We start from the raw sequence: 55,219 nt of genomic DNA on the forward strand, positions 1-55,219 counted from the left end.
TGGATTAGCCCCTACAAAACCGGACACCAACTCCCCGTTAAATTGATGCTGCCGCCAAGCGCCTGAACTCCCTCGGTGAGCGATATTTCAAGGCGCTGTGTGGATGCTGCTCGTTGTAATGCTCGAAGGCAATTGCCAGGTTACGCAGCGCCGTTTCTCTATCTGGTTTGGGCATATGCGCCACGTAGTCACGCTTGATAGTCTTTACGAAGCTCTCGGCCATGCCGTTGCTTTGCGGGCTACGCACCGGTGTCGTTACCGGTTGCAAACCGATCTGCCGGGCAAATGCGCGCGTCTGTTCAGCGGTGTATGCCGAACCGTTGTCGCTTAACCACTGCACTGGCGTAGTCGGCAGTTGGTCACCAAAACGCTTCTCTACGCTTTCCAGCATCAAGTCGCGGATATCATCGCCACTGTACCCGGTCGGGCTCGCGACCCAGCCGATGGCTTCACGGTCACAGCAGTCCAGGGCGAAGGTCACGCTCAGTTTGGCGCCATCCTCGCATCGGAACTCAAAGCCGTCCGAGCACCAACGCGTATCGCTGGTTTTCACGGCAATACGGCCTTCGTGCCGACGCGGCACGCCGGGCTGTTTGATCCGGCGCTCAAGCAGCAGGTTGTGATCACGCATGACCCGGTAAACCCGCTTTACATTGATCGCAGGGAGTCGTTGCTTTTCTCGTGCACGGCGCAGTAATCCCCAGACGCGACGGTAGCCATAGCTGGGCAGCTCGCTGACCTGTTGCTGAATTTCGACTACCAACTCAGCGTCATTCACAGGCCTGCTTCGCCGTACTCTGGGCGATAGCGATTGCTTGATCCGAACCGTTAATTGCGAGCGCGCCACACCGAGACATTTGCTGACCAGCTTCACTGGTCGTCCCCCGGCAACAAGGGTGAGTGCGCAATCCATTTTCGCGACCGGGCGATCTCTACGGCCTCTTTTAGAACTTCGGCTTCCATCGTCTTCTTGCCCAGCATCCGCTGCAATTCGCGGATCTGCTTGAGCGCATCGGTCAGTTCCGACGCCGGTACAACGGCTTCGCCAGCACTGACCGCCGACAAGCTTCCGTCCTGGTAAAGCTTGCGCCACAGGAACAGCTGGTTGGCGTTGATGCCGTTGCGTCGGGCCACTACGGACACGCTTTGTCCCGGTTCAAGGCTCTCGCGAACCATTGCCAGTTTCTGGTCGGTGCTCCAGCGACGCCGGCGCTCCTGGCCGAGCAATTCGCCACCCTTATTATTGCTGTTAGTCATAAACATACCCGTTTGCCTATCCCTTATCTTAAGGGGGGAACGGTGTCCTGTCTTTCATGGGGCTCGTTCAGTAATGATTAGGGCAGGCCTTTCCCTATCCAGTACCTCGAGCCCTTTTCGACCATTGCTGGCGGTTACCACCATGAACCCCTCATCCTCCAGCGCGAAACTGAGAATGTCAGCGATCAAATACTCGTCGTCGACGACCAGGATGGTGGTCATTTCAGTTCAACCCACTCAAAAGCTTAAGAAATCGAACCTGGAGGTGACTCAGTGGGGACTGAAGGTTCATGTCTTGAAGCCTTTGTCAGAAAAACATCTTTATCATGGATGACTATCTCAAAGCGCGAGGGGTCATAAGAGCTGTCTCGTACTTTAAGAATGGAAAGCGTCCTGCTTAGTTCAGAGTGATTCTCAGAGAAACGCATAAGCATCAGGTTGTCTACGATGCTGGACAGGTCAGAGTTTGGCGCGCTTACCTCGGAGCCAAATAGATCACGCATTTCCCAGGATGCGAATACGGTTACGCCCCTGGATCGCAGCTCATTCATGAGCGCACTGAAGAAGTCAGTAATTCGCGCCGAATTTGTGGAGACTCGTGTCATACCGCTAAGGCTATCTATGAACAGGCGCTTGATACTCTTTTCTTCAACGATACTCAGCAGTCGTGCGCCCAGCCCATCCAGCAGGCCTTCCGTGGTGGGCTGCCAGGCAATGCTCAAGGCGCCGCAGCCCTCCATACCCTTGATATCGATACCAAGTGATTGGCCTTTGAGTCGCAACCGTTGTGGGCTTTCGTAAAAGCCAAAATGCAGCCCTGGAGCATCGACCGTCGACTCTGCAAGAAATTTGAGACCCAGAGTCGTTTTACCAATGCCGGAGGGGCCCATGACCAGAGACACACTGGAACTGTACAGGCCTCCACCCAATATGCCGTCCAGCGAACCTATGCCACTAGGAATTCGCGTCATATCGGCGTTATCGGGAGAAGACGGGTGGCTGTAGAGACTTTCGAGTCGCGGATAAACCACCAAGCCATTATCGGTAATTTCACACTCGTGAAGACCGGTCATGGCTCCGCTGCCGCGAGTTTAACGTAGCTGAATGCGACGCACTGAGCGAGTGCCATATAACTCTTCGCCCATTTCTATGACGCCATCAACCATGGTGTGCTCAGGACTGCCGTCGTCGAGGCGGGAGCTGGTAAGGAATAGCACCGTGCAACCAGCAAAAGCGGCGTGCCCCTGCAGTTCAGAAATGAATTTCTTGGTATCGATATGCGAATCGGCTTTTGAACGCGCATTGAGCAGGCCGTCTACCACCATCACTGTGGCTTTCTGACGGCTTATCTCGCGTCGGAGCAGCTTTACTACCTCGTCCAGTCCTTCGTTTTCCAGAGTGTCAAACGCGCTGACAAACTGAATTTCGGCGCCTACCTTGGAAGAGTCGAAAAAGCTCAGTGTAGAAAGGAACTGAAAGAGACGGTCGTGCGATTCGGCCAGCAGCGTGGCGACTAGAACACGACCTCCATTGCTCGCATGATGAAACCCAAGCTGGTTGGCCAGAATCGTTTTTCCAGACCCTGGGCGCCCTTGGATTATGTAAGAAGAGCCTGCGACCAGCCCGCCCTTGAGCAGAGCGTCGAGTCCTTCGATTCCACTTTCGAGGCGTTTTAGCTTTTCCACAATGCGACCCTGATCTGAAAACAGGCTGTTTAAGCCGAGTGGACGGAATGCTAACGCCAATTTTGCTTCGGAGCCATTCTGGTTGAGTATAAAGGTGGAGCGATATCACACTCTGGGGTCATAAAAGTTGCCCACGAGCGGCTGCTTTTGGCCGTTTTCTGCCCGTCGTAGACCGAGGTCAGCGGGGGAGGCTGGTAGTTCCGTTATGCCTTGAAACGTTAGATTGACCGTTAGCTTTGAAGCCTGCGAACGGCTACGGTAATCGAGGTTAAGACCCTCACTTCACATGAACTTGTCGGCCGGGCGGGCCGCAGGGATGAAATGCCCTTTAATCGGACGTTAGCGTGCCCGCTTACATCGACTTGACCGAGATAACTTCCACAAATCTGAATTTTTTCTTGGCTAACTTTGTAGCTTCTTGCTCTGCAACTAGAGAACTGAGCGTATCGGCTTCATGTACGATCTCGTGCATCTTGCCTTCGAATTCATTCCCCACCCTCAGTGTGACTTTCAATCTGGGAGTAAAGGATTTTGAGAGTTTCTTTTTCTTCACTACCTTTGTCTGCTCCGCGATCACGATTTCTGGTGCAGTGTCTTGCTCATGGGTGTCGATCACTGATGCAGGGGCCTCTGGCGCACCGAATAGCGCCCGACGCATTTCTTCTTCCGTCAGCTCTGTAGTCATACCATTTCTCAAGAGGGGGTCGTGTATAGCGTTTTCGATTCTATCACTGCGGACAGCGTCGGAAATAAGAAGGCTTGACGTGGTATCTGACTTGCCATAGCCACTAAATCCGAACGTGCGTGAGTTTCTGCTCAGAGCGCTTGTTCGAATGCAGCCTTATTGACACTCATGCTTGTGTTGTCGCCGCTTCACATTTACGCTTTGCTCGGTCGCGGTCAATCCCGCGACCGGGTGTCGCAACCTGAATCGAAACCAAGGCGCGGTATGTGCCATATCGCACAGTCAGCACTTCAAGTGCTAGCTGCTGCTTTTCTATGGCGCACCGTGCAGGGCAGGCTTCGGCCTGGCCGGGTTCCTTGGTTTCCGGTTTGCGACCCCTGTACGGTGTGCCACCCATTCGTGTCGCAACGGTGGATGGCATTCCTTAATCAAACCAAGGAGATAAGGAAAATGGCATGTCCCCCTTTTAAGCTCGTGCGCCACCCCGGCCAAATGGTTCAGGCTGCAAACTATCTCGGAGGACTCCGTGATGTTTGATCTTTCGCTTCTCATCGGACTCCCCAAACCCAACAGCATCGATACTTCAGTGCTTACCCCTGAAGATGCTGCGATTAAACTGCGGCAGGCTGCCACTCTCCGGCTTAACGGAGCCCAGAGTATTCTGCTTCATTTTCCGCAAGACGTTGAGCTGGCAGTAGAGCTGTTGGATGACGCCGCGGTGTTGTACGACAGGGCGTTCCGGAATCTGACTGGCATCCCAGCTCAAAGCGTCCATCAACAGATTCATGAATATGTCTCTGTCCCGTCAGTTGAAGGGGCTCCCGCGATCCAAACTCCGTGGGGCGATGAGTTCGCTCCGGTAATCAAGGAGGGCGTTCGTTGCGCAGAGACTTGGCTTGAGGGCTCATCATTACCGTTATGGTGGGCGCTGTCTCAGAACCGAAAACGTCATCGTCCAGGTGATCCACAAGAGGCATTTGAAGCAGGTTTTTTGCTGCGGTTGCAGCAGACGCTGATCATGCGACGTGAGGCCGTCACCTCCCAATCAACCCGCTTCGATGCCTGAGTTTGTAATTGACGTTTGAGATTTGCTTTTCCCGCCAAACCCTCCGATCAAGCGATCTTTGATCGTGCCGATCGGAGGGTTCACTCGCTTTTTCTGGAAGCCGCCGCGTTCCACCCTTCATGCTCAAATTTAATTCACACCACGCCTACTTTCACCATCAGTATTTCCCCCTGATTTCCATCGAGCGCAACGTTATTCAGTGTATGTGTCCGAATCTTTTCGTTGGGCATGGATGTAGGTGTGGCGACAGCGGCGACGGCGGCGACAACCCACGTATAACGTGGTCTGGGGCATGGCGACAGAAGTGGCGACAGTCGCCACTTTCTCAGCGCGTTGGCTGTGACGCTTGACCACCTTTTCGAGTGGGTATAAAAAGTGGTGCACGGATCGCTGTCGTTGACAGCACCTGCCCAGGTAGCCAGAACCTTTAAGGCTACGCCCCTCGCGTGGTGGTTCTTCCCCAAGTGCGATTAGTGTCCGGCGGCTCGCACGGTCACTCCCCAAGAGTGATGGATGCCTACTCGACCAATCTGCCCCCTGCGGCCGACGATGGACCTACCTCGCTGCATTGCAGCAACCTCACCTCTTGGCACACTTCGCTGCGCCAGACCTTGCCCGTCTCTTTCTGCTGGAAAGAGACGGGCGCTCGTACCATTGCTGCAAGCCACGTCGTACAGGGCATTGCCGCAACTCTCCTCGTGACAATCGACCTGACAAATCCGATTCGTCGCCATCCGCAACGACACAGGCACCGGTGCCGCAGCCAATGGAAAGGCTGCATCTGACTGACAGTCAGGCATGCCCCAGGTGTCCATGTCATTGCCTTCTCCTACTCCGGATCTCCTGGTGCCGAACTCGTCAGTCGGCACAGCCTCCACCCGCCCGCATCTTCGGATGCGTCTGAGGAGGCCAGATTCATGGGGTCATGCCCTTGCTCCCGGTCGTAAGGAGCCGTTCGTTCCGCGTCAGTGAACACCTCACAGGCCGCAGGGGCCTTGATCCCTGATAACACTCAACAGCCGTGGCGGGACTACGTGAGGACAACCAGCAATGATCGAGGAGAGGGCCCATGCAGCAGTTAGATCCGAAGCTTGAACTACCACGACCACCTCGACTGCTGATTGAGTCGAATCCCGTGGCCCCGCCTTATCCGGTGCAGGCACTGGGTGGGATTCTTGGGCCTGCAGTCGAACGCATGGCCGAGGTCATCGGGGTGCCCCAGGCATTGGCTGCACAATCGGTGTTGGCTGCTTCGGCGCTGGCCACTCAAGGTCATGCGGGCTTACAGCTCGATGGGAGACATTATCCCCTGTCGTTGTACCTGATCACGGTGGCCGCGTCAGGGGATCGTAAAACGGCGGTGGATCGATGTGCATTGCTCCCAGCACGGCAATGGGAGCGTGAACAGTGGCAGCGCTATCGCGAACAACTTGTCCGGTACCGTGCCGCACAGCGACAGGCGCAGCGTATCAAGCCTGGCGATTCTGAGCCCGCAAACGGAATGTCGCTCGAAGCGGAGCCCTCAGCACCTAGGCTGATCACCACGGATCCCACTATCGAGGCCCTGATCAAGGGACTCTGCCATGACTTGCCGAGCATGGGTCTGTTCTGTGATGAAGGCGGACAATTCCTCGGCAGCAGTACCATGAGTCGGGACAACCGTTTGAAAGCGGTCACGACGTTGTCGTCACTCTGGGACGGTAGCCCGATTGATCGTGCTCGCTCTATGGCAGGCGAAAGCCTACGAGCCTATGACCGACGCTTAAGCCTGCACCTGATGCTGCAACCGTATCTAGCCATGCAGTTACTCAGTGACCCATTGCTGCAGGGGCAAGGCATTCTCGGTCGCTGCCTCATCACCTGGCCCACCAGCCTGGCCGGACAACGCAGTTACCAGTCTGTCGACTTGTCCAAAGACGCCGCCCTAAAGCGATATCACCACCGTCTTTCGGCCCTGTTTTATCAGCCTTGGTCACTTTCCGCTGACGGTGCCTTGCGGCTATCACCGCTGACACTGAGTCCGTTAGCCCGCCGTCGCTGGATTGATTTGCATGATGCCATCGAAGCTCAACTGGGTGAGTTTGGTGAGCTGGCCAGCGTGCGGCCCAGCGGTTCGAAGGCCGCCGACAACCTGTTGCGCGTCGCCGGCATTTTGGCCGTTGTGGAGGTCGATCACATCCAGCGGGCCTCAACCTTAGTTGGCTATTACCTCACCGAGATCCAGCGCTTGACCGAACAGGAGCCGGTGTGCCGAGTAAAAGAGGAGGCAGACCGGCTGCTGCGCTGGCTGCAGGTCAAGAATTGGAAACGCTTCAGTATTCGAGAGCTGAATCGCAACGGTCCTCGCTTTGCCCGCAAGAGCAGCCGTCATGCGGCCAAGCTGCTGGTCGAGTTGATTGATCATCAGTGGTTGATCACCGATGGCCACACCTTCGAGGTGCGTCATGTTCAATCTTGATGAAGCGCTGCGTAACCATCTGGCTCAGCGCCAAAATGAACCGAAAGTGCGGTTTGTCGCCGCGAGTGTCGCCACTTTGTCGCCACGCTCAAAGCCAGACAAGGCAAGGGTTGTCGCCGGTGTCGCCGGTGTCGCCATCACCCGTAAAGCTAGCACCTCGACGACAGCCATAATCCAATGGTTGAAAAAGGAGGGCGCGCAACTATACGTCGCCGGCAACACGCTGTGCTTTCGCCCGACTGATTGGGCCCAGTTCGCTATTGTGAATGCACACTGGCGAGCCCTTTTTTATGAGCTCGCGGTAGTCGATCAGGAATAGAAGAATGGCTCGGGTCGGTAAGCGATCGGGGCGCAATTTCGGCTTCGGTCGCCAGCTTAGCTATGCTGGACCCCAAGCCCTGAAAGACCTGTTTGGCGACGGCCATTTTGCTACCGTCAAAGCCCATAGTGATCGCTGGCAGGCGTTCGTGCATTGGTGTCGATCCGATGAAGGACCGAGGGTCAACGACGCGCGCCAGATAGACCGCGAGATCCTCATGCGGTACGCCGTCCACGTGCGGGAGCAGGTTGATCAGGGCAACGTGGGCATTGCCACCGCGCAGAACCGACTGTCCAGCGTGAACCGAACGATGGCCGCGCTGCGCGGTGATCAGTACGTCAAAATCCCGAGTCCGAGTAAGGCGCTTGGCTTGCAGCGCTCAAGCGTGCGCAGTGAGGCACCGCAAGGACAAGACCGTGTGCAGGTCGAGCAGATCGCACTGGCGTTGTCAGAGCGCGGTCAGCAACGAGTAAGCGCAATTGTGCACCTGGCCCGGGAGACCGGCATGCGTCTGCGTGAAGCTATCCTGGCGGACCTGCCCCGACTGCAACGAGAGGCCAGGCAACTGGGCAAGTTCAACATCCAGGACGGCACCAAAGGCGGTCGATCAGGCACGTCAGCACCGCGCTGGATCGCGGTTACTGATCAAATTCGTGGCGCCTTGGATAGGGCCTGGGAGGCTTCACCCAGTCGCAGTCGGAACCTGTTGGCCCCCAACGAGAGCTACAAAGAGTTTATGCAGTCAGTTGTGCGATCGGCACGTGACATCTTGCATGAGCATGGATTGAAAGGCTTTCATGAGCTGCGTGCGGCTTATGCCTGTGAGCGTTATGAACAACTGACGGGCTTCTCGGCACCCGTCAATGGCGGTCGTGGCCATCGAGAAGATCGAGAGCTTGATCGGCAAGCCCGCCAGCAAATCAGCCATGAGTTGGGACATAACCGCATCGATGTGGTGAGTGCCTACATCGGAGGTCGGCGATGACATCCGCGTTCGACATGGCGTTGTTTCTGAGTCCAGTGCTCAAAGGTGCGCATGCCACGCGGCAGCGGCACATCAGGCAAGCGGAAAGGATGCAAGAGGCAATTGGTCGGCGCTGGGGTTGCGCGACTCCATACTCCTGGAAAGAAAAACATGTGAGGTGGTTTCTGCAGCACCACCTGCGTTGCTCAGCTCCAGCTACCGTCTACTATTATGAGTTAACAACAGCTCTAATTCGTAGGCGGCGTGAAAGTATCAAAGCTGACATTCAGCTCAATTTGGATAAGTGCTCACCAAGCTGTGGCATCCCGCAACCTAAATGGTCGACTTCAAGCTAAGCCTATCACTACGCTCTGCGGACGCACTTCACTGGGCAAGAAGCTAAGAGGCCGTAGTTTTACACGGCTCTGGTATTTCCTGTCTCAAGCCCGTCAAGATGATCGGCGTACCAGTGCATCATTGTCGTACGTTGCTCCAGATACTGAGCCTTGTTATAGATCCCTCGGACACCTGACGGCTTGTGACTGAGCTGTGCTTCAATGTGGTCCGCTGGAAAGCCGTGCTCGTTGAGGACAGTGCTTGCAATATGACGGAAGCCATGTCCGGTCTGTCGTCCTTCGTAACCAAGGCGCCTTAGCGCCATCAGAAAAACGGTATCGCAGCGAGGCTTGGTTCGATCACTTCGACCAGGGAACAGCAATGGGTACGCTCCCGTGATTTTCCGTAGTTCAGTAAGAGCGCTTAATGCCTGCTTACAGAGTGGCACAAGGTGTTCACGCCCCTTTTTACGGCCTTTGCGTTCAACGGGGATGGTCCAAAGCCGTTTGTCAAAGTCGAACTCAGCCCAGTATGCCTCTCGAAGCTCGCTGGGACGGACAGCCATGAGAGTAAGCAGTTGGAGGCCAAGCTGAACATCTTTGGCGTGAGGGTATGATCGTATTGCTCTGAGCAGTGTGGGAAGTTCTTCCAAGGAGACATGGGCGTAGTTCTCAGCCTTTCCTGATGACAGAAATTTATGAACCCCCTCTAAAGGATTGTTCATAGCCCTGCCGGTTACGCGAGCCAGGTCGTAGATGTCTTTGCAGTAAGCCCTCACGCGACTCATCTGCTCGAGGATGCCCTGACGTTCGAGCCCTCTCAAAAGCTCCATCCATTCCATCGACATGATGGAAACATAGGGACGTTTTCCGACAAGAGGGAATACGTGACGGTCCAAGGCTCCAAGGACTCTTTTTGCTGTGCCGACATCCCAGCCACCCAAGCGAGATGTATGCCATTCACGAGCGAGGGCTTCAAAGGTTTCGTTTGTTGCTGCTACTTCCGCAGCTTTTCTAGCTTTCTTGGCGGTTATCGGATTTTTGCCTTCTGCTGCATCTGATCTCAATTCGGCAGCCTTTTGCCGGGCAAGGGCGCCGCTGACTTCTGGATAACCGCCTAGCCCGAGCCACGACCATTTGCCGTCGGGCTTCTTATAGCGCAACTCCCACGATTTCTGCCCGTTAGGCTTTACTCTAAAATACAGCCCCGAGCTGTCTAGCTCACGGTAGGCCACCACTTCAGGGGCGAGGTTGACTAGTGCAGTATCGGAGAGAGGACGGCGTTTAATATCGCTGCGTTTCATGCGTGTATGCCTCCAGTTCAATTTTTATTGAAGCATACACAGGGGCATACAGGATGTGAAGGTTGTGGATGGATCAGCTTGGACGTCCAGATACAAGAAAGCCCGCACGAGGCGGGCTTCTTGAGGTGATTCATAGACATCCTTGGATCTCTATAAATCGGTACTTGGTGGCTACACAGGGACTTGAACCCCGGACCCCAGCATTATGAATGCTATGCTCTAACCAACTGAGCTATGTAGCCAAGTGGCGCGCATTATTCGCGTAGAACGGGAATGCGTCAAGGGCTTTTGTTAAGTTTTTTTCTACGCTTTCAACCGTTTAACGAAAAACAGGCCAAATGGCGACGAGTGGTGGGATCACAGCGGGGGCTCTTCAGGCTGCTATCTTTTGCCGCCGCGTACGTAAAGCTGCGGTCGAGTTGGGCAGATATCCTTTTCGCCCAACGCTTTTTTGTAGCGGGGACTTACGGCTGCAACGGGTTGTGAGTCACGCGTTTAAGCTGTTCGCGCGCCCGCGACAAGCGTGACCGTACGGTGCCGATGGGAATGTCCAGCGCATCGGCGGTGTCCTGATAGCTGCCATCTGTTTCGAGCGAAGCGTATAGCGTTTTACGCATTTCCGCCGGCAGATGGTCGATGGCGTTCAGGGTTTTCTCCAGGCGTCGGTTGACTTCAAATTCCCAATCCAGGCTGTTGTGTTCCTCCTGGCCATGCCACAACGATTCGTCGAACTCGCAATGCACGGGTTTGGCATACATGCGCCTGAAGTGGTTGCGGATCAAATTCTGAGCTATCCCGCACATCCAGGTGCTGAGCGTGGCCTGGCCGCTGAAACGCTCTCTGTTGCGCCAGGCTTCAAGGTAGGTCAGTTGCAGCAGGTCGTCCGCATCTTCGGGGTTGAGCACGCGTTTATGAATGAAGCGTCGCAGTTTCTTTTGCTGGTCGTCCGTCAGTTGAACCATGAACTGAGGCGAACTGCCGACGAGGTGAGCGAGATCACCAATAGGTATTTTCATGTTGTTTTTCCTCCGGGAAGGCTCGATCGAAATGGTTTCGATAGGAACCCCTTTTGCACTGGCTGTGCCAAATGGGAAAAACACATAACTTATTGATTTGTATGAATATATATTCTTGGTTTAATGCTTTTTGTGCCGTAACCTGCAAAAGGTTCGATGTGGATGTGCAAGTATTTTCACGCCCATCACCTTGAAACGTTTTGATGGAACTGGACCGCAGCGGCTTGCCACATAGGGACACAAACTTCCCATTCTGGCCCGCCCATGAAAGTCGAATCCTTCAACGATGTGCAGCAGATCCAACCCTCGGAAAAGCCCAGTGTCAGCACTGTCGAAGCGCCAAGCCGTTCGCTGGCCTTGGATGACATTGCGCAGATTTTCGCCGAAGAAGTGGCACTTAATGCGCAAGCCCTGGGCCGGCGAGCCATTGGCGCGAAAGTTTCGCCTGTGGCGGAGTTCGTGCAGCTGTATGAACAACTGGGCCACCCTGGCCAAACCACGCTGGAAACCGTTGTTCGTCGGCTTCGGTTTGAGTTGCTGCGCAAGCCCACTGTCGAAAAATTGGTAAACCTCGCCGGCAGTGACCCCGCTCGCGCCTTCGTGGTGCTTCAGCTGATCGCCAGCGAAGCGAAAACTAACGGGTTGAGGGTAGAGGAGGACTCAGCACGCAGCGCGCTGAGAGAGCTCAAGCGTGATTTCGGCGGCCCGATCCAGGCAGGTCTGAATATTGCCTTGGCGTTGAAGGAAGCCAGCGCTGACCCGCAGGAGCGTCAGGACGTGCGTGCGCTTTATTACGCCTCTGTGGTCGTGCGCCAATCCTTGGCGTTGATGCTGCAAACGCTCTTGAAAATGTACGGCCCGACGGAGTTTTCCAGGGGCGTCGGCCTGATGACTCAGGCGCTGAACGGTGATATCGCAGCCCACACACAGTCTGTGCCCACGGAAAAATTGCGTCTCTTGCTCAAAGGGTTGGGGGAGTGTCGCGAGTTGCGCTCAGTGCTGGGCAACTGCGAGGCGTTGATCCAGCGCCTCAACGTTGAACACGATGCGGTGGGTCTGTTGCAGCGTTTTCTGGGTTACGCCAGTACCGGCATCGATTCGACTGAGGTGCAAAGGCTGGCCAGTGAGTTTGGCGGCACGCTGCTCGCCGCCCGGCTGCGTTCGCTCAACGAATTGTCCAGGGAGATAAAGGCCCTGCCCTTGGCCTGGTGGCTTGATGCTCAATCCCAGGCCAGCGCCGTAAAAGCGTTCAAGGACGTGATGCTTGAGTGGGCCCGCGAAGAACGCGGCCACCTGAAATTCCCCGACGAGACGAGGACGTTCGGGTGACACTGCTGTCATCGATCAATGGCGTGCTGCTCAAGGTGGCACGGCGTGCCGAAGTACTCGGCGCGGTCGTGGTCATGGCCATCGTGTTTATCTTCATTGTGCCGCTGCCCACCTGGCTGGTGGACATCCTGATCGCGTTGAATATCTGTATTTCCTGCCTGTTGATCGTACTGGCGCTCTACCTGCCAGGGCCGTTGGCGTTCTCGTCGTTTCCATCGATCCTGCTGCTGACCACCATGTTTCGCCTGGCGTTATCGATCGCCACCACGCGCTTGATCCTGCTGGAGCAGGACGCCGGTGACATTGTGGAAGCGTTCGGTAATTTCGTGGTGGGTGGCAATCTGGCGGTGGGCCTGGTGATCTTCATGATCCTGACCATCGTCAACTTTCTGGTGATCACCAAAGGTTCGGAGCGGGTCGCTGAAGTGGCCGCCCGTTTCAGCCTGGATGCGATGCCGGGCAAGCAGATGTCGATCGACAGCGACCTGCGCGCCGGACTGATCGACGGTGCACAGGCGCGGGACAAACGTGAGCAGCTATCGCGCGAAAGCCAGTTGTTCGGGGCCATGGACGGGGCCATGAAGTTCGTCAAGGGCGACGCCATTGCCGGTTTGATCATCGTGGTCATCAACCTGCTCGGAGGCTTCTCGACCGGCATGTTCCAGCACGGCATGAGCGCAGGCGAGTCGATGGCGCTGTATTCGGTACTGACCATCGGTGACGGCCTGATCGCGCAGATTCCCGCGCTGCTGATCTCCCTGACGGCCGGCATGATCATCACCCGAGTGGCGCCGGACGGGCGCAAGGGCGTCAGCAATATAGGCGCCGAAATTGCGCGGCAAATGACCAGCGAGCCCAAGAGCTGGATGATCGCGTCGGTGGGCATGCTGGCCTTTGCCACGCTTCCCGGCATGCCCACCGTGGTGTTCATTCTGATTTCGATGATGACCGGTACCCTGGGTTATTACCTCATGCGTCAACGCCAGCGCGAGGAGACGCCACAGCCTTCGGACGAGAAGGCGGTCCGTCCGGAAGATAATGGTAATGAAGACCTGCGCGGCTTCGACCCGTCACGGCCGTATCTGCTGCAGTTCAATCCAAAGCTGTACAGCACCCCCGAGGTCATCGACATCGTTCAAAAGATTCGTCAGGCCCGAAACGCACTGGTCGCCAATATCGGTTTGACGCTGCCGCCGTTCGAAGCCGAATTCAGTGAGTCGCTGGCCGTCGATGAGATGCGCTTCTGCGTGCACGAGGTGCCTGTCGTGACGGCGACCCTCAGCGACCGGGTAGCGGTCGAGTACGCTTCCCTGGCGCAACCTCCGGACAGAGGGGAAAGAGGGCTGCTTGAGCGGGACGAAGCAGACTGGCTGTGGCTCAGCCCTGATGATCCGTTGCTCGACGATCCGCAGGTTGAGCGTTTCAGTGCCCAAAGCCTGGTCATCGAACGCATGAAGCGGGCGATGCTGCTTAGCGGGCCGCGGTTTCTTGGCATCCAGGAAAGCAAATCGATCCTCAGCTGGCTTGAACACAACCAGCCGGAACTGGTGCAGGAACTGCAACGCATCATGCCGCTTTCACGTTTTTCGTCAGTCCTGCAGCGGCTGGCGGCCGAGGGCGTGCCATTGCGTGCCGTCCGGTTGATCGTCGAATCGCTGATCGAGTACGGCCAGCATGAGCGCGAACCGGATGCCCTGGCCGATTACGCCCGTATCGCGCTCAAGTCTCAGATCTTTCACCAGTACAGCGAAGCCGACGGCCTGCACGCGTGGCTGCTGTCGCCGCAAACCGAGAACATCCTGCGCGAAGCCTTGCGCCAGACCCAGAGCGGCGTGTTTTTCGCCCTCGATAACGACAGCAGTGCTGCCCTGGTTGGCCTGCTCAACCAGGCGTTCGCGCTACGACCCAAAACCAAGAGTGTGCTGCTGGTGGCTCAGGATCTGCGCAGTCCCTTGCGCGCTCTGTTGCTGGATGAGTTCAACCATGTGCCGGTGATGTCGTTCGCCGAGCTGGGGAGCAATTCCAAGGTAAAGGTCCTGGGCCGATTCGACCTGGGTCAGGACGAACTGCTTCGCGGGGCTGTGGCATGAGCCTCTTATTCATACGCCAGCCCAGGGTGGCCCCATGATGTTCGAGCTGCGAGTGCTGGACGGCTTGCATCAGGGCGCCGCGCTGCCGTTATTTGGCGAGCAGTGGAGCCTGGGTGCCAACCCGGACGCTGATTTGCTGTTGAATGATCCCGAGGTCGTCGAGCATCACGCACGTTTGCGCTTGGCCGATGATCGATGGTCAGTGCAGGCCGAGGCTGGACTGCTTAAAGACAGCGATGGGCAAGTGTTGGCGCAGATCGGCGAGCTTGCGCTGAACACGGTCTTTTTGATTGGCTCCGTTCGCCTGTGTGTCAGCCCGGCTGATCAGCCCTGGCCGCAGGCGCCCGTGGCTGTACCGCCGTCTTCTGAGCCTGGGGGGCAGGCCCCGCTTGCGTTGAAACTGTCGTCCATCTCATCGTCCCAGCAAAAGCGTTTGCTCAGCCTGGCACTTGCGTTTGCCGTGCTCATGGCGGCGGTCGGCATTATTTTCAGTGGAGAGCGCAATGCTCAGGCATCGCTGATGCCGGCGGTGATTCAAAAGCCTGAGCTGGCCTCGCCGTTCGAGGTGCGCCAGCAATTGTTGAAGATGCTCAACGAGCGGGAGCTGGGCCTGCGGGTCAGCTTGCAGGTCATCAATGGCCAGATTTCCCTCAGTGGTGATGTTTCGCAGGAGGACGTTGATGTGGTTGCACGCATGCTGGATCGGTTTGGCAAAGAGTTCGATACCGCTGTGCCGGTGATCAGTCGCGTGCGGGTACGTGACGGCGTACTGCCGTTCAAGATCGTACAGATCATCGGCGGACCGAACGGTCACGTGGTTCTGGAGGAAGGCACCCGACTGTTCGTGGGCGATGAAGTCAATGGGCTGCGCGTGGTGCTGATCGACAACAGCAAAGTGGTATTCGACGGTGCGCAACGGTATGAGGTGCGCTGGTGACCGGCACATTGCAAGAGCGCCTCGAGGCGTGGCAACGCAGTCAATCGGCGGCGTTGAATGGCTTTTCGCCCGTCACGATGCGCGGTCGCATACAGCGCGTCAACGGCATGCTGATGCAATGCCGGCTACCCCATGCACGTATCGGCGATCTGTGCCAGGTTGAAAAACAACCTGGCGATTACATGCTTGCCGAAATCATCGGTTTCGATCAGCAGGACGCGGTGCTCAGCGCCTTGGGCAATCTGGAAGGCGTGAGCGTAGGTGCCGGCGTGGAGCGCCTTGGTGTGCCGCACAGGGTACGAGTGGGTCATGACCTGCTTGGCCAGGTGCTGGACGGTTTCGGCCGGCCGATTGCCGGCGACGGACCCAGCGCGTTTGCCGAGGCGGATACGCCTGATGCAACCCCGGTGCTGTGCGAGGCGCCGTTGCCCACGGAACGGCCGCGTATCAACCGCGCGTTGGCCACGGGCGTGCGTTCGATTGATGGCCTGATGACGCTGGGGGAAGGCCAGCGCGTCGGGCTGTTTGCAGGGGCAGGTTGTGGCAAGACGACGTTGTTGGCCGAAATCGCCCGTAACGTGGATTGCGATGTGATCGTGTTCGGTTTGATCGGCGAACGGGGTCGTGAACTACGCGAGTTCCTTGACCATGAACTGGATGATCAATTGCGTGCCAAGGCAGTGCTGGTGTGCTCCACCTCCGACCGTTCCAGTATGGAGCGCGCCCGCGCAGCCTTTACCGCGACGGCATTGGCCGAGGGTTTTCGACGCAAGGGGCAGCGAGTGCTGCTGCTGATCGACTCCCTGACGCGGTTTGCGCGAGCCCAGCGCGAAATCGGCCTGGCCGCGGGCGAACCTTTGGGGCGAGGAGGTCTGCCGCCTTCGGTGTACAGCCTGTTGCCGCGCCTTGTAGAGCGGGCCGGGTTGACGCGTGAGGGGGTAATCACGGCCATCTACACAGTGCTCATCGAGCAGGACTCGATGAATGATCCGGTGGCCGATGAAGTTCGCTCGCTGCTGGATGGTCATATCGTGCTGTCACGCAAGCTGGCCGAGCGTGGCCATTATCCAGCGGTCGACGTACTCGCCAGCCTGTCGCGGATTCTCACCAACGTCGCCGAGCCTGCGCATATCAAGGCCGGCACCGCATTGCGGCGGCTGTTGTCGGCCTACCAGCAGATCGAGCTGATGCTCAAGCTGGGCGAGTACCAGGCGGGCAATGACGCCCTGACCGACATGGCGGTGGACAGCCGTCAGGCAGTAGACAGTTTCCTGCGCCAGGACCTGCGCGAACCTTCGTCCCTCACCACGACTATGGATCAACTGACGGAGCTGACCGCCTATGTCCCATTCTGAAATGCTGCCGGGTGAAATCGAAACGCTGCGCCGTTTGCGTCGGTACCGGGCAGACCGTGCCGAGCGTGAGCTGCGCGAAGCCAAACGATCACAGCAAGCGCTGGTTGCGCACATTCAGCAAGCGCAAGACACGCTTGAGAAAACCCGCGAAGAAGAGGCCCTGCAATCTGCACAACTGTTGAGTGAGCATCAGGGGCAGGTTGTGAGCTTTCAGGCGCTGAAGTCCTGGGGCCGCAAAGAGCAAACCTTGTCTGCCGGCACCCGGCGTGAAGAAGGCCAACTGCAACAGCTGCAAGGGCAGCGCGAACAGCGTGAAGTGGAAGTGGGTATCGCACAGAAGCACGTCACCCTGTGCCTGCGCCAGGTGGAAAAGCTGCAGGAACTGGCCAATTTACTCACGCAGGAACCGATATGAACCCGATCTCAGCCAACCCCCCTGAACGCCAGCGTCGACGCGACCCCCGTGAGGAACGGGTTCACGAGGTAGACGCCTTGGTGCCTTGGGAACAACGGCAGCTCTTTACCCAATTGTTCGGTGATGACGATCGGGAGTCGGGCCGTAGCGCGTCACAGGCCGAAATAAAGATATCGGGTGATCTCGCCATGGTCCAGGCGTTGACGGAGCAATTGCTGCCTCGGCTGCAAAGCGTTTCAACCTTGCCGCTGTCGGTGGCCATGTACTTGCCCCGTCTGGGGCGGATCAACGCCAGTATTCGTCGAAAAAAGGCTGGATGGGATATCGAGCTGGAGGCGGAGCAGATGACAACTGCAAGTTGGCTCCATGACGTACGGCAGCAGTGTGAACGCAGGCTCGCCGCAAGCCTGGCGTTACCGGTGCAGCTGTACGTGGCAAATTCGGCACCGGCATGATGTTGCCACCTCTGGTCTTGCGCACGGTGAGGGCTGATGCAGTGGCGGCCCGGCGCCGATTGGGACGCGGATTGCGTATGCCGTTCCAGGTTGCCGAGCAACGGGGCGAGTTACGCCTCGAGCCCGGCACTGAGCCAGCTGGCGCTCAGCCGTTGTGCGTCGAAACCACCTGTGGGGTAGTAGCGTTCAGTGAGCCGGGGCCGCAATTGAGCTTGATGGGCGAATGCCCGGTGACATTGGCCCAGGCTGGCAACGATCCGAATTCCTGGTTCTGGGAATTACTTCAGCACTATCTGAGCCCGCAGATACGTGACCTGTTCGGTTATGTGCGGTTGCTGGATGCCGGTCGCCCCGAGGGCTTCGGCTGTCGGCTCAGCGTGTCCCTGGGCGCTTCGCGGGCCACGGGCTATGTGTGGCTGAGCGCTGAAAGCTTCCTCGCGTTGTGCGAAGCCGCCCCATGGCGTTCTATCGCTGCACCGCTGCCGGCGCGGCTCCAACTGGCGATTGCCGTAACTCTGGGACGCGTGCGCCTGACAATTGCACAGGTACGCAGCCTGCGCGCCGGTGATGTGTTGGTCCCTGAACTGACCCTGTTCCAGGCGCAGGGCAGCGGGTATATCCAGGTTGGCAGGCATCGGCTGCGGGGCACTATTGACGATGAAAACGGGACCATGTGCCTGACCCTTTCTTCTATCGAGGACACGTCTGTGGACGAGAATTTTGCAGCGCACCCGTACTCCGAGGATGCGCAGGATGAACCCGTGGTGGATATCTTTGGCCACGAGCCATTCGATGAGTTGAGCATGGCGCTGAATGTTCGCTGCGGCACACTGAATCTCACGCTGGGTGAGTTGCGCAATCTGGGCCCTGGCTCCGTGCTGGGTATTACCGGTTACGCGCCTGGCCTGGCGGGCCTGTATTACGGCGATCGTCCGATTGGGCAGGGCCAGTTGGTGGAGGTCGACGGCCGTCTGGGGTTGCAGTTGTCCCGCGTGCTCTTCGGCCGATGATACTTCAGGGGCTGGACCCCCTCGTTCTCGCGCTGTTTCTCGCCACGCTGACGCTGATGCCGATGCTGTTGATTATCTGCACATCGTTTCTGAAGATCGTGATTGTGCTGATGATCACCCGCAACGCCATCGGCGTGCAGCAGGTGCCACCCAGTATGGCGATCAACGGCATCGCATTGGCCGCGTCGCTATTTATCATGGCGCCGGTGGGCTACCAGATCGCCGAAAGTCTGAAGATTTCTCCACTGGACACGAGCAATGTGCAGACGGTGCTGCAGACAGGCGCAGAGGCCATCAAGCCGTTGCGTGCATTCATGCTGCGCAATCTCGACCCCGACGTACTCACCCACCTGTTGGAAAACACGCAACGCCTTTGGCCCGCGCAAATGGCCCAGGAGGTCCGGCGTGAAGACCTGATCCTGCTGATTCCTGCCTATGTCTTGTCGCAACTGCAGGCGGGCTTCGAAATCGGTTTTCTGATCTACATCCCCTTTATCGTGATCGATCTGATTGTCTCCAACCTCTTATTGGCGCTGGGTATGCAGATGGTTTCACCCATGACCATTTCCCTGCCGCTCAAATTGCTGCTGTTTGTAATGGTGTCCGGCTGGTCGCGGCTGCTCGACAGCCTGTTCCTTTCCTATCTCTGAGCTGACTATGGAACCGATCGTATTGTTCAAGCAGGGCATGCTGCTGGTGGTGGTCTTGACGGCGCCGCCGCTGATCGTGGCTGTGGTGGTGGGGGTGCTGACCTCGTTGGTGCAGGCGCTGATGCAGGTACAGGACCAGACGTTGCCGTTTGGTATCAAGCTGGTAGCGGTGGGTGTCACGTTGATCATGACCGGGCGCTGGATTGGCGTGGAGTTGATTCAACTGATCAACCTGACGTTCGACATGATTGGCCGCTCGGCCCTCCAGTGAGGTTGCGCCTGTGCTGCTGTATCTTGAGTTTCTGCCGAGTCTGATCATCGCCATGGCGCGTATTTATCCCTGTGCTTTTCTGGTAGCGGCATTCAGTTTTCAACATATTCGAGGCATGCCCCGGCATACGATCGTGATGGTCATGGCGTTGATCCCCGCGCCAGGCATCCATGCCGCGTTGGAGGGCCTGGATTATTCGGGGCTCATGCTTGCAGGCCTGGCGCTCAAAGAGCTGGCCCTTGGGGTGTTGCTGGGCGTATTGCTGTCTATGCCGTTCTGGATGTTCGAGTCGGTGGGAGCGCTGCTGGATAACCAGCGAGGCGCATTGGCCGGAGGCCAGCTCAACCCATCCCTGGGGCCGGACGCGACGCCTGTCGGGCACCTGCTCAAGCATTTGGCGATTTTTCTGTTGATGGTTACGCTGGGGCTGGGTGCATTGACCCAGGTGATCTGGGACAGCTATCTGATCTGGCCGCCAACGGTGTGGTTCCCGCTGCCGTCGCCTAATGGGTTCAGCGTGTTTATCGCCCTGCTCGGGGATACGTTCACGCATATGCTGCTCTACGCCGCACCCTTCATCGCCGTGCTGCTGTTGCTGGAGTTCGGCATCGCGCTGCTGGGGGTCTACAGTCAGCAATTGCAGGTGAGTACGCTGGCTCCGCCGCTCAAGAGCCTGGCGGGGATTGGCATCCTTTTGCTGTATTTTGCGTTACTGCAGGATTTGATTGTCGGGCGCATGAACTTGCTGGGTGATCTCAAGCATTCCCTCGGACTGCTGTTCAAGGTAGGGATGCCATGAGTGACTCGGGGGAGAAAAAACACCCCGCCTCGGCCAAAAAACTGCGTGATCAGCGCAAGAAAGGCCAGGTTTCCCAAAGCCAGGATGTGAGCAAGTTACTGGTGCTGACCGCCATCAGCGAAATCGCACTGTATACCGCGCAAACCAGCTTGCAACGGTTTGAGCAAATGATGGTGTTGCCGATTTCACGCATCAATCAGCCTTTTGTGCGAGCGCTGGAGGAGGTGTTGTTCGACGGGCTGGTGGTTTTTTTATCCTTCGCGCTGTTGATGGTCGGGGTTGCGATTGCCACTAAACTGATCAGCAGTTGGATGCAAATCGGGTTCCTGTTCGCCCCGGACGCGCTCAAGCTCGATTTCAATCGGATCAACCCCATGAGCCAACTCAAGCAGATGTTCTCCGCGCAGTCGGTGATGAACCTGTTGATGAGCGTGGCCAAAGCGTTTCTCCTGGGACTGATTGTGTATCTGGTGGTCTGGCCTTCTCTGGATGCTCTGATTAATCTGGCGAACAGCGATCTGCAAAGTTACCTGCTGGCGCTGATTGCGCTGTTCCGCCATCTGCTGCACGCCTGTCTCGGATTACTGCTGGTGTTGGCACTGACCGACCTGACAATGCAAAAGTACTTCTTTGCCAAGCGCATGCGCATGACCCAGGTCGAGGTCACCAAGGAATACAAAGATATGGAGGGCGACCCCCATGTCAAAGGCCAACGCCGCTCGCTGGCCTATCAATTGGCCCAGGAAGAACCCAAGGTCAAATTGCCCAAGCTGGAAGAGTCGGACATGTTGGTCGTCAACCCGACCCACTTTGCCGTCGCCCTGTATTACCGTCGCGGCAAGACGCCGTTGCCGCAGTTGGTGGACAAGGGCACGGATGCGCAGGCGCGTAGACTCATCGACCGTGCCAAGGCCGCTGACGTGCCGGTCATCCAATGCGTCTGGCTGGCCCGCACACTTTACGAGAAAAGACTCGGGGCGCCGATTCCTCGCGAGACGCTGCAGGCCGTGGCGTTGATCTACCGTACCTTGCGTGAGCTGGATGATGAAGCCAAACGTGAGACCCTCACTTTGCCGGAGCTCGAGCAGCGCTGATCAGCGTGTAACCGAGAGGTCCAGAGCGTGCAGGTTGGCCAGAGACAGCATTCGGCTGAGGATTGTGTCCAGCACCTGGGGCTGGGCGGGCAGGGCGTGCCAGATAACCAGTGCGCCCTGTTTGTCCAGATAGATGTAACAGCCGTCAAACGCCAGCGCCTGTTCAAAACGACGCTCCAATACGCGTTCCAACTGGCCCGATTGCAGGGCCATGTTCTCGATGTGTAACGCCACCCCCTTGCGCGCGCCGGCATCGCACGAACGCCATGTGATTCCCGCGCACAGTTGCTGGTGAGCGGTGCGGCCGCTCACCAGGTCGTCGAGGAGTATCTGGCGCTTCAGGTGACCGTCTGCCAACCCCTTCACGCTCATCGTTCCAGAGAGATCGTTTGATAGTCCGAGCGTTCGCCGGCGGGCCCGGGTTCGACGCGCATCTGGGGTGGCCACCAGACCACCATCTTGTCCTTGGTCGATTGCGGGCGTGAGCAGGAATCGCCTTTGCAAGTCGGCGTGCAACCAGTGGCAAGCAATACGATGCCCAGCACTGTGACGTACAACAGTTTGTGGTTCATGGTGAGGTCGTCCGGGTTGGGGTGAGCAGGGAAGGGCGTGGCTCGCTCAGATGTTCATCTTTGATGACCGGGCGCATGGCGATGAACACTTCAGCTTCTTCGCCAGGCTTGAGCCAGGCGCGCGGCCAGACGGTGACCGCCAGCGTCTGCGAATTGCTGCATTCCTTTTCGTCGATGCGAACATTGCGCTTGAACTGATTGCGCAGCACCACCACCGCCACGTTGTATTGCGGCCCTGCGTACCACTGGCTGCGTTCCGTATTCAATGCCAGCAAGTCGCGGGTACTGCACAGAGTATTCAGTCCCAGGGGCATCGGCTCGGCCTTGAAGGCTTTGGGCACTTCGCCACTGACCAGGTGCGCCAGGGTGCTGGTGATGTCGCTGCGGTTAATCACCGGCTGGTGGGGAGCGTAGCGTCGGGCCAAGGGTTTTAGCGCGGCCTGCAACTCGACTTGATCGTCCTGGGGCAAATAGCGCGAAGGATCAGACTGATCGCCGATTACACGCGGGGTCAGAATGAACAGCCGCTCACGCCGGTTGTTCTGTCGTTCGGTCGAAGAGAACAGCGCCTTGCCCAGCAACGGTATGTTTCCCAGCACAGGGATTTTGTTTTGTTTGTCGGTGCTTTCAGTGACGTGGAACCCACCCACCACCAGCGAGCGCTTCTCTGCCATCACCGCCTGGGTGCTGACCTTGCCTCGGCGTACATCCGGGCCGATACGTTCGGGGTTGGACTCGTCAAAGTTACCGTCTTCGATGTCTATCGCCAGGTGGATCTGATGGCTGCCTCGACTGGTGATCACTCGGGGAACCACTTGAAAGCTGGTGCCCACGGTGATGGGCAGGATCGTCGCGTTTTCGGTGCCGGCAGTCAGGTATTGAGTGCGGTTGAAGTCGATGATTGCCGGCTGGTTTTCCAGGGTCAGCACCGAAGGGTTGGACACCATGGTGGCCAGCCCGCGGGATTCCAGCGCCCGTATATCGGCGTAGAAGCGGTCACGGCTTCCGATCGATAATTGCGATGCGGTACCGGGGGCCATGTTGACGCCGCCTCGGAAGCGGCTGTTCTGAAAGCCCCATTTGATACCGAACTCATTCAACTGTGTACGCTCGATATCGAGAATGATCGCGTCGATTTCCACCAGCTTGCGCGCGACATCGAGTTGGCTGATCAACTCGTGATACATCGCTTGTCGCTCCGGCAAGTCATAAATCAGAACGGCGTTGTTGCGTACGTCAGCCTCAACGCGGATCCGGCTGCTGCTCAATGGCGCCCGAGGTGTAATCGACATGCCGGAATCCGGTGGCGTAGGTGGGGTGAGCATTTGCCCCAGCAGCGGGTTACTCAGACGCGGGAAACTCGGTGTCACAGGTGCGGGCTGGGACTGGGACGCGGAACGTTGGGCCAGGCCGGAAAGCGTTGAGGTAGAGCGCGGATCCAACAGCCCACGCAGCATGGTCGCGACGCCTGGAATGATGATTTTTTCGCTGCGGTACTCTATCTGGCGGTCTGCGGCATTGGCGAATTTCAGCGGGAACGTCAGCACACTCTGTTTTTCATCCGCAGAGCGACGCTGGCTGCTGAACTGCTTGATCTGCTCGATGTAGCTTTTGGGACCGGAAACCAGAACGATACCGTCTTCCGGTAACTCACCCCAGCCGAAACGACTGTCGAGCAGTCCGATATCCGTCAGCGCCTGCTTGAGGTCGGAAACGGTTTCGGACGAGACCTCCAGGCGGGCGGATTCCTGTTGGTCCATCGTGCTGATGAACAGGGTGTTGTTGTACATGTACCACTGGAAGCGGTGTTCGACGCCAAGCCTGTCCAGCAGCGACTGCGGTGTATTCGCACGGATCTTGCCATTGACGTCGCCTTCCAGCAGACCCTCGATCTGAAGCCGCGTGCCAAAGGTCTGGGCGAAGTCTTCGAGCACTTCGCGCAACGGTTTATGTTCGGCTTCATAGGCGTAGGCGGTGTTTTTCCATTCGGGGGGAGTGGCGGCAAGGGGATTGTGCACCGGGGCCAGTATGCAGGCCAAAAACAGGGCCAGGTATTGCCAGTTTGCGCGTCTGGATGAAGTTTCGGGCGGGTCAATGTGCAAGCGTCTGTGCTTGTAGATCTCGTGCATAGGACTTTCCTGATTAGTGCCGCAACGAACGGAGCGAGGTCGGTTTGAGCTGATGGGCTTGCTTATTCAGGCGTGCGTAGACGGCGCGCCAGGTATCACGTTGATTGAGCAGCGATTCGACGCTACCGAGCACGCGATCCGCTTGAGGTGCACCCTGCAGACTCTGGGTAATCCAGAGATCGCCACTGCTGGATGCTCGCGCCAGTGCGCCCTGAAAGTGGGTCAGACTCGCAGCGCCGAGCCGCACCCAGCATTGCAGTTCGGTGTTGTGAGGTGAAGTTGAAGTAAGTTTGGCGCATACCAACACTCCACTACCTTGAAGGCTGACGACAATTTCATCTTGGCCTTCAATCAGGGTGATTTGTTCTTCGCCGCTCTTCAGCCAATGAATAATGAGGTCTTTCAAATCACTGAAAGCTCTCGATCGTTGTTTTGATCATTTCGTGTACAACCCGTCCTTGCTCCAGATAGGCAAAGTTGGAAAAGTCTTGTTTTATTATTAGGGCATAGAACGCATCAATATCTTCAGCTGTTGCAGGGTCCTGACCTGCCTGCTCGACTTTGTGGTTAGCGGTCCTGCTGTTTCTCGCAAGTCGAAGCGATAAGTCGCTGAAAGATCGCATGATGATTCCTCATTGTTTTTTGTATTGTGGTTTGTCGTAGCCAGTCAGTTCCATACACAAGAAACTATTTGATACGTGGTAAACCAATGAGGCGGCGCGCTTTTAGTTTTATCGGCTCTGCTTGAGAAACAGGTCGAGCATCGAGTGCCAGTTGATAAGGAAATCTCCCTCATCTGTCCTTAATGTCAGGGTCTGAGGGGGCACAGTGGCGTCTGGTTGTAGCCTCCAGAGTGTCGCCCCGTGAGAAACGAGGTTCCGCTTTACGCACTCGAATTCGTTTGGGCAGCAGAGCAGCGTCGCGTTGACCTGCGGTATTTGACTGGCCAGCAGCTGCTTTATAAGAGCGCTTAGGCGCTGTGGCTCGACAGTTTCGTCACAAATGCACCTGATGGCTTGGTTAATGACCAAGGTCGCGCGGTGTTCAAGACTTGCGAGTATTTCCTCACGCTCTTGTTCCCAGCATTTGAGTTGCTTATCGGCGCGTTGCCAGATTTCCACTGAAGCTTTTTCCTGCATGGCCTCACATTGTTCACTCGCTTTTCTTATAAGCTCGTCAGCCTTCGCTTGTGCTTGCACCAAGTGCTGATTGGCAATTTCGACATCTACGAGCGCTTCTCGGGGAACCAAGGGGGTTGGAACGCAGGCAGCGTTCTGGTGTAACTCGATTTTGCGCAGTTGGAGCATTATCGGTCGCCTGGTGCGTGCGTATCAGGACGTGTGTCATGGTCAGACGTTGATGTGACTCGCCAAACCACGGCTTGCCAGAGTGTGATCAATCGGCTGCACGCGTTTTCGAATACGGGAGATCTTTTTTCCACTGCGAGCACTCGCTCAAAAGGAAAGCGTAATCTAAGCCGCTGCCAGACGGTGGGCGCTACCCAATTGCACAGTAATTGCAAAGGGTCATCTTCGGGCAGAAGCATGTCAGGTGAGAGGGCTTTGGAGAGGCTCCTGCACCATTGGTCATGGCTTTCGCTCAAGGAAGGTGCGGATTGGGGAATGACGGTCAGGTGAACCAATTGGAGCGCCAAGTTGAGTTGTTCCGTTGAGGCAATTGCCAGTCGAAGCACGGCAAACTGAGGTTGGGGAGGCAAGCAGGGGGCGGCACCTGCAAGTTCGTTCTTCATCAAGGCCTCACAGCAATGAATCAAAGCAATCTCAGGGTAAAAAAACCGCCAGCTTTCGTGGGCGGTTCTCCAAGGAAATGCCCACCATTGAGCCCAAGCCAGATGTTCACTCCTTGATAGAGAATGGTTAATGACCACGCGCAGAACCTTCAGTTACGTCAGGCGCAGGTATTACCTGCTTCGACCGCTGCCGCCGGTTTAACAGGAACAATGTTCCGGCCACCGTCAAAATCAAACCACCCAGCAAAATGATGAGGCTGGTCGACCAAAAACTGCGGTCATCTGCCGGGATCAGGAACGGTCCGAAGTAGACCAGTCGCCTTTGTCCCTGGTAAGCCGTAGCGGGCACGAATATGACGGTAAGTTTTTGCGGGTTGTCCACTGCTGTCGTCATTCCCGGAATACTGCTTGCGACCATTTTGCGAACACGGGCTCGGATATTATCGGGATCAAGGCGAGGATCGTGTTTGATGAACACGGAGGCGGATGCAGGCTGCACCGGTTCTCCAGGCGCAATGCGCTCGGGAAGCACCACATGCACCCGGGCAACGATCACACCATCGATGTTCGAGAGGGTGGCTTCAAGTTCCTGGGATAAGGCGTAGATGTAGCGGGCGCGCTCTTCCAGCGGTGTAGAAATTACGCCCTCCTTCCGAAACGTATCGCCTAGTGTGGCGCGAGCGAGTCTGGGCAGGCCTACGGCCTCCAAAGTGCGAACAGCTCGGCCTAGGTCGCTTGTATCGACACTTACCGTTACCCCATCCTTGGCAGGAATTTTTTGAGCTCGAATATGTTTGTCTGCCAGTTCTGCAATAACTTCATTGGCCTCTTGTTCGGAGAGTTGTCGATGCAATTCGACACGGTCACCGCAACCACTCAACATAAAAAGAAAGGTGAGCGCCACCAGGGTTAACCGCGGGAAGCGTCTGTTTGCTACTGCAGGTTGCATATTTTGTCGACGCACTGGGTTGCTTTGCCGAGGGTTTTTACTAGCAAATGTGACATGAGCAATGCGTTAGAAAGATCATCCGGGTACTTACGTAACGCGTCCCTGTCGGTATTTTTGCTAAGTCTACTGAGGTCTCGTGTTATTTTGTTTTTTGTTGTTTCGAGCGCCGCTGCTGCATTTGTCAGCACATTCATCGTCTCGAGTGGTGCTGCTACAGGCCCTGTCGAAATAGAACGTTCAAGTTGGGAAGTAAAAAAGTCCGCATCAGTACTTGATGGTGAACGATCAGACGCTTGAACGGCGCGTATAAGGCCGGTAGGCGCGATTGAGCTATTGTTTTCCACAAGCATGGGTAACCTCGATAAGTGAGTGATGGGGTTTTACGCTGGCTTGAAGTACCCGCTCAATACGAGAAGCGCCTCCTCGGCTGGTGAGCCGAGGAGGTACTTGCATTAACGCCTTTTACCAGCAGCCTCTTTAACGTTGGTATCTTGCTGGGCGTCGTTGCTCAACCTCAATCCGTCAGCCTGTATCTTCTTCGTCCGCTCGCTCTCTGCGTTAAGGGCGGGGTTTCCGGCGGTGTCGCCGGCACCGTAGTAGGATGAATAGGGGGAATTGCCGTTAATTGGATTCATAGATCTTCTCCACTTCGCTAGTTGAAAAATATCGCGTTGCACAGTCCCCATGTTTTTTGCATCGATTTACAACATGATGTCTGGCACTAACTGTGTGGCAGCCGGTAGTTAAGTGGTTCCCATCATTTACAAAAAACCTAACGTTCCCAGAAGGTGTCTGATGCGCGAGCGTTTTCAACATCCGTTCAGCCAATCCTAAGTTGTTTCATTCGGTAGTAAAGTGTGCGTTTGGCAACCCTTAACTCAACCGCTGCCAGATCCACATTGCCATTGTGCCGACGCAGTGATTCTTCAATCAGTGATTTCTCGATACGTTGTAAGCGTTCTTTGAGGCCTGCTTCAGATGCCTCATGGTCCTTTCCCTTTACCGACAGCGGAGGAAGCCCCAATACAAAGCGTTTAGCGGTGGAGCTCAGTTCGCGAACGTTGCCGGGCCAGGTATGGCATAACAACTGTTGAAACAAGGAGTTTGGAGGTTGGGGGGAGGGGCATCTAAAAGATTCTGCTTGTTGTCGGATCATGGTCAAAAAAAGCGGGATTATTCGATCTCGGCACTCTCGCAACGACGGGAGCTGGATGTTGACGACACTCAAACGAAAATACAGGTCGCGCCGGAAAGTCCCTCGCTCGACCATTTCATACAACGATCGCTGGGCCGATGCGATGACTCGCATGTCTACCGGGATGAATCGAGTTGAGCCCAGGCGCTCTACGCCACGTGACTCCAGTGTCCGAAGTAGCTTGGCTTGTAAAGACAGCGGCATGCTGTCGATTTCATCCAGATACAGGGTGCCCAAGTGTGCAGCTTCGATAAAGCCCGCCCTGGACTGCACGGCGCCGGTGTACGCACCGCTATTGACGCCGAACAATTGGCTTTCCGCGAGCGTCTCTGGAATGGCCGCACAGTTCACAGGAATGAAGCTACCCCGTCGGCCTGATAAACGATGAATTCGCCGTGCCAGGGTATCCTTGCCGGTGCCGGTTTCTCCCAGCAACAGAATGTCAATGTTGAGCGGGGCAATGCTGCTCAACATATTTTCAATATCAGGGCCTTCAAGCAGTGAACTATCTGCGTCATTATCCATATGGTCGGGGGCCGACATTGAGTGATTACTCCATAATCGCTACTGCTTCACTATTGATGTGTAGGCTCAGCCTAGTAAATCGAAATTTATAAGCGTTGTCACTTGTCATTGATGAAGTCAGATGCCGGTGTTGCGTAGGATAAGTTTGTGTTTAACTTGGATTTGATGTGCTGTAACAAGAAAAGAATAAAGTGTGTAGGGTAATTCTGAAAAAAATCGGGAATTTAGTAAAAATGTTTTTGACCGGGTGATCTGTCGCCCACAAAAAAGCCGATGCAATACATCGGCTTTTTAGTTGCGGCGTGTACGGCAGTTGATACTTACACGTTGAACCTGAAGTGCATCACATCACCATCCTTGACGATATACTCCTTACCTTCCAAACGCCACTTACCCGCTTCCTTGGCCCCCGCTTCACCCTTGTACTGAATGAAGTCGTTGTAAGCGATCACCTCAGCACGGATAAAGCCTTTCTCGAAATCGGTGTGGATCACGCCAGCAGCCTGTGGCGCGGTAGCGCCGACCTTCACGGTCCAGGCGCGCACTTCTTCTACACCGGCAGTGAAGTAGGTCTGCAGGTGCAGCATTTCGTAACCGGCGCGGATCACGCGGTTCAGGCCAGGCTCTTCCAGGCCCAGGGCCTCGAGGAACATGTCTTTTTCTTCGCCATCGTCCAGCTCGGCGATTTCCGCTTCGATCTTGTTGCACACCGGCACAACGATCGCGCCTTCTTCGTCGGCGATGGCCTTGACCACGTCGAGCAGCGGATTGTTTTCGAAGCCGTCTTCAGCAACGTTGGCGATGTACATCACCGGCTTGGTGGTCAGCAGGTGGAAGCCCTTGATCACCGCTTTTTCGTCGGTGCTCATGTTCTTCATCAAGCTGCGCGCAGGCTTGCCTTCGGTGAAGTGAGCGATCAACTGCTCCAGCAGGCCTTTCTGGACCACTGCATCCTTGTCGCCGCCCTTGGCGTTACGCGCGACTTTCTGCAGTTGCTTCTCGCAGCTGTCGAGGTCGGCGAAGATCAGTTCCAGGTCGATGATCTCGATGTCGCGCTTGGGGTCGACGCTGTTGGAGACGTGAATCACGTTCTCGTCTTCAAAGCAGCGGACCACGTGGGCGATGGCATCGGTCTCACGGATGTTGGCGAGGAACTTGTTGCCCAGGCCTTCACCTTTCGAGGCTCCGGCGACCAGGCCGGCGATGTCGACGAATTCCATGGTAGTCGGCAGGATGCGCTTGGGGTTCACGATGGCCGCCAACGCCGCCAGGCGCGGGTCAGGCATGGCCACGATGCCGCTGTTAGGCTCGATGGTGCAGAAGGGGAAGTTCTCCGCTGCAATACCGGACTTGGTCAGGGCGTTGAACAGGGTGGATTTGCCGACGTTGGGCAGGCCGACGATGCCGCAATTGAATCCCATGGTGTTTCCCCTCGGTAAAAGTCAGGCCTTCTGGCTGTGCAGGTTTTTCATCGCACGGTTCCATTCACCGGCGAAGATATCCGGCAGCACGCCGAGGGCAAAATCGATGCTGGCATCGAGTTTTTCCTGTTCGGCGCGTGGCGCACGACCCAGGACGAAATTTGAAACCATACTGGCAACGCCTGGGTGGCCAATGCCGAGCCGCAGACGGTAGAAATTATTCTGATTACCCAACTGCGCGATGATGTCGCGCAGACCATTGTGCCCGCCATGCCCGCCGCCCAACTTGAGTTTGGCAACGCCGGGTGGCAGGTCCAGTTCGTCATGGGCCACCAGGATCTCTTCGGGTTTGATCCGGAAAAATCCCGCAAGCGCCGCGACAGCCTGGCCGCTGCGGTTCATGTAGGTGGTGGGAATCAGCAGACGAACATCCTGACCCTGGTGCGAGAAGCGCCCGGTCAGGCCAAAATATTTGCGATCGGCCACAAGATTGAGGCCTTGGGCGTGGGCGATACGCTCAACAAAAAGGGCCCCCGCGTTATGCCGGGTCTGTTCGTATTCGGCGCCTGGATTTCCCAGGCCAACGATCAGTTTTATGGCAGTCACGACAGGGGCCCTTCCTTTGGAGTTGTGGATAACATCGCCAGACTTGAGTGCGGCGAAAGTGGACAACATTACATCATTTACTCAAGAGTAAACGCCGCGTTATCGCCCGCTTTCTCGCTACGTTTCGGTCCGCGATGTTTCCTCAAGCTCCTTCGTTACAGAGCGTATTACTCTGCAGCGGGTTCTTCAGCTTCATCTTCAGCTACAACACGTGGCGCGTGGACGTTGGCAACAGCCTTGTCGTCGTTGTGAGCCAGTGCAACGAACTCAACGCCTTTAGGCGCCTTGAGGTCGGAGAGGTGAATGATGGTGCCGATTTCAGCGTTCGACAGGTCGACTTCGATGAACTCAGGCAGGTCTTTCGGCAGGCAGCTGACTTCGATCTCGGTGGTGGTGTGGGAAACCACGCCGCCTTTCTTGACCGGAGCTTCTTCACCCACAAAGTGCACAGGCACGATAGCGGTCAGTTTCTGACCAGCAACAACGCGAACGAAGTCAGCGTGCATGATGAACTGCTTGGAAGGGTGACGCTGCATCGCTTTAACGATCACGTTCTGCTTGGCGCCATCGACGTTCAGTTCGATAACGTGGCTGTAGGCCGCTTCGTTTTCGAACAGCTTGGCGATTTCCTTGGCCAGAATGGTCACGGATTCAGCAGGCTTGTTGCCACCGTAGACAACGGCTGGGATATTGGCGGCGTGACGCAGGCGGCGGCTCGCACCTTTCCCCAGGTCAGTACGCGCTTGGGCGTTCAGAGTAAAATCGTTCATGTTGTATCTCCAAAATAGCCATCATCGAGGGGCGTTTGCGACCAGCGCCGAACTCGATATGGGCAAAAAAGCCCCGCCCCAGCGGAATGCTGGGGCGGGGCGCTTTTCGTCAGTGGGTGGTCCGCAGGTCTGACCCTTAGCGGAACATCGCGCTGATCGATTCTTCGTTGCTGATGCGGCGAACCGCTTCGGCAACTACCGGTGCGATATCCAGTTGACGGATACGCGAACAGGCTTGAGCTGCAGCGGACAACGGGATGGTGTTAGTCACCACCAGTTCGTCCAGCATGGAGTTCTCGATGTTTTCGATCGCTCGGCCCGAAAGCACAGGGTGTGTGCAGTAGGCGAAGACTTTTGCGGCACCGTGCTCTTTCAAGGCTTTCGCCGCATGGCACAGGGTGCCGGCGGTGTCGACCATGTCATCAACCAGAATACAGGTACGCCCTTCGACATCACCGATGATATGCATCACTTCAGAGTGATTGGCTTTCTCGCGGCGTTTGTCGATGATACCGAGGTCCACGCCCAGGGATTTGGCAACCGCTCGTGCACGCACGACGCCACCAATGTCCGGGGACACGATCATCAGGTTTTCAAAGCGCTGGTCTTCGATGTCATCCACCAGAACGGGGGAGCCGTAGATGTTATCTACTGGAATATCGAAGAATCCCTGGATCTGGTCAGCGTGCAGGTCAACCGTGAGCACACGGTCGATACCTACCACGGTCAGCATGTCAGCAACGACTTTCGCGCTGATGGCCACACGTGCGGAGCGCGGACGGCGATCCTGACGGGCATAACCAAAGTAAGGGATTACAGCTGTGATTCGAGTCGCTGAGGAGCGGCGGAAGGCATCAGCCATCACGACGAGTTCCATCAGGTTATCGTTGGTCGGAGCGCAGGTCGGCTGGATAATGAAGACGTCTTTACCGCGGACATTTTCATTGATCTCGGCTGTAATTTCGCCGTCGGAGAATTTACCGACAGAGATGTCACCGAGAGGGATATGCAGCTGACGTACGACACGTCGAGCCAGATCGGGGTTGGCATTCCCCGTAAAGACCATCATCTTGGACACGCGCAGTACCTAGAGGCTGAGGGTAACCTGGATGAGTATTAGAAAATGGCAGGGGCGGCTGGATTCGAACCAACGCATGGCAGGATCAAAACCTGCTGCCTTACCGCTTGGCGACGCCCCTGTATCTGTTGCAACGAGTGCCTAACACTCGATTCCTTTTAGAGCAGACTTTGCAGCTTGCGATGCAACATCGAAACGTTGCTTCCCTTTGCTACAAACCCTGTAAGGGTCTCTGTAAGAAGGGCCGAGACTTTATCAGCTTCAGCTTTGCTTGGGAAGCCCCCAAACACACAACTTCCAGTTCCGGTTAATTTTGCTTCGGTAAATTTACCTAACAAATTCAAAGCGTTACGTACCTCTGGATAACGCCTTGCTACAACCGGTAAGCAGTCATTTCGACTGTTTCCCTTGGGAACGGGGCGCACTTTAATGGGAGAAGAGTTACGTGTCAACAACGGATCTGAAAAAATTTCTGCTGTACTTACAGATACTTGCGGCACAAGCACGAGATACCACGGCTCCTCGGGGTCTACAGGGGTCAGTTTTTCCCCCACACCCTCAGCAAATGCGGCATGCCCACGCACGAAAACCGGGACGTCAGCACCTAGCGTGAGGCCCAGCGCAGCCAGGCGATCCTGGTCCCAGCCCAATTGCCACAAGTGGTTGAGCCCGAGCAATGTGGTCGCGGCGTTTGAGCTGCCCCCACCGATACCGCCGCCCATGGGCAGGACTTTATCGATCCAGATATCGATGCCGAGTGGGCAGCCGGATTGCTGCTGAAGATTTTTCGCCGCTTTCACGATCAGGTTGCTGTCGTGGGGCACGCCTGCGAATTCGGTGTGCAGCTTGATCGCGCCATCGTCGCGCACGGCGAAGGTCAGTTCATCGCCGTAGTCGAGAAATTGAAACAGCGTCTGCAACTCGTGGTAGCCGTCTTCACGACGGCCCAGGATATGCAGCATCAGATTGAGTTTGGCGGGGGAGGGCAGTGTGAGTTTTGCGACTGTCACGTTATTGCCCCAGCTTGCGCGGTTGCCAGTCCTTGATCACCAGCGTGACGTCAAGGTCGGTGCCGTGCAGCTTGATGCGCTCGGGTAGCCAGTAACCGTTCTGTTGCACGTAGCTCAGGTACTCGACCTGCCAGCCATCCTGCGCCAGGGAGGCCAGGCGACTGTCGCCGTTGAGGCTCAAGCGGCTTTTGCTGTCCGGTGCCGGCAGGCCGCGCACCCACCACACCAGGTGCGAGACCGGCAGTTTCCAGCCGATCTGCTGCTCCAGCAGTTCTTCCGGGGAGCTCGCTTCGTAGCGGCCCTGGTTGGCCACTTCAAGGCTCACTTGCCCGGGTCGGCCGGTCAGGCGGGCCGCACCGCGACCCAGCGGGCCAGACAGGCGAATATCGTAGTAGTCCTGGCGCTGCAGCCAGAACAAGGTGCCGCTGCCGGAGTCCTTCGGCGCGCGCACCCCGACCTTGCCTTCGATCTGCCAGCCGTCGATGCTGCTGAGCTGGTCCTTGTGCTGTTGCCATTGTGCCGGGTTGCCCTGGCCTTCAACGGATTCGCGGGAACCAACACCCGCGCAACCGGCGAGCAGGGCGATGAAACTGAAAACGATAACGTGGCGCAAAAACATAAGCTTATAGGGTCTCGGATCCGGTCAGGCGCTTGATGGTGCTGCGCAGGATAGGGCTTTCGGGTTGTTCCTTGAGGAATTTTTCCCAGATCTGTCGCGCTTCGCGTTGCTTGCCATTGGCCCACAACACTTCGCCCAGGTGAGCGGCGACTTCATGGTCGGGGAAGCGCTCCAGGGCCTGGCGCAGCAAGCGCTCGGCCTCGTCGAGGTTGCCCAGGCGATAATTGACCCAGCCCAGGCTGTCGAGCACGGCCGGGTCTTCCGGGTTGAGCTTGTGCGCCTGTTCGATCAGCGTCTTGGCTTCGGCGTAGCGCGTGGTGCGGTCGGACAAGGTATAACCCAAGGCGTTGAGGGCCATGGCGTTGTCCGGGTCGCGCTTGATGATCAGGCGCAGGTCTTTTTCCATCTGCGCCAGGTCATTGCGTTTTTCCGCCTGCATGGCGCGGGTGTAGAGCAGGTTCAGGTCGTCGGGGTATTGCAGCAACGCCTGTTGCAGCAATTTCCAGGCGCGTTCGCCCTGGTTGTTGGCCGACAAGGTTTCGGCCTGGATCAGGTACAGCTGGATCGCGTAGTCCGGTTCGGCATCGCGGGCCGCGGCCAGGCGTTTCTCCGCTTCGTCCGTGCGGCCGTTGCTCATCAGGATATCGGCCTGGCGCAACTGGGCCGGCAGGTAGTCATTGCCCGGGCCGACCTGGGCATACTCAAGCAGAGCCGCCTGCGGGTCGTTGCGCTCTTCAGCGATGCGGCCCAGGTTCAGGTGCGCCGAGTCCACATGGCTTTCGCGTGCGACCAGCTCTTCCAGGTAGCCCTTGGCCTCGTCCCAGGCCTTGGCTTCCAGGCACACCAGCGCGAGGGAGTAGCGCAGTTCGTCGTCGTCCGGGTATTGCTGGACCAGGTTGGCAAACTGCACTTTGGCGTCTTCCATGCGGTCCTGCTCAACCAGCATCCGCGCGTAAGTCAGGCGCAGGCGCTTGTCGTCTGGATACTTCTTGATACTTTTTTCCAGCAGCGGAATCGCTTCCTTGCCGCGGTTGAGGTTCTGCAACAGGCGTGCGCGCAGCAGGATCGGTGCGATCTCACCCTCTTCCGGCGGGTTCTGCTCCAGCAGCTTGAGGGCGGCGTCGGCTTCATCATCCTGTTGCAGCAGCAGGGCTTTGCCGAAAATCAGCTGGCTGTTCTTCGGATGTTTTTGCAGCAGGCGGTCGAAACTCTTCATCAGGCCATTGCGCGTGTCCTGGTCGGTATCGGCAGCCGACAGTGCCAGGAAGTCGAAATGCGTGTCGCCCTTGCCCTGCAAGACTTTTTCCATATAGACCATGGAGTCGTCATAGCGCCCGGCGCGTGCCAGCTGCACGGCGGCCGCACGTTGAGCCTCCAGGTCGTCCGGGGCGTTTTTCGCCCAGATCAACGAGGCGTCCAGCGCGGCCTGGTCTGCACCCAGGTACTCCGCGATGCGGAACGCACGCTCCGAGATACCGGGGTCCTGGGTATTGATGGCCTGGGTGACGTAGTTGTCCAGGGCAATATCGAAGCGATTACGCTGGCCGGCCAGTTCTGCGGTCAGCAGGCTGTAGACCGTTTCTTCGCTGAACGAGGAATAAACCTTGGGCTTTTCAGGGGCGGGGGTGCTGTCTTCCACCGGCGGTGCAGCGTCCGGCGACACGGGTGCCATAGCCTGGCAGCCGCTGAGGAAGACAAAAGCAAGGAGCAACGCGGAAGATCTATTCATATAGGAAGAGGACGACTAACCTGCGGTCGGATCATCATGACACAAGCCTTCGGCCAAACATAACCGGGGCACTCGGAATACGACTATTGCTGCCTTTTGCCTTTCCTTTGTAGGAGCGAGCTTGCTCGCGAAAAAACTGAGAGCGGCGCTGAGCCCCAGGCTTCCCGCGTTATCGTTGACGATTTTCGCGAGCAAGCTCGCTCCTACAAAGTGGCATTGATAGGCATAAGGTATAGGGACAATAGACGACGGTGGTTGTTCTGGATCTTTCGAAGTAGGACAATTGTCGGCTTCCCGACATCATCAGCGATAATGAATGGCCTTCCTCGCACTCGGTATTAACCACAAGACTGCCTCAGTAGACGTGCGCGAGCGCGTGGCGTTTACGCCGGAGCAGTTGGTTGAGGCCTTGCAGCAGCTCTGCCGGCTCACCGACAGTCGCGAAGCTGCGATCCTTTCGACCTGCAATCGCAGCGAGCTTTATATAGAGCAGGAGCATCTCTCGGCGGATGTCGTCCTGCGCTGGCTGGCCGATTATCACCATTTGGACCTCGACGACCTGCGCGCCAGCGCTTATGTGCATGAAGAGGATGCGGCCGTTCGTCACATGATGCGCGTGGCGGCCGGTCTCGACTCGCTGGTGTTGGGCGAGCCGCAGATTCTTGGCCAGATGAAGTCAGCCTATGCCGTGGCTCGCGAGGCCGGCACTGTCGGCCCGCTGCTGGGGCGTCTGTTCCAGGCCACGTTCAACTCCGCCAAGCAAGTACGCACCGATACGGCCATCGGCGAGAATCCGGTGTCCGTGGCGTTTGCCGCCGTCAGCCTGGCCAAGCAGATTTTCAGCGACCTGCAGCGCAGCCAGGCGCTGCTGATCGGTGCTGGCGAAACCATTACTCTGGTCGCTCGTCACCTGCATGAGCTGGGCGTGAAGCGTATCGTGGTGGCCAACCGCACGCTTGAGCGCGCGAGCATCCTTGCCGAGCAGTTTGGCGCGCATGCCGTGCTGCTGTCGGACATCCCGGCTGAGCTGGTGCGCAGCGACATCGTCATCAGCTCCACCGCCAGCCAATTGCCGATCCTGGGCAAAGGCGCGGTCGAAAGCGCGTTGAAGCTGCGCAAGCACAAGCCGATTTTTATGGTGGATATCGCTGTTCCCCGGGATATCGAGCCTGAAGTCGGCGAGTTGGACGACGTTTACCTCTATAGCGTCGACGATTTGCACGAAGTGGTCGCCGAAAACCTCAAGAGTCGCCAGGGTGCTGCCCAGGCCGCCGAGGAAATGGTCAGCATCGGCGCTGAGGATTTCATGGTGCGCCTGCGCGAGCTGGCGGCGGTGGATGTGCTCAAGGCGTATCGTCAGCAGGGCGAACGCCTGCGCGATGAGGAACTGATCAAGGCCCAGCGCCTGTTGGCCAATGGCAGCAGCGCCGAAGACGTGTTGATGCAGCTGGCCCGTGGCCTGACCAACAAGCTGCTCCACGCCCCCAGCGTACAATTGAAAAAGCTTACTGCCGAAGGCCGCCTCGATGCGCTGGCCATGGCCCAGGAACTCTTTGCCCTCGGTGAGGGCGCGTCAGATAGCTCTTCGGATAAAAAACTGCAATGAAAGCGTCACTGCTCAATAAACTGGATGTGCTCCAGGACCGTTTCGAAGAACTGACCGCCTTGCTCGGCGATGGCGAAGTCATCTCCGATCAAACCAAATTCCGCGCCTATTCCAAGGAATACGCCGACGTTGAACCGGTCGTGACCACCTACAAAAACCTGCTGAAAGTGCAGGCCGACCTTGAGGGCGCCCAGGCGCTGCTCAAGGACAACGACCCGGACATGCGCGAAATGGCTGTGGAAGAAGTGCGCGAGGCCAAGGAAAAACTCGCTGAACTGGAAGGCGACCTGCAACGGATGTTGCTGCCCAAAGACCCTAACGATGGGCGCAACGTGTTCCTCGAAATCCGTGCCGGCACCGGCGGCGACGAAGCGGCGATCTTCTCCGGCGACCTGTTTCGCATGTACTCGCGTTATGCCGAGCGGCGCGGCTGGCGTGTGGAAATCCTGTCCGAGAACGAAGGTGAGCACGGCGGCTATAAAGAAGTCATCGCGCGGGTCGAAGGCGACAACGTCTACGGCAAGCTCAAGTTCGAGTCCGGCGCGCACCGTGTGCAGCGCGTCCCGGCGACGGAGTCCCAAGGCCGTATCCATACGTCGGCCTGTACCGTGGCAGTGTTGCCCGAGCCGGACGAGCAGGAAGCGATCGAGATCAACCCGGCGGACTTGCGCGTCGACACCTACCGCTCATCGGGCGCGGGCGGCCAGCACGTCAACAAGACCGACTCGGCGATCCGTATCACCCACTTGCCGTCGGGCATCGTGGTGGAATGCCAGGAAGAGCGTTCCCAGCACAAGAACCGCGCGCGGGCGATGTCCTGGCTGTCGGCCAAGTTGAATGACCAGCAGACCAGCGCCGCCGCCAATGCAATTGCCAGCGAGCGCAAGTTGCTGGTGGGTTCGGGCGACCGCTCCGAACGCATCCGCACCTACAATTTTGCCCAGGGCCGGGTCACCGACCATCGGGTCAACCTCACCCTGTATTCCCTGGATGAAATCCTTGCCGGTGGCGTTGACGCGGTGATCGAGCCGCTGCTCGCCGAATACCAGGCCGATCAATTGGCGGCGATAGGTGAGTAAATGACCATTATTGCCAGCCTGTTGCGCGCCGCCGACCTGCCCGACTCGCCCACCGCGCGCCTGGATGCCGAATTGCTGCTGGCCGCTGCCCTGGGCAAGTCCCGCAGCTATTTGCACACCTGGCCGGAAAAGATCGTCAGCAGCGAGCACGCCCTGACCTTTGCCGACTACCTGCAGCGCCGTCGTGGTGGTGAACCGGTGGCCTATATCCTCGGCCAGCAAGGCTTCTGGAAGCTGGACCTGGAAGTCGCCCCCCACACGCTGATCCCGCGTCCGGATACGGAGCTGCTGGTGGAAGCCGCCCTTGAACTGTTGCCGGCCATTCCCGCCAAGGTCCTGGACCTGGGCACCGGCAGCGGTGCCATTGCCCTGGCCCTGGCCAGTGAGCGTCCGATGTGGCAGGTCACGGCCGTCGACCGCGTACTGGAGGCTGTGGCCCTGGCCGAGCGCAACCGCCAGCGGCTGCATCTCAATAATGCGGTGGTGCTCAACAGCCATTGGTTCGGCGCGCTGCAAGGCCATACCTATGACCTGATCATCAGCAACCCGCCGTATATCGCCGCCAACGACCCGCACCTGGCCGCGGGCGATGTGCGTTTCGAGCCGGCCAGCGCACTGGTGGCCGGCCATGACGGGCTCGACGACCTGCGCCTGATCATTCGACAGGCTCCGGCCTACTTGAATGCCGGTGGCCGTCTGTTGCTGGAACATGGCTACGACCAGGCCTCGGCCGTGCGTGACCTGCTGCTCAGTGAAGGCTTTGAAGAGGTGCACAGCCGTATCGACCTCGGCGGCCACGAACGCATCACCCTGGGACGCCGCTCGTGCTGAGTGACCACGAGCTGTTGCGCTACAGCCGACAGATTCTGTTGCAGCAGGTCGACATCGACGGCCAGTTGCGCCTGAAAAACAGCCGCGCGTTGATCGTCGGCCTGGGAGGGCTGGGGGCGCCGGTCGCGCTGTACCTGGCCGCCGCTGGGGTCGGCGAGTTGCATCTGGCGGATTTCGACAGCGTCGATCTGACCAACCTGCAACGCCAGATTATCCATGACACCGACAGCGTCGGGCAGACCAAGGTTGATTCGGCCATGCGTCGGCTGGGCGCCATCAATCCCGAAGTCACACTGCTCGCCCACCGCGCCGCGCTGGATGTCGACTCGTTGGCGGCGGCGGTTGCGGCGGTGGACGTGGTACTCGATTGCAGCGACAACTTTTCCACCCGCGAAGCGGTCAATGCCGCGTGTGTTGTCGCCGGCAAACCGTTGGTCAGTGGCGCGGCGATTCGCCTTGAAGGGCAGTTGTCGGTCTTCGACCCACGGCGCCCCGAAAGCCCGTGCTACCACTGCTTGTACGGGCACGGCAGTGACACCGAACTGAGCTGCAGCGAAGCCGGCGTCATCGGCCCGCTGGTGGGGCTGGTCGGCAGCCTGCAAGCGTTGGAGGCCTTGAAACTGCTGGCCGGGTTTGGTGAGCCGCTGGTGGGGCGCTTGTTGCTGATCGATGCGTTGACTACGCGGTTGCGTGAGCTGCGCGTCAAGCGTGACCCGGGTTGCAGCGTGTGCGGGACGCACCATGCTTAAGGACGCGCCCGTCGGTGTGTTCGATTCCGGGGTCGGCGGCCTGTCGGTACTGGACGAAATCCAACGGTTATTGCCCCATGAGTCACTGTTGTACGTGGCCGATTGCGGGCATATCCCCTATGGCGAGAAAACCCCGGCCTTCATCCGCGAGCGCTCGCGCCTGGTCGCCGAGTTTTTTCGCGGGCAGGGCGCCAAGGCGTTCGTGATTGCGTGCAACACTGCGACGGTTGCCGCCGTTGCCGATTTGCGCCAGGACTACCCCGGTTGGCCCTTGGTCGGCATGGAGCCTGCGGTAAAACCGGCGGCCGCCGCGACGCGCAGTGGCGTGGTCGGCGTGCTGGCCACCACCGGCACCCTGCAAAGCGCCAAGTTCGCCGCCTTGCTCGACCGCTTCGCCACTGACGTGCGGGTGATTACCCAGCCATGTCCGGGCCTGGTGGAGCTGATTGAAACCGGCGACCTGAACAGCCCGGCCCTGCGCCAGTTATTGCAGGGCTATATCGAACCGCTGCTCAGCGCCGGCTGCGACACCATCATCCTCGGCTGCACCCACTATCCCTTCCTCAAGCCACTGCTGGCGCAGATGCTGCCCGCGAGCATCATCCTGATCGACACCGGTGCCGCCGTCGCGCGCCAGCTCAAGCGTCTACTGGGCGAGCGGGACTTGCTGGCCGGCGGCGCACCCCTGACTGCGCAGTTCTGGACCAGCGGCGATGTGTATCACCTCAGAAATATCCTACCAACACTTTGGAAATATCCCGGAGTTGTGCGAAGCTTCGCCTCGTGAAAATTTCGTGAAATCTCGCTGAACTTCTGGCTCTATGCTGGCTTCTATTACGAGATGGCCTGTAAATAATCAATAACTTCGTTCGCAAAGGTAGTTTCTATGAAGCGCTTGTTCTGTATGGCTGCTATTGCGGCTGTGATGGTGGGACACTCTATTACCACCCAGGCCGCCGGCCTGGAGTTCGGGCTGGGCAGCACCAGCGATTCAACGCTGACCTACCGTCTGGGCCTGACCTCCGATTGGGACAAAAGCTGGATGCAGAGCAATGTCGGTCGCCTGACGGGCTACTGGAGCGGCGCTTATACGTATTGGGAAGGTGATGACCGTGCAGGCGCCAGCAGCCTGTCGTTCTCGCCCGTGTTTGTGTATGAGTTTGCCGGGGAATCGGTCAAGCCATACATCGAGGCCGGGATCGGGGTGGCGTTGTTCTCCCGCACCAAGCTGGAAGATAACAACATCGGCCAGTCCTTTCAGTTCGAAGACCGCCTGGGTTTCGGCCTGCGGTTTGCCGGCGGGCATGAAGTGGGTATTCGTGCCACGCATTATTCCAACGCCGGGATCAGCAGCAATAACGATGGGGTAGAGAGCTACGCGCTGCACTACACCATGCCGCTGTAAAAGAACACTGAAAAACCAATGTGGGAGGGGGCTTGCCCCCGATGGCAGAGTGTCAGTCAATAGATGTACAACTGACCCACCGCTATCGGGGGCAAGCCCCCTCCCACATTTGGATCTGTACTCATTTGAATATCAACGGTAGACCGTGGCAATCCCTGCACGCTCTTCAAGGCACTCCGGCGCCCCCATCTCGAATTCCCGGCATATCAACGGCCTGAGCTCATAGATCGTGCACATCATCGTGTCCCGGTCCAACGCCGCACACCAGCCATCATCCAGGCGCAGCATCACTTCGCCGCCCCAGTCATCGGTGTCGATATAGCGCTGCGGCACGCCGGTGTCGGTGATCAGCATGACTTCCAGCTGGCAGCAGCAGGCCGCGCACGTCGAGCAGGTGACGGCGGGTTCGGTGATCTGGATGTGAGGGATGTGGGTCATAGGGCGGCAGCTTCAAGCTTTAAGCGGCAAGCTGCAAGCAGAAGCCGACCGGCTTCATCTTTTAAGCGTTGTTGGGAGTTCGCCACGTGTGGCTGCCGCTGCCAGCAGCGGGAAAACCACGGCCCAGAGTACCGCCAGTCCGACCATTGTAGGGCCCAGGCCATAGCCGAACTGCACGCCAGCCAGTTGACTGCCGGCGTAATATGACAGCGGCCCACCCACCGCGCCCAACAGTGCAGCGCGCCACCAGGGGCGGGCGCTCCAGGCCAGGCAATGGCGCAAGGTGGTGGCCAGCAAGGCCCACAGCAGCATCAGCCAGAATGGAATCAACGGCCCCGGCTCGCTGAAGTGAAAAACCCCGAGGGTGCGCAATAGCGTGTCGAGCAACGTGCCGGCGAGTGTCACGCCGATGATCAGCGTGCCTTCATCGGTCAATGAGCTGATCCACAGCAAATGGACGAGCAGTACCGCCAACCCTACCAGCAACCACAGGCTGTCGCCGCCGAGCACACAGGCAAACCAGCCGCATTGAAACAGCGCGGCGTTGGCCAGGGATTTAAGCACTGAAGCGCCCGAGCAACGGCGGGTTGATGGCTGCCGGCTTGGCCAGCAGCAACTGCGCGGTACCGATCGTGCGCTCCATGAAACCGCCTTCGCAGTAGCACAGGTAGAATTCCCACAAGCGCAGGAAGTACTCGTCGTAGCCAAGCTCGGCGAGGCGGCCATGGGCGCGGCGAAAGTTCTCATGCCAAAGGCGCAGGGTGCGCGCGTAGTGCAGCCCGAAATCCTCCATGTGCAGCAGGTTCATGTCGGTGTCGCGGCAGACGATCTGCAGCATGTTCTGCACGCTGGGCAGGGCGCCGCCGGGAAAGATGTAGCGCTGGATAAAGTCGACGCTGTTCCTGGCCTGCTCATAACGTTGTTCGCGGATGGTGATGGCTTGCAGCAGCATCAGGCCGTCGGGTTTGAGCAGATGCGCGCACTGTTTGAAATACGTGGGCAGGAAGCGATGGCCCACCGCTTCGATCATTTCGATGGACACCAGCTTGTCGTATTTACCGCTCAGGTCGCGGTAGTCCTGCAGCAACAATGTCACCTGCGCTTGCAGGCCCGCCGCTTCGATGCGCTGCGCGGTGTAGGCGAACTGTTCCCGGGACAGGGTCGTGGTGGTGACCTTGCAACCATAATGCTGCGCCGCATACAGCGCCATGCTGCCCCACCCGGTGCCGATTTCCAGCAGATGGTCGGTAGGCTTGAGCGACAGTTTCTGGCAGATGCGCTCCAGCTTGTTCAGTTGCGCTTGTTCCAGGGTGTCGTCGGCGCTGAGAAATTGCGCCGCCGAATACATCATGGTCGGGTCGAGAAACTCCTCGAACAGCTCGTTGCCCAGGTCGTAGTGGGCTGCGATGTTTTTCTGCGAGCCCTTGCGTGTATTGCGATTGAGCCAATGCAGGCCCTGGGTGAACGGTCGCGCCAGGCGGGCCAGGCCGCCCTCCATGGCATCGAGCACCTCCAGGTTGCTGACCATCACACGCACCACGGCGGTCAGGTCCGGGCTGCTCCAGTAGCCGTGGATAAACGCTTCGCCGGCACCGATCGAACCGTTGGCAGCCACCAGGCCCCACACCGCCGAGTCCAGGATCTGGATTTCCCCCAACAGGTGCGCTTCCCGTGCGCCGAACACGTGTCGCTCGCCATCCTCGACGATCACCAATTGGCCGTGGCGCAATTGGCCGAGTTGGCGCAGCACGCCCTTGCGCAGCAGCGCAGCGGTCATGCCATTGACGTTCAGACGATGGGTCTTGACCGATAAGCTAGGGGATTTCATGACGGCGATCCTTGGTGTACCCGACGGCGGTGCTGGAGGCGCCATCGGCGGCCCGGTGGGAAAAAATCGGGGTGCGTTTGAGCAACAGGCGCAAGGCCTGCCAGTAAATCGCCAGGCAGGTCTTGGCGGTCATCCAGGGAAAGCGCCATAAATAGCGATGCAGGCTGGCGCGGTTCAGGGTTTCTTTTTGCAGGCTCAAGGTGGCGTCGAAGACTTTCTGCGCGCCTTGCCAATCGGCCATGTGCACGCCGAGCCTGGCGGCGGGCGGGCTGAAGCTCATGCGGTATTCCAGGTCGCGCGGCAGGAAGGGCGACACATGGAACGCCTTGGCCACGGCGAAGTGCTGGTGTTCATCGGCGCCCAGCGCCTGGGCCGGCAATACGTAGTGATAACGCTCGCGCCACGGGGTGTTGGTGACTTCGCACAGGATCGCCGCCAGTTGCCCGTCGGCTTCGAAGCAATAGAAGAAGCTCACCGGATTGAATGCCAGGCCCCAGCTGCGGGCCTGGGTCAGCAGGCAGATAGGGCCTTGTGGCGTGCGCCCCAGGGCGTTGCCGACTTCATGGCGCACCGCATCGCTCAAGGACATGCCGTGGCGGGTGAACTCGCGCAGGTAATCCTGCTGGCGAAAGCCGAAGGGCGCCAGGCGACTGCTGCCTGCCAGGGGCGAGAGCCCGAGCACGGCGTCCTGTTCGCTGAGGTCCAGGTACAGCAGGCCGATGCGGTAGCGAAAGGCATGGGCCTTGGGCGCAAACCGGCGATGGGCGATCCAGCCGCTGTACAGGGCGCTGTTCACAGGGTTTCCCCGAACGCCTGGGCCACGCGCAGCGCGCTGACCACGCCGTCTTCATGGAAACCGTTGGCCCAATAGGCGCCGCAGTAGAACGTGTTGCGCGCGCCGTGCAATTCTTCCCAGCGCGCCTGCGCGGCCACCGCCGCCAGGCTGTATTGCGGATGGGCGTAGGTGTAGCGCGCCAGGATCTTCAGCGGGTTGATCATCGATGTCTGGTTGAGGCTTACGCAAAAGGTGGTGGCGCTGTCGATGCCTTGCAGGATGTTCATGTCATAAGTGACGGCGGCCTGCTGCTGTTGATTGCCGCCCAGCCGGTAATTCCAACTGGCCCAGGCCAGCGTGCGGTCGGGCAGCAGTCGCGTGTCGGTGTGCAGTACCACGTCGTTGTCGGCATAGGGCAGGGCGCCGAGGATCTGCTGTTCGGCCTCGCTGGGGTCGGCGAGCAATGCCAGGGCCTGGTCGCTGTGGCAGGCGAACACCACGCGGTCGAACGTCTCGCGGCCGACCGGGCTGTGGATAACCACGCCGGCGTCTGTGCGTTGCACGTTATGCACAGGACAGTTGAGGCGTATCTGTTCGCGAAAGCTGCGGGTCAAGGGTTCTATATAGCTGCTGGAGCCCCCTTCAATCACGCACCATTGCGGCCGGTTGCTCACCGAAAGCAGGCCATGATTCTTGAAAAAACGCACGAAGAACTGCAACGGGAACTTGAGCATGTCGGCCAACGACATCGACCAGATCGCCGCGCCCATCGGCACGATGTAATGTCGGATAAACCGCGGGCCATAGCCGCCGGCGTCGAGATAGTCGCCCAGGGTCATGTCGGCATTGATGCGCTGCTCTTGCAGATCCAGCGGCGCCTGGCGGTTGAAGCGCAGGATATCGCGCAGCATGCCCCAGAACCCCGGCGACAGAATGTTGCGGCGCTGGGCAAACAGGCTGTTGAGGTTGTTGCCGTTGTATTCCAATCCCGTACTTTGGTCGCACACCGAAAAACTCATTTCGGTGGGTTTGAACGTGACCCCGATCTGCCCCAGCAGGCGGATAAAGTTCGGGTAGGTCCAGTCGTTGAACACGATGAAACCGGTGTCCACCGCATAGCGCTTGCCTTCGACCGTCACGTTGGCGGTATGGGTATGCCCGCCCAGGCAGTCGCCCGCTTCGAACAGCGTGATGTCATGGCGACGACTGAGCAGGTAGGCGCTGGTCAGCCCGGCGATACCGCTGCCGATAATGGCAATCTTCACAGGTCGTCCTTTTGCGGCGGCGGGCTGCGCAACATGCGTTTGCCGATGATCAGTTGTGCGCGGTTAGGCAGCTTCGACAACGGCCACAGGGTGGCGATGAACAAGGCCGGAAAGGCGATCTCCAGGGGGCGCTTTTCCAGCTTGGCGAAGATATGTCTGGCGGCCTTGTCGGCCGGCCAGCTCAGGGGCATGGGGAAATCATTGCGCTCGGTCAGCGGCGTGTCGACAAACCCCGGGCTGATCACCGTGACGTCGATGTTTTCGGGCGACAGGCTGATGCGCAGAGACTCGAACAAATAGCGCAGCCCCGCTTTCGAGGCGCCATAGGCTTCAGCGCGGGGCATGGGCAGGTAGGTCACGGCGCTGGCCACGCCCACCAGGTGCGGCGTACGGCCGGCACGCAACAACGGCAGTGCCGCTTCGATGCAATAACTGCTGGCCAGCAGGTTGGTGCGCACCACATGTTCGATGATCGACGCATCGAATTGCCTGGCGTCGACATATTCACAGGTGCCGGCGTTGAGGATCACCGTATCCAGCGAACCCCAGACCGCGCTGATTCGCTCACCGATTTCGCGCACGGTCTGGCTGTTGGTCAGGTCGCCGGCCACCACCAGCACTTGCCCCGGGTAACGCTGGGCGAGCGCTTCCAGCGGGCCCTTGGTGCGGGAACTGAGCGCCACATGGGCGCCACTGTTGAGCAACTCCACGGCGAGCGCGGCACCGATGCCGCTGCTGGCGCCGGTCAACCAATAGCGGCGGGGCAGTGTCAGGCTCATCCCATTCTCCTTTTCAGCCAACTGATGACGCCGCCGAGGACCGGCAGGTGTTCGTAAAGCAGAGCCCCGGCATCGAAATAATCGCGATGTCGGTAAACCTTGGCGCGCCACATCAAGTGGGAACAACCCAGCACCCTGATCAGCTCGCCACCAGCCAGGCGCGGGTGACGAAAGTTCATGGTCCAGCGCAGGTAGCCTTCGCCTTCGACCGTTTGGTCGAAGCCGTGGAAGTCAAAGCTCAGCTGGTTGACGTTGCTGTACAGCTGCGCGAAGTAACGATGCAGCTCGGGCAGGCCGTGGACTTCATGCAGCGGGTCGGCAAACACGATGTCGTCGCTGTACAGGCTGTCGAGCAGATGCAGGTTGTGCTTGTCCAGCGTGGCAAAGGTGTGGCCGAAATGGCGCAGGAAGTCACTCATGGTCGGCCATCGCCTGACGCGAAGGCAGGCTGCGAAAGGCAGCAAGGGCACGCTCGCGGGATTTCTTCAGGTCGACAATGGCGCGCGGGTAGTCGGCCACGCCGAACAAGCCGCCAGCGGCTTCGGGGTTGTGCACCTCTTTTTTATTCAGCGCGGCCAGTTCCGGCAGCCAGTGCTTGATGAACAGACCTTCGCTGTCGAATTTTTCCGACTGGCTCAGCGGGCTGAAAATCCGGAAATATGGCGCCGAGTCGGTGCCCGTCGAGGAACTCCACTGCCAGCCACCGTTGTTGGCCGCCAGGTCGCCGTCGATCAGGTGTCGCATGAAGAAGCGCTCGCCCTCGCGCCAGTCGATGAGCAGGTTCTTGGTCAGGAACATAGCCACCACCATGCGCAGGCGGTTGTGCATCCAGCCGGTTTCCAGCAGTTGGCGCATGGCCGCATCGATGATCGGCAAGCCGGTGCGCGCTTGTTGCCAGGCGGCCAGGTCCTTGGGCGCGTCGCGCCAGGCCACGGCTTCGGTTTCCGGGCGGAACGCCCGGTGGCGGGAGACGCGCGGGTAGCCCACCAGGATATGTTTGTAGAATTCGCGCCACAGCAGTTCGTTGATCCAGGTGATCGTGCCGATGTCACCGTTTTCGAACTCGCCCTGGTTGGACTGCAACGCGGCGTGCAGGCACTGGCGCGGCGACACCACCCCGGCGGCAAGGTAGGCGGACAACTGGCTGGTGCCGGGCTTGGCGGGAAAGTCGCGCTCATCCTTGTAATAGCTGATCTGCTCATCGGCGAAGGCGTCGAGGCGCCGGCGTGCTTCGTTTTCACCGGCGGGCCAGAGGGCGCGCAAGGTTTCACTGGGTGGCGCGAACCCTTTAACGGTGGTGGGGATGGCATCGCTTTGCAGGTCGAGCCTGGCCTGGGCCTTTGGGCTTTCCACCAGGCGCGGTAAAGCACTGTGCAGACGGGTGTAACAGACCTTGCGGAACTGGCTGAACACTTGAAAGTAGGTGCCGGACTTGGTCAACACGCTGCCCGGCTGGAAAAACAACTGGTCGAGGTAGCTGTGGAAGGTCACGCCGTCTGCTTCCAGCGCCTGGGCCACGGCGCGGTCGCGACGGCTCTCGTGGATACCGTATTCCTCGTTGACGTGCACCGACTCTACCTTGAGCTCCCGGCATAGCTGGCTCAATACGCCTGGCGCCTGGTCCCAGGTGTCGGCGTGGCGGATCAGCAGCGGGATGTTCACGTCTGCGAGCGCCTGCTCTAACGCGTGCAGGTTGCGCAGCCAGAAATCGACCTTGCACGGCGCATCATCGTGGGCCAGCCATTGTTGCGGGGTGATCAGGTAAACGGCCGCGACCGGGCCTCGCTGGCTGGCGGCAGTCAGGGCGGTGTTGTCGTGAAGGCGCAGGTCGGTGCGCAGCCAGATCAAGTGCATTTAGACGATTCCACGCTGGATCAATATCTGGTGGGCCGCCAACGGGTCTTCGGCGACGAACAACTCGGGGATGTCACGGGTTAATACGGCCAACTCAGCGTGGTGGATGCAGACCGTCGGTCCGGCAATCAATATCGGGCAACGGATGCCTGCCAGCAGTTTTGTGAGTGCCGCGACCTGCAGCGCCTTGCTGGAATACAGCAGTACCGCGCGCGGTTGCAGATGCTCCACCGCCAGCGCCAATTCGCCGGCGGGCAGCGGCCAGTCGAACACCTCTACCGGGCAGTCGGCGCTGCTGGCCAGCCAGGCGCTGAGCCACAGGTGCGGCTCCAGGGGCAAGTCGGAGTGGTTGACCAGCAGCAGCGGGGCGCCGTGGACTTGCCGGTTGTTGTGGTAAATGCGCGCGCCGAACTTGCTGCGCAACCAGGACAGGAAAAATACCCGCTCCATCTGCGCGCCGAACTGACCCTGCCATTTCTGTTCCAGCTCGCTGAGCAGTGGCAGCATCAATTGCTCGCACAAGGTGCGTGGCGGGTAGAGCGCCATGGCCTGATTGAAGGCATCGTCGACCCGACGTTCAGCCAGCTCAGCGATGGCCGTCAGCAAGGTTTGGCGCAAGGTGTGCCATTCGTTTTCCATCGGTTCGGGGGAGGCTTGGGCGGAGTCGATCAAGCCTTTTACCTGGCTGACAGGCACGCCGCGATTGAGCCAGGTGAGGATGGCATGGATGTGTTGCACGTGGTCGGCGCTGAACAAGCGATGCCCCTTGGGCGTGCGCTGGGGCACGATCAGGCCGTAACGGCGCTCCCAGGCGCGCAGGGTCACGGCATTGACGCCGGTCTGGCGCGCCACCTCGCGGATCGGCAGCCAGCCGTTTTGCAGGGCTTGGGCGATGTCTTCGCCGGGTTCGTCTTGCAGGGCAGCTGTCATGGTTTAGATCGCATTGCGCAGGCTGAGGTTTTCCGGGTGCGGTTGCAGGTAGGCCTGCTGCGCAATGTAGCGGTCCGGGTGTTGACGAAAGTGGTGCTTGAGCAACGTGAGCGGCACCACCAGCGGCACGATGCCTTGGCGGTACTGGCTGATGACGGTTTGCATTTCCTGTTTGTCATCGGCGCTGATCGCCTGCTTGAGGTAGCCGCTGATGTGTTGCAGCACATTGGTGTGGGTGCCACGGGTAGCGCACTTGGTCAGGCCGGTCATCAGGTCGCTGAAGTAGCAACTGGCCAATTCGTCCAGGTGGGTGTCCTTGGTCATGCTGCCCAGCAGGTGGCCGAGGCTTTTGTAATGCGCCGGGCTGTGGGCCATCAACAAGTATTTGTAGCGCGAATGGAAGGCCAGCAGGCGGTGACGCGTCAGGCCTTCGGCGAGCAATCCTTGCCAGCTGGCGTAGACGAATACGCGGGTGAGGAAATTTTCGCGCAACACCGGATCATTCAGGCGACCGTCCTCTTCCACCGGCAGATTGGGGTGGCGCGCGCAGAACGCCTGGGCGTAGATGCCGCGCCCGCCGCCATCCACCGGGGCGCCGTTCTCCCGGTACACCTTGACCCGCTCCAGGCCACAGGAGGGCGACTTTTGCATAAAGATGTAGCCGCACAGGTCGGTGTGTTCGGCCGCCATCTGCTGGCCGTATTCATCCAGCGGCTGGGTCACGTTGAGTTCGCGGTGCACGGTGCCCACGGCCTGCGGGTTGGCCGCGTCGCCGACCAGGCGAATGGTTTCACGGGGGATGCCCAGGCCGATGGCGACTTCCGGGCACAGCGGCACGTAGTCGAAGTAGTCGGCCAGGGTCTGGGTGCACAGGAGGGATTGCTTATGCCCGCCGTTGAAACGCACGTTTTCGCCCAGCAGGCAGGCGCTGATGCCGATCTTGGGTTTCACGGAATGGGGCATGGGTAAACCTCTGCGAAATTCCTGTACAGTTTTTTATCCCTGTACAACTAATCTCATCATAGATTTGATCTTGTACAAGTCAATAATTTTGTATAGGTATTTTCGCCCTGATTTACGTCCAGCCCATTTTCCAGCTTTCAGGGTTCTGCAGGGCCTGCCATGGGAGGCGTTCGCTGCGCCGGGTCATCACCGCTTGCAGTTCTATTTCCAGTACGGTGCCTTCCTCGTCACGGAACAGCTCGGTGACGAGGAAGTGTTTTTCCTTGTTTTTTGGAGATGTCGCGGTCCATTTCGACAGCAGCAATTTGCCCGGATTCAAGCGGTTCATTGCAGGTGCTCGATCAACCGTCGCGCCGCCTCCTGGCCACTGAGCCAGGCGCCTTCGACGCGTCCGGACAAACACCAGTCGCCGCAGACGAACAGGCCCAGGTCGGCATCGGCCAGCACGCCGAATTCATGGCTGCTGGACGGCCTGGCGTAGAGCCAGCGGTGCGCCAGGCTGAATGATGGCGCGGGCATGGTGCAGTGCAGCAATTCGGCGAAGGCGCCGTGCAGGTGTTCGATCACAGCTTCCCTGGACAGGTCCAGGTGCGCCTTGCTCCAGGTGCTGGTGGCATGCAGCACCCAGGTGTCGAGGCTGACATCACGCCCGGGCTTGCTGCGGTTGCGTGCCAGCCAGTCGAGGGCGCTGTCTTGTACGAAGCAGCCTTCCATCGGCGTATCCAGAGGCGTGTCGAAGGCCAGGGCGATGGCCCAGGTCGGCTCCATTTTCACCCCGGCCACGGCGCTCGCCAGCTTCGGTGCGGCGGCCAACAGGGTGGTGGCCTGGGGCGCCGGCGTGGCAATGATCACATGGCTGAACGGACCGTGACTGCCGCCATCGGCATCGAGCAGGTTCCAGTGCTGGGTGCCCTGGAACACCTCGGTAATGCGGCAACCGAATTGCACCGGCAGGTCATCGAGCAGGGCGCGGGTAATGGCGCTCATGCGCGGCGTACCGACCCAGCGGATCTGTTCATCGGGGGAGGGCGTCAGTTGGCCGGCCTTGAAGTTATACAGCTGGGGTTTCCACTGCTCGGCCCAGCCATGGCTTTGCCAGCGCTGCACCTCGTTGACGAAGCGCCGGTCGCGGGCGGTGAAGTACTGTGCGCCCATGTCCAGCGCGCCGGCGTCGCTGCGCTTGCTGGACATACGGCCACCGCTGCCGCGGCTTTTATCGAAGAGTTGTACAACGTGCCCCGCGTCTCGTAACGCTCGGGCGGCGGAGAGACCGGCGATGCCGGCACCTATGATCGCGATGGGGACAGTCATGGGAGGCCTCGTTTTACCGTTGGGTACAGACTACGCCGACACCAATAGCTGTACAATATTGTTTTTTGGTATAAGTTTTGGCGTGCCTGATTGTGTGACGTGACCTATGGTTAAGCCAACAGGCTAAACGATGGTCACGCTCGAATATCAAATCGATCCCTGCTTATAAAATAGACCAGTGAGCGGCGGCGAACGTTACATGAGGAGAGTCCCATGCATATTTTGCTGACCGGCGGTACCGGCTTGATCGGCCGTCAACTGTGCCGGCACTGGCTTGCCCAGGGCCATCGCTTGACCGTGTTGAGCCGTACACCCGAATCCGTTGCGCGTATTTGCGGCGCGCAGGTCCTGGGCGTTGGGCGCCTGCAGGACGTGATCGGCGCGGTGGATGCGGTGGTCAACCTTGCCGGTGCGCCGATTGCCGACCGTTCCTGGACCCACAAGCGCAAGGCCTTGTTGTGGAGCAGTCGCATCAGCCTGACCGAAAGCCTGCTGGCTTGGCTGGAACGCCTGGAGCAGAAACCGGCGGTGCTGATCTCAGGTTCCGCCGTGGGCTGGTATGGCGATGGCGGCGAGCGCGAATTGACTGAAGACAGCGGCCCTGTGCAGGATGATTTTCCCAGCCAGTTGTGTATCGCCTGGGAAGAAACCGCCGCGCGTGCCGAGGCCTTGGGCATTCGCGTGGTGCTGGTGCGTACCGGCCTGGTGCTGGCGGCCGAGGGCGGCTTTTTGTCGCGCCTGTTGCTGCCGTTCAAACTGGCGCTGGGCGGGCCGATCGGCAATGGCCGGCAATGGATGCCGTGGGTGCATATCCGCGATCAAATCGCCCTGATTGATTTTCTTCTGCACAAGGCTGACGCCCGTGGTCCTTATAATGCCTGCGCGCCACACCCGGTGCGCAACCGCGAGTTTGCCAAGACGTTGGGCCAGGTGTTGCACCGCCCGGCGTTCATGCCGATGCCGGCCTTTGCGCTGAAGGTCGGTTTGGGCGAGTTATCGGGCTTGTTGCTGGGCGGGCAAAAGGCACTGCCCGAGCGGCTGCTGGCCGCAGGTTTCACTTTCCAGTTCACTGAGTTGCGTGCGGCCCTGGACGACTTGTCCGGCCGCCTCTAGAAATAGGATGTTGCATGAGCGATCACGCGTTGTTACTGGTCAACCTGGGCTCGCCGAAGTCCACTTCGGTGGCCGATGTGCGCAGCTACCTCAATCAGTTCCTGATGGACCCTTATGTCATCGACCTGCCGTGGCCGGTACGTCGCTTGCTGGTGTCACTGATCCTGATCAAGCGCCCCGAGCAGTCGGCCCATGCCTATGCGTCCATCTGGTGGGACGAAGGCTCGCCACTGGTGGTCCTCAGCCGTCGCCTGCAGCAGCAGATGACCGCGCAATGGACCCAAGGCCCCGTAGAACTGGCAATGCGTTATGGCGAGCCTTCGCTTGAAACGGTGCTGACGCGCCTGGCTGCCCAGGGCATTCAGAACGTGACGCTGGCGCCGCTGTACCCGCAGTTTGCCGACAGCACCGTGACCACGGTGGTAGAGGAAGCCAGGCGTGTGGTGCGCGACAAGAAACTGAAGGTGCAATTCTCCATCCTGCAGCCGTTCTACGACCAGCCTGAGTACCTCGATGCCCTGGCCGCAAGTGTGCGGCCGCATGTGGAACAGGCTTACGATCACCTGCTGTTGAGTTTCCACGGCTTGCCCGAGCGTCACCTGACCAAACTCGACCCGACCGGCCAGTATTGTTTCAAGGATGGCGATTGCTGCAAGAATGCCTCGCCTGAGGTGCTTGCCACCTGTTATCGCGCGCAATGTTTCAGCGTTGCCCGCGATGTGGCTGAGCGGCTGGGGTTGCCGGACGGCAAGTGGTCGGTGGCGTTCCAGTCGCGCCTGGGCCGCGCCAAATGGATCGAACCCTACACCGAGGCGCGTCTTGAGGCCCTGGCGCAGCAAGGCGTGAAAAAACTGCTGGTGATGTGCCCCGCGTTTGTCGCCGATTGCATCGAGACCCTGGAGGAAATCGGTGATCGCGGGCTGGAGCAGTTCCGTGAGGCGGGGGGCGAAGAGTTGGTGCTGGTGCCCTGCTTGAACGATGACCCGCAGTGGGCGGAGGCGCTCAATACCCTCTGCGAAAGAGCGCCGGTTACGTTGTAATCACGCCTTGCGGTGATCCAATTGTGGGAGGGGGCTTGCTCCCGATAGCGGTGTATCAGTCAGAAATGTTGAGACTGACATACTGCTATCGGGGGCAAGCCCCCTCCCACATTGAGTCCCATGTCTGTCAGAGGTTAAGGCTCAGGCTGACGGTGACGTTGTGCGGCTCAATCACGCCTTGCGGTGATCCAATTGTGGGAGGGGGCTTGCCCCCGATAGCAGAGTGTCAGCCTCAACATGTTTGACTGATACACCGCCATCGCGGGCAAGCCCCCTCCCACATTTGTACGGTGCCCGTTTATAGATTGAGTGTAAGGCTGACGGTGAAGTTGCGCGGTTCGCCCGGGTTGACCCAGTAGCTGCTGTAGGACCGCTCGTAGTACTTCTCATTGAACAGGTTGTTGAGGTTCAGCCCCACGGTGACATTCTCCGTCGCCTTGTAATGCGCCAGCAGATCGACGGTGTGGTAAGCGGGCAGTTCAAAACCTGTTCCCGCCTCACCGGAGCGATCACCCACATACGTAAACGCCGCCCCCAGGTCGGAACCACGCAACGCGCCGTCCTGAAATTCGTACACCCCCAACAGACTGCCGCTGCGTTTGGCGACGCCGAGGATACGGCTGCCGGCAGGAAGGGTCTTATCGCCCTTGGTCACTTCGGCGTCGATGTAGGCCAAAGCGCCGATCACGCGGATGGCGTCGGTGACCTGCCCGGTCAGTTGCACATCCAGGCCCTGGCTGCGCGCCTTGCCCATGGCGCGGTTGGTGTTGGTCGCCGGGTCCAGGGTCAGCACGTTTTCCTTCTCGATATGGAAGGCGGCGACGGTGGCGCTGAGGCGGTCGTCAAACAGCTCGCTCTTGACCCCGACTTCATAGCCCACGCCTTCTTCCGGCTTGAAGGTCTTGCCACCGGCATCCAGACCGCTGTTGGGCTTGAACGAGGTGGAGGCGTTGGCGAATACCCCAACCTGCGGCGTGAGCTGATAGAGCAGGCCGGCGCGCTGGGTGAGGGCGTCATGGGTTTGCCGGCTTTTGGCATGGTTGCGGGTGAAGTCGTCGGTGCTCTGCTCGAAATGCTCGAAGCGCGCGCCCACCATGCCGCGCAGGCGGTCGGTGAAGACGATCTGGTCTTGCAGGTTCAGCGCATGGCTTTGGGTCTGCTCGAAGAAATCGGTGCCGGTGCGCGTGCCATTGGGTTTTGGCTGGCCGTACACCGGGTTGTAGAGATCAATGGGGTAGTGGCTGCCGCCTATGGCGGTCACCCGTTCCTTCTTGCGGTAGTCCTCGTATTCGGTGCCGAGCAGTAATTCATGCTGCCAGCTGCCAATATCAAACAGGCCGCGCAGTTCCAGTTGGGTGATGCTGTCGTGCCAACCGGTTGAGCGCTCGCGGTAGAGACGGTTGACG

At 58.7% G+C, this 55,219-nt stretch carries 57 protein-coding genes, 2 tRNA genes and 3 pseudogenes (1 of these 62 cut by a window edge); 24 read left to right on the forward strand and 38 right to left on the reverse strand.

Annotation, left to right across the window (positions count from 1 at the left end; genetic code table 11):
- Positions 1-37 precede the first annotated feature (37 nt).
- From BFQ04_RS28440 to BFQ04_RS09410, 4 genes and pseudogenes are all read right to left on the reverse strand, one after another.
- A protein-coding gene (locus BFQ04_RS28440) for an IS3 family transposase (RefSeq protein WP_371914492.1) occupies positions 38-1,257 on the reverse strand; the annotation gives its coding sequence in 2 pieces (ribosomal slippage) (positions 38-912 and positions 912-1,257; 1,221 coding nt in all).
- A gap of 66 nt (positions 1,258-1,323) precedes the next feature.
- Positions 1,324-1,479: pseudogene (locus BFQ04_RS09400) on the reverse strand (response regulator); the annotation flags it as partial.
- Between the two features lie 23 nt (positions 1,480-1,502).
- Positions 1,503-2,945, reverse strand: a pseudogene (locus tag BFQ04_RS09405) (ATPase domain-containing protein).
- Positions 2,946-3,294: 349 nt separating this feature from the next.
- Positions 3,295-3,627, reverse strand: coding sequence for a hypothetical protein (locus BFQ04_RS09410; RefSeq protein ID WP_065950574.1), 333 nt, complete (start codon positions 3,625-3,627; stop codon positions 3,295-3,297).
- A 529-nt stretch (positions 3,628-4,156) separates the two neighbouring features.
- Between BFQ04_RS09410 and BFQ04_RS09415 the strand changes: the two genes are divergently transcribed.
- The 5 genes and pseudogenes from BFQ04_RS09415 to BFQ04_RS29960 all read left to right on the forward strand — a co-directional run.
- Positions 4,157-4,693 (forward strand): LasR-specific antiactivator QslA, encoded by a 537-nt coding sequence (locus BFQ04_RS09415; protein ID WP_065950575.1) that lies wholly within the window; start codon positions 4,157-4,159, stop codon positions 4,691-4,693.
- A 1,069-nt stretch (positions 4,694-5,762) separates the two neighbouring features.
- Positions 5,763-7,151 carry a YfjI family protein gene (locus BFQ04_RS09420; protein ID WP_065950576.1) on the forward strand — a complete coding sequence of 463 codons (1,389 nt, stop codon included), beginning with the start codon at positions 5,763-5,765 and terminating at the stop codon, positions 7,149-7,151.
- Positions 7,138-7,470: a hypothetical protein gene (locus tag BFQ04_RS09425; protein ID WP_065950577.1), complete on the forward strand. Its 333-nt coding sequence runs from the start codon at positions 7,138-7,140 to the stop codon at positions 7,468-7,470. The genes BFQ04_RS09420 and BFQ04_RS09425 overlap by 14 nt, the downstream gene beginning before the upstream one ends.
- A 4-nt stretch (positions 7,471-7,474) precedes the next feature.
- Entirely contained in the window at positions 7,475-8,455 is a 981-nt protein-coding gene (locus tag BFQ04_RS09430; protein ID WP_065950578.1) for an integrase domain-containing protein, read from the forward strand.
- Positions 8,452-8,700 (forward strand): annotated as a pseudogene (locus BFQ04_RS29960) (hypothetical protein); the annotation flags it as partial. The gene BFQ04_RS09430 and the pseudogene BFQ04_RS29960, both read left to right, overlap by 4 nt.
- A 149-nt stretch (positions 8,701-8,849) precedes the next feature.
- Here the strand turns inward: BFQ04_RS29960 and BFQ04_RS09435 are convergent.
- The 3 genes from BFQ04_RS09435 to BFQ04_RS09445 form a co-directional block, all read right to left on the reverse strand.
- Positions 8,850-10,073 (reverse strand): tyrosine-type recombinase/integrase, encoded by a 1,224-nt coding sequence (locus BFQ04_RS09435; protein ID WP_065950579.1) that lies wholly within the window; start codon positions 10,071-10,073, stop codon positions 8,850-8,852.
- Positions 10,074-10,238: 165 nt separating this feature from the next.
- Positions 10,239-10,315: transfer RNA gene (locus tag BFQ04_RS09440), tRNA-Met, on the reverse strand.
- Positions 10,316-10,537: 222 nt separating this feature from the next.
- Positions 10,538-11,089, reverse strand: coding sequence for an RNA polymerase sigma factor (locus tag BFQ04_RS09445; RefSeq protein WP_065950580.1), 552 nt, complete (start codon positions 11,087-11,089; stop codon positions 10,538-10,540).
- 264 nt (positions 11,090-11,353) lie between these two features.
- On the opposite strand from BFQ04_RS09445, the gene sctW reads away from it, so the two are divergent.
- Genes sctW through sctU form a run of 11 tightly spaced genes read left to right on the forward strand, consistent with a single transcriptional unit; the run spans position 11,354 to position 21,494 of the window.
- Positions 11,354-12,418 (forward strand): type III secretion system gatekeeper subunit SctW, encoded by a 1,065-nt coding sequence (gene sctW / locus BFQ04_RS09450; RefSeq protein ID WP_065950581.1) that lies wholly within the window; start codon positions 11,354-11,356, stop codon positions 12,416-12,418.
- Positions 12,415-14,508 (forward strand): type III secretion system export apparatus subunit SctV, encoded by a 2,094-nt coding sequence (gene sctV, locus BFQ04_RS09455; RefSeq protein WP_065950582.1) that lies wholly within the window; start codon positions 12,415-12,417, stop codon positions 14,506-14,508. Before sctW ends, sctV begins: the two co-directional genes overlap by 4 nt.
- A 37-nt stretch (positions 14,509-14,545) precedes the next feature.
- Positions 14,546-15,445 carry an FHA domain-containing protein gene (locus tag BFQ04_RS09460; protein ID WP_175413269.1) on the forward strand — a complete coding sequence of 300 codons (900 nt, stop codon included), beginning with the start codon at positions 14,546-14,548 and terminating at the stop codon, positions 15,443-15,445.
- A complete protein-coding gene (locus tag BFQ04_RS09465) occupies positions 15,442-16,800 on the forward strand; it encodes a FliI/YscN family ATPase (protein ID WP_065950584.1) in 1,359 nt (452 codons plus the stop codon). The genes BFQ04_RS09460 and BFQ04_RS09465 overlap by 4 nt, the downstream gene beginning before the upstream one ends.
- Complete coding sequence (locus BFQ04_RS09470) at positions 16,787-17,215, forward strand: type III secretion system stalk subunit SctO (RefSeq protein ID WP_065950585.1); 429 nt, start codon at positions 16,787-16,789, stop codon at positions 17,213-17,215. Before BFQ04_RS09465 ends, BFQ04_RS09470 begins: the two co-directional genes overlap by 14 nt.
- On the forward strand, positions 17,212-17,670 hold the full coding sequence (locus BFQ04_RS09475; RefSeq protein WP_065950586.1) for a type III secretion system HrpP C-terminal domain-containing protein: 459 nt from the start codon (positions 17,212-17,214) through the stop codon (positions 17,668-17,670). The genes BFQ04_RS09470 and BFQ04_RS09475 overlap by 4 nt, the downstream gene beginning before the upstream one ends.
- Positions 17,667-18,680 carry a FliM/FliN family flagellar motor switch protein gene (locus BFQ04_RS09480; protein ID WP_065950587.1) on the forward strand — a complete coding sequence of 338 codons (1,014 nt, stop codon included), beginning with the start codon at positions 17,667-17,669 and terminating at the stop codon, positions 18,678-18,680. The genes BFQ04_RS09475 and BFQ04_RS09480 overlap by 4 nt, the downstream gene beginning before the upstream one ends.
- A complete protein-coding gene (sctR, locus tag BFQ04_RS09485; RefSeq protein ID WP_065950588.1) occupies positions 18,677-19,330 on the forward strand; it encodes a type III secretion system export apparatus subunit SctR in 654 nt (217 codons plus the stop codon). Before BFQ04_RS09480 ends, sctR begins: the two co-directional genes overlap by 4 nt.
- 7 nt (positions 19,331-19,337) lie before the next feature.
- A complete protein-coding gene (gene sctS / locus BFQ04_RS09490; protein WP_057725901.1) occupies positions 19,338-19,601 on the forward strand; it encodes a type III secretion system export apparatus subunit SctS in 264 nt (87 codons plus the stop codon).
- Positions 19,602-19,611: 10 nt separating this feature from the next.
- Complete coding sequence (gene sctT / locus BFQ04_RS09495) at positions 19,612-20,400, forward strand: type III secretion system export apparatus subunit SctT (RefSeq protein WP_065950589.1); 789 nt, start codon at positions 19,612-19,614, stop codon at positions 20,398-20,400.
- A complete protein-coding gene (gene sctU, locus BFQ04_RS09500; RefSeq protein WP_065950590.1) occupies positions 20,397-21,494 on the forward strand; it encodes a type III secretion system export apparatus subunit SctU in 1,098 nt (365 codons plus the stop codon). The genes sctT and sctU overlap by 4 nt, the downstream gene beginning before the upstream one ends.
- Here sctU and BFQ04_RS09505 read toward each other — a convergent pair whose 3' ends face one another.
- From BFQ04_RS09505 to BFQ04_RS09585, 18 genes are all read right to left on the reverse strand, one after another.
- Positions 21,495-21,866 (reverse strand): transcriptional regulator, encoded by a 372-nt coding sequence (locus BFQ04_RS09505; protein ID WP_065950591.1) that lies wholly within the window; start codon positions 21,864-21,866, stop codon positions 21,495-21,497.
- Positions 21,863-22,066, reverse strand: a complete 204-nt coding sequence (gene hrpT / locus BFQ04_RS09510) for an HrpT family type III secretion system protein (RefSeq protein ID WP_065950592.1) — start codon at positions 22,064-22,066, stop codon at positions 21,863-21,865. The genes BFQ04_RS09505 and hrpT overlap by 4 nt, the downstream gene beginning before the upstream one ends.
- A complete protein-coding gene (gene sctC / locus BFQ04_RS09515; protein ID WP_065950593.1) occupies positions 22,063-24,195 on the reverse strand; it encodes a type III secretion system outer membrane ring subunit SctC in 2,133 nt (710 codons plus the stop codon). Before sctC ends, hrpT begins: the two co-directional genes overlap by 4 nt.
- 13 nt (positions 24,196-24,208) lie before the next feature.
- Positions 24,209-24,601 carry a type III secretion protein gene (locus tag BFQ04_RS09520; RefSeq protein ID WP_065950594.1) on the reverse strand — a complete coding sequence of 131 codons (393 nt, stop codon included), beginning with the start codon at positions 24,599-24,601 and terminating at the stop codon, positions 24,209-24,211.
- A 1-nt stretch (position 24,602) separates the two neighbouring features.
- Positions 24,603-24,818 carry a hypothetical protein gene (locus tag BFQ04_RS09525; protein ID WP_065950595.1) on the reverse strand — a complete coding sequence of 72 codons (216 nt, stop codon included), beginning with the start codon at positions 24,816-24,818 and terminating at the stop codon, positions 24,603-24,605.
- 108 nt (positions 24,819-24,926) lie between these two features.
- Positions 24,927-25,502 carry a type III secretion system stator protein SctL gene (gene sctL, locus BFQ04_RS09530; RefSeq protein WP_065950596.1) on the reverse strand — a complete coding sequence of 192 codons (576 nt, stop codon included), beginning with the start codon at positions 25,500-25,502 and terminating at the stop codon, positions 24,927-24,929.
- Between the two features lie 570 nt (positions 25,503-26,072).
- Positions 26,073-26,894: a type III secretion system inner membrane ring lipoprotein SctJ gene (sctJ, locus tag BFQ04_RS09535; RefSeq protein WP_065950597.1), complete on the reverse strand. Its 822-nt coding sequence runs from the start codon at positions 26,892-26,894 to the stop codon at positions 26,073-26,075.
- Positions 26,879-27,244: a type III secretion apparatus protein RspB gene (locus tag BFQ04_RS29965; RefSeq protein ID WP_232790508.1), complete on the reverse strand. Its 366-nt coding sequence runs from the start codon at positions 27,242-27,244 to the stop codon at positions 26,879-26,881. Before BFQ04_RS29965 ends, sctJ begins: the two co-directional genes overlap by 16 nt.
- Positions 27,245-27,346: 102 nt before the next feature.
- The gene (locus BFQ04_RS09540) at positions 27,347-27,529 is read right to left on the reverse strand and encodes a hypothetical protein (RefSeq protein ID WP_065950598.1); all 183 of its coding nucleotides are present in this window, start codon (positions 27,527-27,529) and stop codon (positions 27,347-27,349) included.
- 185 nt (positions 27,530-27,714) lie between these two features.
- Positions 27,715-28,632, reverse strand: coding sequence for a sigma 54-interacting transcriptional regulator (locus tag BFQ04_RS09545; RefSeq protein ID WP_065950599.1), 918 nt, complete (start codon positions 28,630-28,632; stop codon positions 27,715-27,717).
- Positions 28,633-28,934: 302 nt separating this feature from the next.
- Positions 28,935-30,035, reverse strand: coding sequence for a redox-regulated ATPase YchF (gene ychF, locus BFQ04_RS09550; protein ID WP_057725888.1), 1,101 nt, complete (start codon positions 30,033-30,035; stop codon positions 28,935-28,937).
- 21 nt (positions 30,036-30,056) lie between these two features.
- Entirely contained in the window at positions 30,057-30,641 is a 585-nt protein-coding gene (pth, locus tag BFQ04_RS09555; RefSeq protein ID WP_065950600.1) for an aminoacyl-tRNA hydrolase, read from the reverse strand.
- A 167-nt stretch (positions 30,642-30,808) separates the two neighbouring features.
- Positions 30,809-31,411, reverse strand: coding sequence for a 50S ribosomal protein L25/general stress protein Ctc (locus BFQ04_RS09560; RefSeq protein ID WP_065888041.1), 603 nt, complete (start codon positions 31,409-31,411; stop codon positions 30,809-30,811).
- A 136-nt stretch (positions 31,412-31,547) separates the two neighbouring features.
- Complete coding sequence (locus BFQ04_RS09565; protein ID WP_003208392.1) at positions 31,548-32,489, reverse strand: ribose-phosphate pyrophosphokinase; 942 nt, start codon at positions 32,487-32,489, stop codon at positions 31,548-31,550.
- 46 nt (positions 32,490-32,535) lie between these two features.
- Positions 32,536-32,610, reverse strand: a tRNA-Gln gene (locus BFQ04_RS09570).
- Positions 32,611-32,647: 37 nt separating this feature from the next.
- Positions 32,648-33,451: a 4-(cytidine 5'-diphospho)-2-C-methyl-D-erythritol kinase gene (ispE, locus tag BFQ04_RS09575; RefSeq protein ID WP_241669067.1), complete on the reverse strand. Its 804-nt coding sequence runs from the start codon at positions 33,449-33,451 to the stop codon at positions 32,648-32,650.
- A 49-nt stretch (positions 33,452-33,500) separates the two neighbouring features.
- Positions 33,501-34,118, reverse strand: a complete 618-nt coding sequence (gene lolB / locus BFQ04_RS09580) for a lipoprotein insertase outer membrane protein LolB (RefSeq protein ID WP_065950602.1) — start codon at positions 34,116-34,118, stop codon at positions 33,501-33,503.
- 4 nt (positions 34,119-34,122) lie between these two features.
- A complete protein-coding gene (locus BFQ04_RS09585) occupies positions 34,123-35,847 on the reverse strand; it encodes a tetratricopeptide repeat protein (protein ID WP_065950603.1) in 1,725 nt (574 codons plus the stop codon).
- Positions 35,848-36,163: 316 nt separating this feature from the next.
- On the opposite strand from BFQ04_RS09585, the gene hemA reads away from it, so the two are divergent.
- The 6 genes from hemA to BFQ04_RS09615 all read left to right on the forward strand — a co-directional run bounded on the left by hemA (position 36,164) and on the right by BFQ04_RS09615 (position 41,517).
- On the forward strand, positions 36,164-37,453 hold the full coding sequence (gene hemA, locus BFQ04_RS09590; protein WP_065950604.1) for a glutamyl-tRNA reductase: 1,290 nt from the start codon (positions 36,164-36,166) through the stop codon (positions 37,451-37,453).
- A complete protein-coding gene (gene prfA, locus BFQ04_RS09595) occupies positions 37,450-38,532 on the forward strand; it encodes a peptide chain release factor 1 (RefSeq protein ID WP_065950605.1) in 1,083 nt (360 codons plus the stop codon). Before hemA ends, prfA begins: the two co-directional genes overlap by 4 nt.
- Positions 38,533-39,363: a peptide chain release factor N(5)-glutamine methyltransferase gene (prmC, locus tag BFQ04_RS09600; protein ID WP_065950606.1), complete on the forward strand. Its 831-nt coding sequence runs from the start codon at positions 38,533-38,535 to the stop codon at positions 39,361-39,363. It begins immediately after the preceding gene.
- A complete protein-coding gene (locus BFQ04_RS09605; protein ID WP_065950607.1) occupies positions 39,357-40,112 on the forward strand; it encodes a molybdopterin-synthase adenylyltransferase MoeB in 756 nt (251 codons plus the stop codon). Before prmC ends, BFQ04_RS09605 begins: the two co-directional genes overlap by 7 nt.
- Positions 40,105-40,899 (forward strand): glutamate racemase, encoded by a 795-nt coding sequence (murI, locus tag BFQ04_RS09610; protein ID WP_065950608.1) that lies wholly within the window; start codon positions 40,105-40,107, stop codon positions 40,897-40,899. Before BFQ04_RS09605 ends, murI begins: the two co-directional genes overlap by 8 nt.
- Positions 40,900-40,998: 99 nt before the next feature.
- Positions 40,999-41,517, forward strand: a complete 519-nt coding sequence (locus tag BFQ04_RS09615; protein ID WP_065888032.1) for an acyloxyacyl hydrolase — start codon at positions 40,999-41,001, stop codon at positions 41,515-41,517.
- Positions 41,518-41,649: 132 nt separating this feature from the next.
- Here BFQ04_RS09615 and BFQ04_RS09620 read toward each other — a convergent pair whose 3' ends face one another.
- The 12 genes from BFQ04_RS09620 to BFQ04_RS09675 form a co-directional block, all read right to left on the reverse strand.
- Positions 41,650-41,955, reverse strand: a complete 306-nt coding sequence (locus BFQ04_RS09620) for a YkgJ family cysteine cluster protein (protein WP_065950609.1) — start codon at positions 41,953-41,955, stop codon at positions 41,650-41,652.
- Between the two features lie 54 nt (positions 41,956-42,009).
- Positions 42,010-42,519 (reverse strand): DUF2878 domain-containing protein, encoded by a 510-nt coding sequence (locus tag BFQ04_RS09625; protein ID WP_065950610.1) that lies wholly within the window; start codon positions 42,517-42,519, stop codon positions 42,010-42,012.
- Complete coding sequence (locus BFQ04_RS09630; protein ID WP_065950611.1) at positions 42,512-43,783, reverse strand: SAM-dependent methyltransferase; 1,272 nt, start codon at positions 43,781-43,783, stop codon at positions 42,512-42,514. The genes BFQ04_RS09625 and BFQ04_RS09630 overlap by 8 nt, the downstream gene beginning before the upstream one ends.
- Positions 43,770-44,579: a DUF1365 domain-containing protein gene (locus tag BFQ04_RS09635; protein ID WP_065950612.1), complete on the reverse strand. Its 810-nt coding sequence runs from the start codon at positions 44,577-44,579 to the stop codon at positions 43,770-43,772. Before BFQ04_RS09635 ends, BFQ04_RS09630 begins: the two co-directional genes overlap by 14 nt.
- Positions 44,576-45,823, reverse strand: a complete 1,248-nt coding sequence (locus BFQ04_RS09640) for an NAD(P)/FAD-dependent oxidoreductase (RefSeq protein ID WP_065950613.1) — start codon at positions 45,821-45,823, stop codon at positions 44,576-44,578. The genes BFQ04_RS09635 and BFQ04_RS09640 overlap by 4 nt, the downstream gene beginning before the upstream one ends.
- Positions 45,820-46,602 carry an SDR family NAD(P)-dependent oxidoreductase gene (locus BFQ04_RS09645; RefSeq protein ID WP_065950614.1) on the reverse strand — a complete coding sequence of 261 codons (783 nt, stop codon included), beginning with the start codon at positions 46,600-46,602 and terminating at the stop codon, positions 45,820-45,822. The genes BFQ04_RS09640 and BFQ04_RS09645 overlap by 4 nt, the downstream gene beginning before the upstream one ends.
- A complete protein-coding gene (locus BFQ04_RS09650; RefSeq protein WP_065950615.1) occupies positions 46,599-47,021 on the reverse strand; it encodes a nuclear transport factor 2 family protein in 423 nt (140 codons plus the stop codon). Before BFQ04_RS09650 ends, BFQ04_RS09645 begins: the two co-directional genes overlap by 4 nt.
- The gene (gene phrB, locus BFQ04_RS09655; protein WP_065950616.1) at positions 47,014-48,456 is read right to left on the reverse strand and encodes a deoxyribodipyrimidine photo-lyase; all 1,443 of its coding nucleotides are present in this window, start codon (positions 48,454-48,456) and stop codon (positions 47,014-47,016) included. Before phrB ends, BFQ04_RS09650 begins: the two co-directional genes overlap by 8 nt.
- The gene (locus tag BFQ04_RS09660) at positions 48,457-49,386 is read right to left on the reverse strand and encodes a MerR family transcriptional regulator (protein WP_065950617.1); all 930 of its coding nucleotides are present in this window, start codon (positions 49,384-49,386) and stop codon (positions 48,457-48,459) included.
- A gap of 3 nt (positions 49,387-49,389) precedes the next feature.
- A complete protein-coding gene (locus BFQ04_RS09665) occupies positions 49,390-50,349 on the reverse strand; it encodes a YbgA family protein (protein ID WP_065950618.1) in 960 nt (319 codons plus the stop codon).
- 112 nt (positions 50,350-50,461) lie between these two features.
- The gene (locus BFQ04_RS09670; RefSeq protein ID WP_065950619.1) at positions 50,462-50,677 is read right to left on the reverse strand and encodes a TIGR02450 family Trp-rich protein; all 216 of its coding nucleotides are present in this window, start codon (positions 50,675-50,677) and stop codon (positions 50,462-50,464) included.
- Positions 50,674-51,660, reverse strand: coding sequence for an NAD(P)/FAD-dependent oxidoreductase (locus tag BFQ04_RS09675; RefSeq protein ID WP_065950620.1), 987 nt, complete (start codon positions 51,658-51,660; stop codon positions 50,674-50,676). The genes BFQ04_RS09670 and BFQ04_RS09675 overlap by 4 nt, the downstream gene beginning before the upstream one ends.
- A 213-nt stretch (positions 51,661-51,873) precedes the next feature.
- On the opposite strand from BFQ04_RS09675, the gene BFQ04_RS09680 reads away from it, so the two are divergent.
- Together BFQ04_RS09680 and hemH are read left to right on the forward strand one after the other, a co-directional pair.
- Positions 51,874-52,773: a TIGR01777 family oxidoreductase gene (locus BFQ04_RS09680; RefSeq protein WP_065950621.1), complete on the forward strand. Its 900-nt coding sequence runs from the start codon at positions 51,874-51,876 to the stop codon at positions 52,771-52,773.
- A gap of 14 nt (positions 52,774-52,787) precedes the next feature.
- Positions 52,788-53,813: a ferrochelatase gene (hemH, locus tag BFQ04_RS09685; RefSeq protein ID WP_065950622.1), complete on the forward strand. Its 1,026-nt coding sequence runs from the start codon at positions 52,788-52,790 to the stop codon at positions 53,811-53,813.
- A 298-nt stretch (positions 53,814-54,111) separates the two neighbouring features.
- On the opposite strand, the gene BFQ04_RS09690 is transcribed toward hemH, so the two are convergent.
- A protein-coding gene (locus tag BFQ04_RS09690) for a TonB-dependent siderophore receptor (protein ID WP_065950623.1) crosses the window boundary here: on the reverse strand, positions 54,112-55,219 show its 3' portion. It continues 989 nt past the right edge of the window; 1,108 of the gene's 2,097 nt are visible here — the last part of the coding sequence; its start codon lies off the right edge, out of view; it ends in the stop codon at positions 54,112-54,114.

It is taken from the genome of Pseudomonas sp. 37 R 15 (assembly GCF_900004865.1).
Taxonomy (GTDB): Bacteria; Pseudomonadota; Gammaproteobacteria; order Pseudomonadales; family Pseudomonadaceae; genus Aquipseudomonas; species Aquipseudomonas fluorescens_AM.

What these genes read in the sequence shown, in the direction of transcription:
- BFQ04_RS09435 (WP_065950579.1), bottom strand. Translation starts at nt 10,073, where the DNA reads ATGAAACGCAGCGATATTAAACGCCGTCCTCTCTCCGATACTGCACTA.
- sctW (WP_065950581.1), top strand. Translation starts at nt 11,354, where the DNA reads ATGAAAGTCGAATCCTTCAACGATGTGCAGCAGATCCAACCCTCGGAA.
- hemH (WP_065950622.1), top strand. Translation starts at nt 52,788, where the DNA reads ATGAGCGATCACGCGTTGTTACTGGTCAACCTGGGCTCGCCGAAGTCC.
- sctS (WP_057725901.1), top strand. Translation starts at nt 19,338, where the DNA reads ATGGAACCGATCGTATTGTTCAAGCAGGGCATGCTGCTGGTGGTGGTC.
- sctC (WP_065950593.1), bottom strand. Translation starts at nt 24,195, where the DNA reads ATGCACGAGATCTACAAGCACAGACGCTTGCACATTGACCCGCCCGAA.
- BFQ04_RS09665 (WP_065950618.1), bottom strand. Translation starts at nt 50,349, where the DNA reads ATGCCCCATTCCGTGAAACCCAAGATCGGCATCAGCGCCTGCCTGCTG.
- BFQ04_RS09680 (WP_065950621.1), top strand. Translation starts at nt 51,874, where the DNA reads ATGCATATTTTGCTGACCGGCGGTACCGGCTTGATCGGCCGTCAACTG.
- BFQ04_RS09540 (WP_065950598.1), bottom strand. Translation starts at nt 27,529, where the DNA reads ATGAATCCAATTAACGGCAATTCCCCCTATTCATCCTACTACGGTGCC.
- BFQ04_RS09425 (WP_065950577.1), top strand. Translation starts at nt 7,138, where the DNA reads ATGTTCAATCTTGATGAAGCGCTGCGTAACCATCTGGCTCAGCGCCAA.
- BFQ04_RS09445 (WP_065950580.1), bottom strand. Translation starts at nt 11,089, where the DNA reads ATGAAAATACCTATTGGTGATCTCGCTCACCTCGTCGGCAGTTCGCCT.
- BFQ04_RS09475 (WP_065950586.1), top strand. Translation starts at nt 17,212, where the DNA reads ATGAACCCGATCTCAGCCAACCCCCCTGAACGCCAGCGTCGACGCGAC.
- BFQ04_RS09645 (WP_065950614.1), bottom strand. Translation starts at nt 46,602, where the DNA reads ATGAGCCTGACACTGCCCCGCCGCTATTGGTTGACCGGCGCCAGCAGC.
- hemA (WP_065950604.1), top strand. Translation starts at nt 36,164, where the DNA reads ATGGCCTTCCTCGCACTCGGTATTAACCACAAGACTGCCTCAGTAGAC.
- sctU (WP_065950590.1), top strand. Translation starts at nt 20,397, where the DNA reads ATGAGTGACTCGGGGGAGAAAAAACACCCCGCCTCGGCCAAAAAACTG.
- phrB (WP_065950616.1), bottom strand. Translation starts at nt 48,456, where the DNA reads ATGCACTTGATCTGGCTGCGCACCGACCTGCGCCTTCACGACAACACC.
- BFQ04_RS09410 (WP_065950574.1), bottom strand. Translation starts at nt 3,627, where the DNA reads ATGACTACAGAGCTGACGGAAGAAGAAATGCGTCGGGCGCTATTCGGT.
- ychF (WP_057725888.1), bottom strand. Translation starts at nt 30,035, where the DNA reads ATGGGATTCAATTGCGGCATCGTCGGCCTGCCCAACGTCGGCAAATCC.
- BFQ04_RS09480 (WP_065950587.1), top strand. Translation starts at nt 17,667, where the DNA reads ATGATGTTGCCACCTCTGGTCTTGCGCACGGTGAGGGCTGATGCAGTG.
- BFQ04_RS09675 (WP_065950620.1), bottom strand. Translation starts at nt 51,660, where the DNA reads ATGACTGTCCCCATCGCGATCATAGGTGCCGGCATCGCCGGTCTCTCC.
- lolB (WP_065950602.1), bottom strand. Translation starts at nt 34,118, where the DNA reads ATGTTTTTGCGCCACGTTATCGTTTTCAGTTTCATCGCCCTGCTCGCC.
- BFQ04_RS09585 (WP_065950603.1), bottom strand. Translation starts at nt 35,847, where the DNA reads ATGAATAGATCTTCCGCGTTGCTCCTTGCTTTTGTCTTCCTCAGCGGC.
- ispE (WP_241669067.1), bottom strand. Translation starts at nt 33,451, where the DNA reads ATGCTGCATATCCTGGGCCGTCGTGAAGACGGCTACCACGAGTTGCAG.
- prmC (WP_065950606.1), top strand. Translation starts at nt 38,533, where the DNA reads ATGACCATTATTGCCAGCCTGTTGCGCGCCGCCGACCTGCCCGACTCG.
- BFQ04_RS09505 (WP_065950591.1), bottom strand. Translation starts at nt 21,866, where the DNA reads ATGAGCGTGAAGGGGTTGGCAGACGGTCACCTGAAGCGCCAGATACTC.
- sctJ (WP_065950597.1), bottom strand. Translation starts at nt 26,894, where the DNA reads ATGCAACCTGCAGTAGCAAACAGACGCTTCCCGCGGTTAACCCTGGTG.
- BFQ04_RS09560 (WP_065888041.1), bottom strand. Translation starts at nt 31,411, where the DNA reads ATGAACGATTTTACTCTGAACGCCCAAGCGCGTACTGACCTGGGGAAA.
- murI (WP_065950608.1), top strand. Translation starts at nt 40,105, where the DNA reads ATGCTTAAGGACGCGCCCGTCGGTGTGTTCGATTCCGGGGTCGGCGGC.
- prfA (WP_065950605.1), top strand. Translation starts at nt 37,450, where the DNA reads ATGAAAGCGTCACTGCTCAATAAACTGGATGTGCTCCAGGACCGTTTC.
- sctL (WP_065950596.1), bottom strand. Translation starts at nt 25,502, where the DNA reads ATGCTCCAACTGCGCAAAATCGAGTTACACCAGAACGCTGCCTGCGTT.
- BFQ04_RS09660 (WP_065950617.1), bottom strand. Translation starts at nt 49,386, where the DNA reads ATGACAGCTGCCCTGCAAGACGAACCCGGCGAAGACATCGCCCAAGCC.
- hrpT (WP_065950592.1), bottom strand. Translation starts at nt 22,066, where the DNA reads ATGAACCACAAACTGTTGTACGTCACAGTGCTGGGCATCGTATTGCTT.
- BFQ04_RS09615 (WP_065888032.1), top strand. Translation starts at nt 40,999, where the DNA reads ATGAAGCGCTTGTTCTGTATGGCTGCTATTGCGGCTGTGATGGTGGGA.
- BFQ04_RS09670 (WP_065950619.1), bottom strand. Translation starts at nt 50,677, where the DNA reads ATGAACCGCTTGAATCCGGGCAAATTGCTGCTGTCGAAATGGACCGCG.
- BFQ04_RS09415 (WP_065950575.1), top strand. Translation starts at nt 4,157, where the DNA reads ATGTTTGATCTTTCGCTTCTCATCGGACTCCCCAAACCCAACAGCATC.
- sctR (WP_065950588.1), top strand. Translation starts at nt 18,677, where the DNA reads ATGATACTTCAGGGGCTGGACCCCCTCGTTCTCGCGCTGTTTCTCGCC.
- BFQ04_RS09650 (WP_065950615.1), bottom strand. Translation starts at nt 47,021, where the DNA reads ATGAGTGACTTCCTGCGCCATTTCGGCCACACCTTTGCCACGCTGGAC.
- BFQ04_RS09430 (WP_065950578.1), top strand. Translation starts at nt 7,475, where the DNA reads ATGGCTCGGGTCGGTAAGCGATCGGGGCGCAATTTCGGCTTCGGTCGC.
- BFQ04_RS09545 (WP_065950599.1), bottom strand. Translation starts at nt 28,632, where the DNA reads ATGTCGGCCCCCGACCATATGGATAATGACGCAGATAGTTCACTGCTT.
- BFQ04_RS09630 (WP_065950611.1), bottom strand. Translation starts at nt 43,783, where the DNA reads ATGAAATCCCCTAGCTTATCGGTCAAGACCCATCGTCTGAACGTCAAT.
- BFQ04_RS09470 (WP_065950585.1), top strand. Translation starts at nt 16,787, where the DNA reads ATGTCCCATTCTGAAATGCTGCCGGGTGAAATCGAAACGCTGCGCCGT.
- BFQ04_RS29965 (WP_232790508.1), bottom strand. Translation starts at nt 27,244, where the DNA reads ATGCTTGTGGAAAACAATAGCTCAATCGCGCCTACCGGCCTTATACGC.
- BFQ04_RS09420 (WP_065950576.1), top strand. Translation starts at nt 5,763, where the DNA reads ATGCAGCAGTTAGATCCGAAGCTTGAACTACCACGACCACCTCGACTG.
- BFQ04_RS09460 (WP_175413269.1), top strand. Translation starts at nt 14,546, where the DNA reads ATGTTCGAGCTGCGAGTGCTGGACGGCTTGCATCAGGGCGCCGCGCTG.
- BFQ04_RS09525 (WP_065950595.1), bottom strand. Translation starts at nt 24,818, where the DNA reads ATGCGATCTTTCAGCGACTTATCGCTTCGACTTGCGAGAAACAGCAGG.
- BFQ04_RS09620 (WP_065950609.1), bottom strand. Translation starts at nt 41,955, where the DNA reads ATGACCCACATCCCTCACATCCAGATCACCGAACCCGCCGTCACCTGC.